The 57,671-nt window shown below is 45.1% G+C and carries 51 protein-coding genes and 2 pseudogenes (1 of these 53 running past the window's edge); 36 read left to right on the top strand and 17 right to left on the bottom strand.

What is annotated here, in order from left to right; translation table 11 throughout:
• A protein-coding gene (locus tag C7H79_RS07130; protein WP_106706603.1) for a DUF4124 domain-containing protein crosses the window boundary here: on the bottom strand, nt 1-278 show its 5' portion. It extends 172 nt beyond the left edge of the window; only the first 278 of its 450 coding nucleotides appear in the window; the start codon lies at nt 276-278; its stop codon lies beyond the left edge, outside the window.
• A 171-nt stretch (nt 279-449) separates the two neighbouring features.
• Between C7H79_RS07130 and guaB the strand changes: the two genes are divergently transcribed.
• The 7 genes from guaB (at nt 450) to C7H79_RS07095 (ending at nt 16,148) form a co-directional block, all read left to right on the top strand.
• Entirely contained in the window at nt 450-1,913 is a 1,464-nt protein-coding gene (gene guaB, locus C7H79_RS07125; RefSeq protein WP_106706602.1) for an IMP dehydrogenase, read from the top strand.
• A gap of 12 nt (nt 1,914-1,925) precedes the next feature.
• The gene (guaA, locus tag C7H79_RS07120) at nt 1,926-3,488 is read left to right on the top strand and encodes a glutamine-hydrolyzing GMP synthase (protein WP_106706601.1); all 1,563 of its coding nucleotides are present in this window, start codon (nt 1,926-1,928) and stop codon (nt 3,486-3,488) included.
• Between the two features lie 477 nt (nt 3,489-3,965).
• Nucleotides 3,966-5,195, top strand: a complete 1,230-nt coding sequence (locus tag C7H79_RS07115; protein ID WP_106706600.1) for a DUF6361 family protein — start codon at nt 3,966-3,968, stop codon at nt 5,193-5,195.
• Nucleotides 5,189-7,018, top strand: a complete 1,830-nt coding sequence (locus C7H79_RS07110; protein ID WP_106706599.1) for a phospholipase D family protein — start codon at nt 5,189-5,191, stop codon at nt 7,016-7,018. The genes C7H79_RS07115 and C7H79_RS07110 overlap by 7 nt, the downstream gene beginning before the upstream one ends.
• Nucleotides 7,011-10,229, top strand: coding sequence for a helicase-related protein (locus C7H79_RS07105; protein ID WP_106706598.1), 3,219 nt, complete (start codon nt 7,011-7,013; stop codon nt 10,227-10,229). The genes C7H79_RS07110 and C7H79_RS07105 overlap by 8 nt, the downstream gene beginning before the upstream one ends.
• A 13-nt stretch (nt 10,230-10,242) precedes the next feature.
• Nucleotides 10,243-12,981, top strand: a complete 2,739-nt coding sequence (locus C7H79_RS07100; protein WP_106706597.1) for a PD-(D/E)XK nuclease family protein — start codon at nt 10,243-10,245, stop codon at nt 12,979-12,981.
• A complete protein-coding gene (locus tag C7H79_RS07095) occupies nt 12,981-16,148 on the top strand; it encodes a UvrD-helicase domain-containing protein (RefSeq protein ID WP_106706596.1) in 3,168 nt (1,055 codons plus the stop codon). The genes C7H79_RS07100 and C7H79_RS07095 overlap by 1 nt, the downstream gene beginning before the upstream one ends.
• A gap of 548 nt (nt 16,149-16,696) precedes the next feature.
• Here C7H79_RS07095 and C7H79_RS07085 read toward each other — a convergent pair.
• A complete protein-coding gene (locus C7H79_RS07085) occupies nt 16,697-19,633 on the bottom strand; it encodes an aconitate hydratase (protein WP_106706594.1) in 2,937 nt (978 codons plus the stop codon).
• 305 nt (nt 19,634-19,938) lie between these two features.
• Between C7H79_RS07085 and C7H79_RS07080 the strand changes: the two genes are divergently transcribed.
• The 3 genes from C7H79_RS07080 to nudB all read left to right on the top strand — a co-directional run bounded on the left by C7H79_RS07080 (nt 19,939) and on the right by nudB (nt 22,561).
• Nucleotides 19,939-20,250 (top strand): FmdB family zinc ribbon protein, encoded by a 312-nt coding sequence (locus tag C7H79_RS07080; RefSeq protein WP_106706593.1) that lies wholly within the window; start codon nt 19,939-19,941, stop codon nt 20,248-20,250.
• A gap of 77 nt (nt 20,251-20,327) precedes the next feature.
• On the top strand, nt 20,328-22,115 hold the full coding sequence (aspS, locus tag C7H79_RS07075; protein WP_106706592.1) for an aspartate--tRNA ligase: 1,788 nt from the start codon (nt 20,328-20,330) through the stop codon (nt 22,113-22,115).
• 11 nt (nt 22,116-22,126) lie between these two features.
• Complete coding sequence (nudB, locus tag C7H79_RS07070; protein WP_106706607.1) at nt 22,127-22,561, top strand: dihydroneopterin triphosphate diphosphatase; 435 nt, start codon at nt 22,127-22,129, stop codon at nt 22,559-22,561.
• 185 nt (nt 22,562-22,746) lie between these two features.
• Here the strand turns inward: nudB and C7H79_RS07065 are convergent, their stop codons facing one another.
• Nucleotides 22,747-23,727, bottom strand: a complete 981-nt coding sequence (locus C7H79_RS07065; protein ID WP_106706591.1) for a cadmium-containing carbonic anhydrase — start codon at nt 23,725-23,727, stop codon at nt 22,747-22,749.
• A 334-nt stretch (nt 23,728-24,061) separates the two neighbouring features.
• Here C7H79_RS07065 and C7H79_RS07060 point away from each other — a divergent pair, with 334 nt between their 5' ends.
• From C7H79_RS07060 to C7H79_RS07045, 4 genes are read left to right on the top strand one after another with little or no spacing between them, the layout of a single operon-like run.
• Nucleotides 24,062-24,751, top strand: a complete 690-nt coding sequence (locus C7H79_RS07060) for a TIGR04282 family arsenosugar biosynthesis glycosyltransferase (protein ID WP_106706590.1) — start codon at nt 24,062-24,064, stop codon at nt 24,749-24,751.
• Entirely contained in the window at nt 24,744-25,424 is a 681-nt protein-coding gene (locus tag C7H79_RS07055; protein ID WP_106706589.1) for a TIGR04283 family arsenosugar biosynthesis glycosyltransferase, read from the top strand. Before C7H79_RS07060 ends, C7H79_RS07055 begins: the two co-directional genes overlap by 8 nt.
• Before the next feature lie 40 nt (nt 25,425-25,464).
• Complete coding sequence (locus tag C7H79_RS07050) at nt 25,465-26,511, top strand: methyltransferase domain-containing protein (RefSeq protein WP_106706588.1); 1,047 nt, start codon at nt 25,465-25,467, stop codon at nt 26,509-26,511.
• A gap of 2 nt (nt 26,512-26,513) precedes the next feature.
• Nucleotides 26,514-27,461 (top strand): radical SAM protein, encoded by a 948-nt coding sequence (locus C7H79_RS07045; protein WP_106706587.1) that lies wholly within the window; start codon nt 26,514-26,516, stop codon nt 27,459-27,461.
• 43 nt (nt 27,462-27,504) lie between these two features.
• On the opposite strand, the gene C7H79_RS07040 is transcribed toward C7H79_RS07045, so the two are convergent.
• On the bottom strand, nt 27,505-28,281 hold the full coding sequence (locus C7H79_RS07040) for an MEDS domain-containing protein (protein WP_172592377.1): 777 nt from the start codon (nt 28,279-28,281) through the stop codon (nt 27,505-27,507).
• A gap of 245 nt (nt 28,282-28,526) precedes the next feature.
• On the opposite strand from C7H79_RS07040, the gene C7H79_RS07035 reads away from it, so the two are divergent.
• The 16 genes and pseudogenes from C7H79_RS07035 to C7H79_RS06955 all read left to right on the top strand — a co-directional run bounded on the left by C7H79_RS07035 (nt 28,527) and on the right by C7H79_RS06955 (nt 41,496).
• A complete protein-coding gene (locus C7H79_RS07035; protein ID WP_106706585.1) occupies nt 28,527-29,792 on the top strand; it encodes an alpha/beta fold hydrolase in 1,266 nt (421 codons plus the stop codon).
• A 53-nt stretch (nt 29,793-29,845) separates the two neighbouring features.
• Nucleotides 29,846-30,064 (top strand): GDCCVxC domain-containing (seleno)protein, encoded by a 219-nt coding sequence (locus tag C7H79_RS18825; RefSeq protein ID WP_106706584.1) that lies wholly within the window; start codon nt 29,846-29,848, stop codon nt 30,062-30,064.
• A gap of 10 nt (nt 30,065-30,074) precedes the next feature.
• Complete coding sequence (locus tag C7H79_RS07025) at nt 30,075-30,644, top strand: sigma-70 family RNA polymerase sigma factor (RefSeq protein ID WP_172592376.1); 570 nt, start codon at nt 30,075-30,077, stop codon at nt 30,642-30,644.
• Between the two features lie 13 nt (nt 30,645-30,657).
• Nucleotides 30,658-30,903 (top strand): anti-sigma factor family protein, encoded by a 246-nt coding sequence (locus tag C7H79_RS18405; protein ID WP_106706582.1) that lies wholly within the window; start codon nt 30,658-30,660, stop codon nt 30,901-30,903.
• 94 nt (nt 30,904-30,997) lie between these two features.
• Complete coding sequence (locus tag C7H79_RS07015; RefSeq protein ID WP_106706581.1) at nt 30,998-31,519, top strand: carboxymuconolactone decarboxylase family protein; 522 nt, start codon at nt 30,998-31,000, stop codon at nt 31,517-31,519.
• Nucleotides 31,520-31,588: 69 nt separating this feature from the next.
• Nucleotides 31,589-32,197: a DUF3047 domain-containing protein gene (locus C7H79_RS07010; protein ID WP_242447184.1), complete on the top strand. Its 609-nt coding sequence runs from the start codon at nt 31,589-31,591 to the stop codon at nt 32,195-32,197.
• A 214-nt stretch (nt 32,198-32,411) separates the two neighbouring features.
• A pseudogene (locus tag C7H79_RS07005) lies at nt 32,412-32,615 on the top strand (transposase); the annotation flags it as partial.
• Nucleotides 32,616-33,388: 773 nt separating this feature from the next.
• Nucleotides 33,389-33,697 (top strand): glycosyltransferase family protein, encoded by a 309-nt coding sequence (locus tag C7H79_RS18820; protein ID WP_242447183.1) that lies wholly within the window; start codon nt 33,389-33,391, stop codon nt 33,695-33,697.
• Nucleotides 33,690-34,265, top strand: a complete 576-nt coding sequence (locus tag C7H79_RS06995; protein WP_106706578.1) for a glycosyltransferase — start codon at nt 33,690-33,692, stop codon at nt 34,263-34,265. Before C7H79_RS18820 ends, C7H79_RS06995 begins: the two co-directional genes overlap by 8 nt.
• A 204-nt stretch (nt 34,266-34,469) precedes the next feature.
• Nucleotides 34,470-36,602 carry a dihydrolipoyl dehydrogenase family protein gene (locus tag C7H79_RS06985; RefSeq protein WP_106706577.1) on the top strand — a complete coding sequence of 711 codons (2,133 nt, stop codon included), beginning with the start codon at nt 34,470-34,472 and terminating at the stop codon, nt 36,600-36,602.
• Nucleotides 36,603-36,612: 10 nt separating this feature from the next.
• Complete coding sequence (locus C7H79_RS06980) at nt 36,613-37,416, top strand: DUF547 domain-containing protein (RefSeq protein ID WP_197714604.1); 804 nt, start codon at nt 36,613-36,615, stop codon at nt 37,414-37,416.
• Entirely contained in the window at nt 37,413-38,249 is an 837-nt protein-coding gene (locus C7H79_RS06975) for a phosphate ABC transporter substrate-binding protein (RefSeq protein WP_197714603.1), read from the top strand. Before C7H79_RS06980 ends, C7H79_RS06975 begins: the two co-directional genes overlap by 4 nt.
• Nucleotides 38,176-39,081 carry a phosphate ABC transporter permease subunit PstC gene (pstC, locus tag C7H79_RS06970; protein WP_242447182.1) on the top strand — a complete coding sequence of 302 codons (906 nt, stop codon included), beginning with the start codon at nt 38,176-38,178 and terminating at the stop codon, nt 39,079-39,081. Before C7H79_RS06975 ends, pstC begins: the two co-directional genes overlap by 74 nt.
• A complete protein-coding gene (gene pstA / locus C7H79_RS06965; protein ID WP_106706574.1) occupies nt 39,074-39,940 on the top strand; it encodes a phosphate ABC transporter permease PstA in 867 nt (288 codons plus the stop codon). Before pstC ends, pstA begins: the two co-directional genes overlap by 8 nt.
• The gene (locus tag C7H79_RS06960) at nt 39,937-40,782 is read left to right on the top strand and encodes a phosphate ABC transporter ATP-binding protein (RefSeq protein ID WP_106706573.1); all 846 of its coding nucleotides are present in this window, start codon (nt 39,937-39,939) and stop codon (nt 40,780-40,782) included. The genes pstA and C7H79_RS06960 overlap by 4 nt, the downstream gene beginning before the upstream one ends.
• A gap of 378 nt (nt 40,783-41,160) precedes the next feature.
• A complete protein-coding gene (locus tag C7H79_RS06955) occupies nt 41,161-41,496 on the top strand; it encodes a P-II family nitrogen regulator (RefSeq protein ID WP_106706572.1) in 336 nt (111 codons plus the stop codon).
• A 172-nt stretch (nt 41,497-41,668) separates the two neighbouring features.
• Here the strand turns inward: C7H79_RS06955 and C7H79_RS06950 are convergent, their stop codons facing one another.
• Nucleotides 41,669-43,504 carry a sigma-54 interaction domain-containing protein gene (locus tag C7H79_RS06950; RefSeq protein WP_106706571.1) on the bottom strand — a complete coding sequence of 612 codons (1,836 nt, stop codon included), beginning with the start codon at nt 43,502-43,504 and terminating at the stop codon, nt 41,669-41,671.
• Nucleotides 43,505-43,668: 164 nt separating this feature from the next.
• Between C7H79_RS06950 and C7H79_RS06945 the strand changes: the two genes are divergently transcribed.
• The 3 genes from C7H79_RS06945 (at nt 43,669) to C7H79_RS06935 (ending at nt 46,564) form a co-directional block, all read left to right on the top strand.
• A complete protein-coding gene (locus C7H79_RS06945) occupies nt 43,669-44,307 on the top strand; it encodes a hypothetical protein (RefSeq protein WP_172592375.1) in 639 nt (212 codons plus the stop codon).
• A gap of 233 nt (nt 44,308-44,540) precedes the next feature.
• Nucleotides 44,541-45,260 (top strand): c-type cytochrome, encoded by a 720-nt coding sequence (locus tag C7H79_RS06940; protein ID WP_106706569.1) that lies wholly within the window; start codon nt 44,541-44,543, stop codon nt 45,258-45,260.
• The gene (locus C7H79_RS06935) at nt 45,257-46,564 is read left to right on the top strand and encodes a c-type cytochrome (RefSeq protein ID WP_106706568.1); all 1,308 of its coding nucleotides are present in this window, start codon (nt 45,257-45,259) and stop codon (nt 46,562-46,564) included. The genes C7H79_RS06940 and C7H79_RS06935 overlap by 4 nt, the downstream gene beginning before the upstream one ends.
• Before the next feature lie 553 nt (nt 46,565-47,117).
• Here the strand turns inward: C7H79_RS06935 and C7H79_RS06925 are convergent.
• The 3 genes and pseudogenes from C7H79_RS06925 to C7H79_RS06915 all read right to left on the bottom strand — a co-directional run.
• Nucleotides 47,118-47,510 carry a hypothetical protein gene (locus C7H79_RS06925; protein WP_106706566.1) on the bottom strand — a complete coding sequence of 131 codons (393 nt, stop codon included), beginning with the start codon at nt 47,508-47,510 and terminating at the stop codon, nt 47,118-47,120.
• Nucleotides 47,511-47,582: 72 nt separating this feature from the next.
• Nucleotides 47,583-47,807, bottom strand: coding sequence for a hypothetical protein (locus C7H79_RS06920; protein WP_106706565.1), 225 nt, complete (start codon nt 47,805-47,807; stop codon nt 47,583-47,585).
• Between the two features lie 405 nt (nt 47,808-48,212).
• Nucleotides 48,213-49,082: pseudogene (locus C7H79_RS06915) on the bottom strand (YifB family Mg chelatase-like AAA ATPase); the annotation flags it as partial.
• Nucleotides 49,083-49,111: 29 nt separating this feature from the next.
• Between C7H79_RS06915 and C7H79_RS06910 the strand changes: the two are divergent.
• Nucleotides 49,112-50,860, top strand: coding sequence for a recombinase family protein (locus tag C7H79_RS06910; RefSeq protein ID WP_106706563.1), 1,749 nt, complete (start codon nt 49,112-49,114; stop codon nt 50,858-50,860).
• A 162-nt stretch (nt 50,861-51,022) separates the two neighbouring features.
• On the opposite strand, the gene C7H79_RS17645 is transcribed toward C7H79_RS06910, so the two are convergent.
• From C7H79_RS17645 to C7H79_RS06875, 9 genes are all read right to left on the bottom strand, one after another.
• Complete coding sequence (locus C7H79_RS17645) at nt 51,023-51,205, bottom strand: hypothetical protein (protein WP_147383568.1); 183 nt, start codon at nt 51,203-51,205, stop codon at nt 51,023-51,025.
• Between the two features lie 18 nt (nt 51,206-51,223).
• Nucleotides 51,224-51,409, bottom strand: coding sequence for a calcium-binding protein (locus C7H79_RS19425; RefSeq protein WP_106706562.1), 186 nt, complete (start codon nt 51,407-51,409; stop codon nt 51,224-51,226).
• A 320-nt stretch (nt 51,410-51,729) separates the two neighbouring features.
• Nucleotides 51,730-52,785 carry an AI-2E family transporter gene (locus C7H79_RS06900; RefSeq protein WP_106706561.1) on the bottom strand — a complete coding sequence of 352 codons (1,056 nt, stop codon included), beginning with the start codon at nt 52,783-52,785 and terminating at the stop codon, nt 51,730-51,732.
• A gap of 278 nt (nt 52,786-53,063) precedes the next feature.
• Nucleotides 53,064-53,390 (bottom strand): hypothetical protein, encoded by a 327-nt coding sequence (locus C7H79_RS06895; protein WP_106706560.1) that lies wholly within the window; start codon nt 53,388-53,390, stop codon nt 53,064-53,066.
• Nucleotides 53,391-53,565: 175 nt separating this feature from the next.
• The gene (locus C7H79_RS06890) at nt 53,566-53,790 is read right to left on the bottom strand and encodes a hypothetical protein (RefSeq protein WP_106706559.1); all 225 of its coding nucleotides are present in this window, start codon (nt 53,788-53,790) and stop codon (nt 53,566-53,568) included.
• 109 nt (nt 53,791-53,899) lie between these two features.
• Nucleotides 53,900-54,265, bottom strand: coding sequence for a hypothetical protein (locus tag C7H79_RS06885; protein ID WP_106706558.1), 366 nt, complete (start codon nt 54,263-54,265; stop codon nt 53,900-53,902).
• Nucleotides 54,266-54,714: 449 nt separating this feature from the next.
• Nucleotides 54,715-54,882 (bottom strand): hypothetical protein, encoded by a 168-nt coding sequence (locus C7H79_RS17885; protein ID WP_172592373.1) that lies wholly within the window; start codon nt 54,880-54,882, stop codon nt 54,715-54,717.
• Between the two features lie 745 nt (nt 54,883-55,627).
• A complete protein-coding gene (locus tag C7H79_RS06880; RefSeq protein WP_106706557.1) occupies nt 55,628-55,963 on the bottom strand; it encodes a hypothetical protein in 336 nt (111 codons plus the stop codon).
• A gap of 411 nt (nt 55,964-56,374) precedes the next feature.
• Complete coding sequence (locus C7H79_RS06875; protein ID WP_106706556.1) at nt 56,375-56,647, bottom strand: hypothetical protein; 273 nt, start codon at nt 56,645-56,647, stop codon at nt 56,375-56,377.
• A 356-nt stretch (nt 56,648-57,003) separates the two neighbouring features.
• Here C7H79_RS06875 and C7H79_RS06870 point away from each other — a divergent pair, with 356 nt between their 5' ends.
• Nucleotides 57,004-57,255, top strand: a complete 252-nt coding sequence (locus tag C7H79_RS06870; RefSeq protein WP_106706555.1) for a hypothetical protein — start codon at nt 57,004-57,006, stop codon at nt 57,253-57,255.
• Nucleotides 57,256-57,461: 206 nt separating this feature from the next.
• A partial coding sequence (locus C7H79_RS18555) for a DEAD/DEAH box helicase family protein (protein ID WP_147383567.1) occupies nt 57,462-57,671 on the top strand: 210 nt, incomplete at its 3' end.

Below are 57,671 nucleotides of genomic sequence, written 5' to 3'. Positions count from 1 at the left end.
GCTTGTGCCTGACCTTTAGCTTCGTTCTCTTGTCTTTGCTTTCTGCGCTTTTCAAATTCTTCTCGCTCATCTGAAAGAGTGTTCGATTGGCTATCTTGCAGGCTTCCGCTAGCCGGTGCCGTATGGATATTCAATTGTTGTTCTTTTATATGTACATGAGGAGGAGGCGGTTGATCGGTGTAATGTGTTTTGCCGGTTTCATCAACCCATTTGTATATTTTCGCATTGACGACAGTGTTCAATAACAACACGATCACAGTGAATACAAAAATTCTCATTGCATGCTCCAGAAAGAAATAGATCCGAAATACATCGGTCTTGTATTCAGGCAACTTAAGATTTTATGCATTAAAACATATTAACTAGAAATATGCTGTATTCTAAGTTGAATTGGCACGAAAATTGTTGGCGAATTTGGCTATAATGTCGCTTTGCAAAGGATTGTCATTATGCAATTGACTCAAAAAGCGCTCACCTTTGATGATGTTCTCTTGATTCCGGCCCATTCGACGGTTCTGCCGCGTGACGTCAGTTTGGCGACACAATTGACCCGCACCATTAGCTTAAATATTCCACTCATATCCGCAGCCATGGATACTGTGACGGAGGCGCCATTAGCTATTGCTTTAGCGCAAGAAGGCGGCATCGGCATTATTCACAAAAATATGTCTATCGAGGCTCAGGCTGCACATGTAGCTCAAGTCAAGCGGTTTGAAAGTGGTGTAGTCAAAGATCCTATTACGATTCATCAGGATATGACCGTGCGTGAGGTGCTTGAACTGATACGTCGGCACAAAATATCCGGATTGCCGGTAGTGAATGGCAAGAAAGTGGTCGGGATCGTTACCAACCGGGATCTGCGCTTTGAAACTAACCTCGATCAAGCCATCAAACACATCATGACACCGAAAAACCGCCTGGTGACGGTTAAGGAGGATACTACGCGCGAAGCAGTGTTGGAATTGCTACATAAACACCGCCTGGAACGTGTTTTAGTGGTTAATGATAAGTTTGAATTATGCGGATTGATTACGGTCAAGGACATTATCAAAACTTCGGAATATCCGCTCGCCAGTAAGGATGAACAGGAACAGTTGCGTGTCGGCGCAGCCATTGGCGTTGGAGAGGGTAGTGAAGAACGTGCAATAGCACTGGCGGATGCAGGTGTGGATGTGATTGTGGTTGATACCGCACATGGTCACTCCCAGAGTGTTCTGGATCGCATTGCCTGGGTCAAAAAAAATCTGCCGTCGATTCAGGTAATCGGTGGCAATGTGGCGACAGCAGCAGCTGCCAGAGCGATGGTTGACCATGGAGCGGATGCAGTGAAAGTAGGTATTGGTCCTGGCTCCATTTGCACCACACGTATTGTCGCAGGAGTTGGCATTCCCCAAATAACTGCTATTCATAACGTATCCGAGGCATTAAAGGGGTGTGGCGTGCCGATGATTGCCGATGGTGGGATTCGCTATTCGGGTGATATTGCCAAGGCGCTGGCAGCTGGTGCAAATTCAGTAATGCTTGGGGGATTGTTTGCCGGAACTGCGGAAGCACCGGGAGAAATTGAATTATTTCAAGGCCGTTCTTATAAAAGCTATCGCGGCATGGGCTCGCTTTCGGCCATGCAGCAGGGCTCCAGCGATCGTTACTTCCAGGAACAGGAGCACAAAAATAGTGACAAGCTGGTTCCAGAGGGTGTGGAAGGGCGTGTTCCGTTCAAAGGCAGTGTTTCTGCGGTTATTCATCAGTTAATGGGAGGGGTGCGTTCGAGCATGGGGTATCTGGGGTGTGAATCGATAGCAGCGATACACAACAACGCAGAATTTGTTGAAATTACCTCAGCCGGTATACACGAATCCCACGTGCACGATGTTCAGATCACTAAAGAAGCACCCAATTATCACGTTAAATAACGACTCATCATAATGCATCAAAAAATCCTGATTCTGGACTTTGGTTCTCAATATACACAACTGATTGCCCGTCGTATTCGCGAAACGAATGTTTATTGCGAATTGCATCCGTATGATGTCGATGAGGCTTTTATTAAGGCTTTTGCACCCAAGGGTGTCATTCTTTCCGGTGGACCTGCATCGGTAACAGAAATGGAAACGCCACGTGCGCCGCAAATTGTATTTGAACTAGGTGTGCCGGTGCTGGGTATCTGTTATGGAATGCAAACCATGGCGGCACAGTTAGGCGGTATGGTTGAAAATGCCGCCGTGCGCGAATTTGGTTATGCAGAAATTCAAACGACTCAGCATGGCGCATTGTTTCGTGATGTTAAAGATCGTGCCAGTGTGGATGGAAACAACATTCTGGATGTATGGATGAGCCATGGTGATGCTGTGATTGCACTGCCTCAAGGATTTGAAGTTATGGCATACAACGCTGCTACGCCTATTGCCGCCATGGCGGACGACAAGCGTCGGTTCTATGGTATCCAATTTCATCCCGAAGTCACGCATACACTGCAAGGAAAAGCTACGATCGATCGATTTGTGCACGACATTTGTGGCTTGGGGCGTGATTGGAACATGCCGGATTATGTCGAGGAAGCGATTAGCAGAATCCGCACTACAATCGGCAGTGATCAGGTAATTCTGGGATTGTCCGGAGGTGTCGATTCATCGGTGGCAGCGGCGTTGATACATCGCGCCATTGGCGATCAATTAACGTGCGTATTTGTAGACAATGGTCTGCTGCGTGCCAATGAAGCCAGACAGGTGATGGATACTTTCGCGGGTAATCTGGCGGTTAAAGTGATTCATGTCGATGCCAGCCGTGATTTCTATCGTAGTCTCACCGGTATTTCCGACCCGGAAAACAAGCGCAAGATCATTGGACGCGAATTCATCGAGGTATTTCAGCGCGAATCGGCAAAAATAAACGATGTCAAGTGGCTTGCGCAGGGCACGATTTATCCCGACGTGATCGAGTCTGCTGGTGGCAAAAATAAGAAGGCGCATACGATCAAATCACATCACAATGTCGGCGGCTTGCCGGAAACACTACATCTCAAGCTGCTTGAGCCGTTGCGGGAATTGTTTAAAGATGAAGTGCGAGAGCTTGGATTGGTATTGGGTTTGCCGCGCGAGATGGTATTCCGTCATCCATTTCCAGGGCCTGGATTGGGTGTGCGTATTCTGGGAGAAGTCAAATACGAGTATGCCGAACTGCTCAGACACGCTGATCAAATCTTTATCGAAGAACTGCAGCGTTCTGGTTGGTACGAGAAAACCTCACAAGCCTTTGCAGTCTTTCTGCCGGTCAAATCTGTCGGTGTAATGGGAGATGGCCGCACTTACGAATACGTCATCGCGCTCCGTGCCGTGCAAACCCAGGACTTTATGACTGCGAATTGGGCAGAGTTGCCGTACTCTTTACTCAGCAAGGTTTCCAGTCGCATCATCAACGAAATCCGCGGCATCAACCGCGTCGTTTATGATATTTCAGGAAAACCGCCGGCGACAATCGAATGGGAATGATTCGACGTCTGGCACTGACAGGCACTCTCTAGCATCACCAAGCAGATTTTTTTAATGGTATGTTTGATGGTATTGTCCGACCTAATACCACGGCTTCAAAGAAATACCATACCATGATTTTTGGTCCGGCATTGACAGCACGTCGAATCTTTACATAGAGTTCCACTGAGTACATCCTTCTTGCCTTCCACTTGATAGTAAACGCATCAGTTTATAGGCATTGGGCTGGTACACTATCTTTTCCCGATCGCCGCGTGATCTAGTACGCTTCAGTGGTATATTTTTATGCCGCTATTTACAATGATGAGTTTGTGGCACATATATATAATATATAACCATCAGGGAGGTAGATGAATGCTTTTGACGAAGGAATGCATCGCATTGCTTGTTTACACCGATAAAGGATTGACGACCACCTGCGGTTGGGCGATCAAGTTTAAAGATTCTTTGTCGCACTCATGGAGAGGCATCTGAAGTATGTCATCTGTTCTGGCCTGGATTGACCACGACTCAAAAGCGAGAGAACGCACACTTCGCATTCTTTCTCTTTTCCAGGAAAAGGAAAGCCGTGACGAGCTCGGGCTTGGCTCGGTACGGGATAGTTTCGCCGACCGGCTATTTCCCGGCACCAGTACAATCCAGACGCGGCTGCGCTATATGCTTTTCGTGCCATGGATTTATCATTCCCTGGAAGAAAAACGATTGCCTGCGGAGAACTTCGCCATCCAGGCTGACCTGCTGGAGAGAGGCTTGGTTCAGCCATTGATGGATTCCGATGATATGGCAGGTGTATTCGGAAAAACCGCAGGGAAGAGTCTCAAACGTTTGCCCAGCTCAGTCTACTGGGCCGGTCTCGGCGTCTGGGGAATACGCCTGACGCCCTTTTCGCAGGATGAATATCATAGACGCATCGACGAAGCCTATCGTCGTCGGCATACCCTGAAGGCGCTAGAAAAAGACGCCAGGGCGAGAGGAGACGATGTCGATCAAGAGCTAAGAATGGCTACGCTCAGTTGGCATCCTCGATTGCCGGAGCCGCCGGAAGAATTTCCATCAAAGATCGATTTCGCTTTATCTCGGGAAGAAGCTGAATTTATCCGGGATCGTATCCAGGTTGCTTGCCCCAACAGCCTACTCTCTTTCCTGGTGATGCACTGCGAACCTGCCGACACTCATGCCCCATGGTCACATTCGGATTACGCTAGCTTTTCCGATCAACACAAAGAGCTCCTGACTCATGCACGGCTCTTCTCCGAGGTGATGCATGGGGCTTCACTCTCGTATAACGTCCAGCTCGCCAGACTTCGAAACCATGACGATCTTGTGGCGGAGCATCAGGCGAGTTTCGATGAATGGACCGCAAGTTTTCCCCTGGAGGATGTTCGTGCGTGGTCAGTTAGCCGCCTCTGGGAGTTGACCATCGATCACAGTCACAGCGTCACACCGCAAACGCGATCGTTTGTTCAGCAGTGGATCGACCATACCCGGAAATCCCCCAAAGACCTCCTTTCTAATGCGGAGGCCCTGAACCTGATCAAAAGAAGGGAGATGAAACTCAAAGGCACACGCTCCCGGTTCAGAAACCAGAGAGCGCTGGAGCAGTGGGGGGGGTACTCCGGGGTCGGCAGACTCGTCTACCGCTGGCCGAATGTGAAGGTGCTTTTGAACGATTTGTACCAGGGTATTAATCGGGAGCAGGTATGCTGAATCCGAATTCCCGAAGCCTCTATACCTCGGCATTGACCCCTCCGCCGGGAATGATTTTCGACGAGGCCGTTGCGACCACCTTTTCAATGGACCCTGCGTTACTGCTTGAGGCCCCTGTCTACCTGGCGCTCATGTCGGCGGACGGTCAAACAGATCCTGATCCGCTAGCTGTGCTTGAGGCCATCCGCAGGTACTCGAAACGCATAACGGTCTATGTTCAACGAGGACGGATTCAAGTCCCCCAGATAGCCAAGCCAAACCCTCTGTTTGGTTTTCTGGAGGACATGGTTGTTGAGGTAACGGCCCCTGGCGGCGGTGTCTTTCACCCAAAGGTTTGGGCAATTCGTTTTGTCAGCCCGGATCAAAGCAGCGCAATGTATCGCCTGGTCGTGCTCACCAGGAATATGACCACCGATCAATCCTGGGATCTGTCGCTTCAGCTCGAAGGGTTGATTGCGGGCCGAAAGTCAAAATTGAATAAACCGCTGGCGCATTTCTTCAACATGCTGCCTGATCTCGCCAGTGGATCAACAGAAGCAGGGAGAGTGGAGCAAGCGCTCCGATTCGCAGAGGCACTTCACCGGGTACAATGGGAACTTCCCGACGGTTTTGATGAGCTGGCCTTCTATCTTCCGGGAACGCAGGGGTTTGATTGGGAGCCTCCCGAGGCGAATCGGATGGCTGTCATTTCGCCCTTTTGCTCAGACCAGGTTTTACAAACATTAGCGAAGCAATCCAGGGCCGCGGATGCGCTCATCTCGCGGCCGGAATCATTATCCGGCTTGAAGCCGGAGACGCTGGCACTCTTCACGCATTGCCTGCAGTTGGATGAGGCGGCGGAAACCGAGGATGGCGAGGAAGACAATACCGCAGAGCATCCGCTTGCGACCGGTCTTCATGCGAAGGTCTATCTATTCGAGACCCGATATTACTCCGACTATACCCATGTGATTATGGGTTCCGCGAATGCGACCAATGCAGCGCTTAACGCGGCGAAGAATATCGAGATTCTGGTTGGGTTAGTTGGCAAGAAGAGCAAAGTTGGCGGCATCGACGAGCTTCTAGGCGCTGACGGCCTGGGTGAATATCTAGTCGATTTCGACTCAAGCAAGGAATCGGTGATCGATGAGGTACGCAAGGAAGCGGAAGACTGTGTCGAGCGGGCGCGATCCCGGCTGTCTGAAGCCGCGCTGTCTATAACGTGTAGCCCCGGATCTAAAGAGGGCTTGTGGGCTCTGCTGCTGACCGGAAAAATTCCATCCCTTGATGGGATCTTAGGTGCTTCTGCATGGCCGATAACCGTCACTCGAGATTTCTCGGTGAACATTTCCGGCAATGATTCACATGATCGAATCAAGCTTGGAGAGTTTTCTGCTTCTTCCGTGATCGGTCTCATTGCCTTTGAGTTGAAGACCCATCATCCGGATGTGACGGCCCGGTTTGTGCTGAATCTTCCCGTTACGGGCATTCCTGAGGAACGCGACTCCGCCATCTTGCAAACTGTGATCAGCAATCAGGACGGGTTCATTCGTTACCTGTTGCTCTTGCTGGGCGATGATACGGCATCCGGACTTGAAGCTGGCAGTGGCGCTGGGTGGGCAAAATGGCTGGCCCGGTTGGCCGCAGGTGAGGACATTCCGTTGCTGGAAGAACTCACCCGCACCTACAGCCGCCACCCAGAAAGGCTGTCGGAAATCTCGGGGTTGGTTCGTGATCTGTCGCAGGGAAGCCAGAATGCCATTGTCCCTGAAGACTTTTTAAATCTTTGGACGGTTTTTGAATCGGCTGTTTCTGAGTCTACGACCGGGCCGCGCGATGCCTAGCAATCGTTTTCTATCAGCGCCTGCACTGACTGGGTTAAAAGACTTCCAAAAAACGACCGTGGAGTACGTCTTTAAGCGGCTCTATGGTGATGACCCGACGTCCCGTTTCCTGATCGCCGATGAAGTAGGTCTCGGAAAAACGCTTGTTGCTCGAGGCATCATCGCCAAGACCCTGGAGCATCTTCAAGATGACGTAGAGCGGATCGATGTGATCTATATCTGCTCCAATGCTGCCATTGCGACCCAGAACGTCAATCGGCTCAACGTCAGTGGCAGAAAAGATTTTTCAATCCCCACGCGGCTGACCTACCTGCCCAAACAGGTGCGGTCCCTGCGCAAGAACAAGGTGAACTTCATCAGCTTGACCCCTGGCACCGCATTCGATCATGCCCGTAGCCGAGGGGGACATGCCAACGAACGGGCCATCCTTTATCGGATGTTGTGTGACTTGCCTCTGGCGCAGAGTGAGCGACGGCGACGGTTGCGCGTCGGCCTGCTTAATGTTCTTCAGGCGACAGCGGGTAAGAAAAACTGGCGAGCCAAAGCCAAAAACCTTCCCGCCGAAGATCTGGATTCCGATCTTTCCAAGGCGTTCCGGCGGGCCGTCCGTGAAGATACCGAACTCTATGGAGACTTGAAGGAGGGCTGCGAACGCTTTGCCCGGTATCGCGACTACAGCAGAATTCCCTGCGAGGATTCGGAGCTGCGCTACAATCTGATCGGAAGGCTCAGAAGTAAACTAGCATCCGTGTGCCTTTCCGCACTTGAGCCCGACCTGGTTATACTCGATGAGTTTCAACGATTCAAGCACTTGCTGGACGGCGACGACGAAGCCTCCATGTTGGCGACGGCACTCTTTGAACATCCCGACGTTCGCGTTCTTCTGCTTTCCGCCACGTCCTACAAGATGTTCACCCTCGACCAGGAGACTGACGAGGACGATCACTATCCCGATTTCATCCGGACGCTGAATTTCCTGTTCAATAACGCAGGCAAAGTCGACGCGGTCAAAGGTCTCTTGTCAGACCATCGAACGACGCTACACGCCTGCGTCAATGGCGCGGTATGCCCTCCGGGGAAGAAGGCCGAACTTGAACAGGCTCTCCTGAAAGTAATGTGTCGAACGGAGCGGGTCGCCACGACCCGAGACCACAACTCGATGCTGAGCGAAATTGAACGGGCTGCGCCTCTTAAGCCGGCGGATCTTCAGCATGCGGCGACGGTTGACGCGGTGGCAGTCTGTGTCAAGGCCGGGGAGCCCATCGAATATTGGAAGTCAGCGCCGTATCTGATCAACTTTTTAAAACATTATGAGCTGAGGCATAAAATGGATGCCCAGTTGAATACGCCGTCGGATGCGCTTCGAAAGGCACTTTTATCGGCAAATGGACAGTTGCTGACGAAGGATACATTTGAAGACTACCAGGCTCTCGACCCAGCCAATCCGAGGATGCGCTTACTGTTCGAGGACACGATTGATAAAGGCATGTGGCAGCTCTTGTGGATGCCACCGTCTATGCCGTATGTCGAGCCTGGTGGCGCATACCGTGAAAAGGATAGCTTGACCAAGGCGCTTGTTTTTTCCTCATGGAGCGCCGTTCCAGACGCTGTGGCATCCATCTGCTCGTACGAAGCTGAACGACATATGATTGCCGGAACGCCGGTCTCACACAGTGAACTGTATGACAAAATCAAGCCGCTGCTGCGGTTTGCGGTAGCCTCCAGCGATAATCGCCTGACTGGCATGCCGGTCATTGCCTGGTTGCTGCCGTCACCAACCCTGGCTACCAGGATTGACCCGCTTGAGATTGCGCTTCGTCATGGTCGCGAACCGCTCGACATTCAAGAGCTGAAGGACGAGGTCAAGGCTGTTTGCCACGATTTGCTCGCAACCCTGCCTGAAGCCGGGGAAGGGACCCGGGCCGATGAGCGATGGTATTGGGCAGCGCCCATTCTTATCGATTCCCATAATGGTCTGTTGGACTGGTGCAAAAGTGAGCTGGGATGGAGGTCCGCTACGCCAGACCATGAATCAGGCACCCGATTCAGAGATCACATCGATCTGCTGGTCAGCGTTGCAGAGGGCAATATCCCTCTCGGTCCCCAGCCGGCTGATCTTGTCGATGTGCTATGCGACCTTGCCTTGGCCGGCCCCGGGGTGTGCGCATTGCGGGCGCTTCGTCGTATCGGTACCGAGCTCGATCCGTTCGATCGAAAGCTGCTGTCAGCCGCCGCAAGAATCGCGTCCGGCTTCCGTTCGCTTTTTAATATGCCGGAATCGATTGCCATGCTGCGGGGTTCTGGCGAGGACACCTATTGGCGGTTAACGCTTCAATACGGTGTCGATGGCAACCTCCAGTCCGTGCTCGATGAGTACGTGCATGTCCTTCGTGAGTCGTTGGGCTTGCAGGAGCACTCACACGAAGAACAAGTCGCTGGCATTGCTGAATGCATTCAATCAGTACTGTCACTGCGCACTGCCCAGATTCGCATTGACGAGATAAAAGCCGCAGGGGATGGATTTGTTGTTGATGACTTCAATACCCGCTGCCGGTTTGCGCTCCGCTTCGGCGATATTCGCGATGACAATAACCAGGCGCTTGTGCGGGCCGATTCGGTGCGGGATGCGTTTAACTCGCCGTTTCGTCCCTTTGTCCTCGCTTCGACCTCAATAGGCCAGGAAGGGTTGGATTTTCATACCTGGTGCCACGCGGTAGTGCATTGGAATTTGCCGTCTAATCCTGTTGACCTGGAGCAACGGGAGGGGCGGGTCCATCGCTATAAGGGGCACGCAGTCAGAAAGAATATTGCGGAACGCTATGGGTTGAATGCGCTATCTGGATCTCACGAGAGAGGCGATCCTTGGCAGACACTTTTCCAGATTGCATCTAAGAGTAAAGCCGAAGGCTATTCTGATCTTGTACCGTACTGGATTTTCGAAGAAGGTTCTGCTCGTATCGAACGCCGCATCCCGCTGCTCCCGTACAGCAAAGAGGTCGGAAAACTCAAGCGATTGAAACAGGGGTTGGCGCTCTATCGAATGGTGTTCGGTCAGCCGCGCCAGGAAGATCTGCTGTTCAGCCTGAGTCAAAACGGTAGCCATGAGTCGGCGGATTTTTCGAACTGGTTGATTTCGCTTCGACCTCCGGTGGATACGATATCCAACGATAACCCACAAGATCCTACGCGTCATTCGCACAGGGAAGAATAGAGGGCATGTGCACATGAAGCAGTTAGTACACTTCATATTGGTTCCAGACGGCAGTGTTGCCCGCAGGCTTCGTCGACTGCTTGCCACACAATCACCTCGTCAGGGAATTCTTGTCGGTACCTGGCCGGAACTGATCGAGCAGGCTAAAAGTGCTTATTTAATTGCACTTCAGGCGAGTGATTGGAAAACGCAATTCCATCACGCGCTTGAGCAGTTGCCCGATGCGTTCTGGTCAAATAGCTTTGAAGTGTCGCCCGAAGAAACGGCAGCTGAAGTAGAGGCGGCGCTTTCTCTCCTTACGAGCGCAACAGAAGCGGGCAGCGAAGTTGTTCTAACAGATTCTGACCAAGTTCCGGAACGGCCCCGTAAGCATGTTCAGGATATTGCACGATTACTCCATGATCTTGATGGCCTATTGCCTGATGAATTGCTCGCCATACAACAACTGATATCCACTGCATCGAATACTGCCATACGAAAGCTAGCGGTTTGCAGTATTGAAGGATTCCCCTCGTTGACGCGATGGCAAGTGGCGTTGATCGATAAGCTGAATGCGGACGCTGGAATTGAGCGCGATGCTGAAATGATGCGTCTTCTGGAATCGTTACTACTCGATTCATCCCCAACATCGTCACAGACCAGTCTTCAAACTTTACAACAGCACCTGTTTGCTGCGCCACAGGAAAAGTCACCGCTGGATACTACTGTGCAATGGCTGGGCGTTAGGGATTCTTTGGAAGAAGCCGAAGTTGCGGCCGGCATGGCTCAGCAGATGCTGGCAGAAAACCTGGGTTTAAAACCATCTGACATTGGGCTGCTGATGCCTGATAGCTTTGAGTACTCTCTCGCCATCAACGATGCTTTTTCCGCCGCTGGACTTCCTCTTTCAGGGTTGCCTGTGGATCACTGGCAAAGAGATCTTGGGCGTGAAGCGCTTTTTCATTTTTTGTACTGCCGACAGAAACCTTCACCAGCGATGGCACTGGCCGTTTGCCTGTCCTCCCCCTTGATGCCTTGGTCGAGAGAGAAGGGTGCCGAATTGGCTCAGGCGGTGATGGATGGCGATTATCGATTACGACCATTCCCAACGGCCACACAGTCTGACCGACAGATGCTGGATCTTTTACGGGAAGGTGATGAGAGTCCAGAAACGTTGTTGGAAGCTATTCAGGTATTTGTGAGCTTGCTCGATGGAGGCGAGCAATTCGAGTCCCACGTCTATCGCGTGAAGGCGATGGCTGAGAATTTGCGCGCGACGATGGTGGGTAAGACGGAAATCCATTGGGCCTCGCTACGACGATTATCCAGCCCAAAGAATATCAGTACCGGTGAATCGCCTAGTTTCAACCTGGAGGGCATAACCGTATGGCGTGAAGCCCACGAGGTCTGGCGGCCAGTTCGCTTTCTGATCGTGCTCGGTTTTGTATCAGGCCATTACCCGGTAGCCAGTGCAGATTCCTCGGTGTTTGTCTCCGATGATTTGCTCGCTCTACGGGAACGCTTGGGATTATCACTTGCAACGCCTGCAGATCAGATGCGAGATCGAAGGGCGCGATTTAAGCGCCAGTTGGCAGCGGTTGTTGATTTTGTGTGCTTTATGATTCCCCGCAGGAATTCCAGTGGCGCATCACAATTACCTTCAGAATCCCTGGTATTCATGAGTCAGCTATATAGCGGTATCGATGATGTGGAATCGCTGATCCTTGAGGTGGATGTGACGGCAGACCGTGATCTCGCTCGATTCCTGTCGAATATCGTGCCCGAGCCACCCCGTATGCCACGGGTGATTCTCGCCGAGGATATCCAGTTCGGAGTTGATTTGCTCGCGCTGCGGACAGACGCAGAGGGAAATCTGCTGCCAGAGTCGCCCAGCACCCTGGAGACATTGATGGTTTCTCGGCTGGCCTGGCTACTGCGCCGAATCGATGCAGAACCCTTGGGCTGGGAGCCTGAGCGACCCAATGTCATGTTATTGGGCACCTTGACCCACCAGGTTTTTGAAGAACTTTTTCAGGTATCTAGTCCTATACCTGATTCGGCGACTATTGGCTCACAGATTGAGCCGCTTCTGGATTCTGCCATTAGGACCCATGCACCATTCCTCCGCGCCGCGCAATGGCAGGTAGAGCGGAAGCATTTGGCATCCAGCATTAACAAGGCAGCCTTAGCGTGGCGTGAGGTGTTGGTGACCTTGAAGGCAGACATTCTCGGTACAGAGGTGTGGCTTGAAGGTACGCTCGATGGTCTGCCAATTCATGGTCAGGCGGATATTTTGCTCGGTCTGCCCGATGGTCGATTGCTGGTGGTTGACTATAAGCGATCCAGTGCAAACAGCCGCAGGCCTCGGATGCAAAAAGGTTACGATAGTCAGGCAAACCTGTATCGCACCATGCTGCAAACGGGAGGTCCCAAGAGCAAAGACAATGTTCTGTTACTGGACAGGCTGCGGGCAGGGGACACCACCGGCATTGTGTACTTCATGACGAATGACCAGACTTCTTTGTCTGATGCGTTAGTCGTGGAATCGGGCACCATCCCCGGTTGGGAGGCCCTGGAAGGGGATGTGGCCCATTTGGCCATGAACCTTATCAGAGAGCGGCTACGGGAAGTGAGTGAAGGCCGGCTGTATCTGAACCGGGAGGGTGATGCACAGTTTTTTGATAAGCAGGCCGGCGTTAAGCCTTATTCATTGGATAACAGCGTGCTGATACCGCTTTTCACGATTCCCGGTGAATCCAGGGAGGCCGAATAATGTTGCCAGCATTGACGATAATTCCTGCCGGGGCAGGCTCTGGTAAGACCTATACCATTCAACAGCAGCTAGGTGACTGGGTGGTGGAAGGGCTCATTGCGCCTGAACGAATTGTGGCGGTGACATTCACCGAAGCCGCTGCTGCAGAACTGCGTGAACGCATTCGCGCGAAGCTGCTCAGTCTCGGGCGCTTGGAAGATGCCTTGAAATTGGATCAGGCCTATATCTCCACGATTCACGGTTTCGGTTTGAGATTACTGACTGAGTTTGCCTTCGACGCAGGCTTATCCCCCAGGCCTCGACTGCTAAATGAGGATGAAGAAAACACGCTCATCCGATTGGCGTTGGCGCGAACCGAAAAAGCGGATGTCATCACGTCAAATCTGCTCAAGTTTGGCTACAGCTATGATTTCAATTCACAAAAGAGTGCTGAAGAACTTTTTCGTGATGATCTGCTGAGGATCGTTATGCTGCTTCGGTCTGCAGGTTGGTCAGAAGAGAGCGATACGTACTCAGAGTTTGCTTCCAAATGGATCAGAGAACGCTATGGCATTACGGGAGATGGCGAACAACTGACTGCGCGATTGCAGCAGGTAGTAAGCCGTCTTCTGGAAGCATTTCCCGAGAATTTGGCCAGAGAGTTCGGTAATAGCGCAACGGCGTATAAGGAATTCCAACGTGATTACCGAAATCTGATAAGCGCCTCAACTGCGGGTGTTTTGAGTGCCGATTGGAAGTTGTGGAAGGAGTTGCGCGCACTGCGTAAATCCAAGCGGAGTGGCCAGTTACCCGATGGCTATGATGATTTGGCCGATGCCGTTATTGAAGCCGCCGATGCGTTGCCAACGCACCCGGGTCCGCTTGAGCAGGCAGTGTTGCATATTGAGTCCCTCATAGCAGCCGGGCAGGAAGTGCTGGTTCATTATGCGCAAGCCAAGCGTGAAGCCGGGCTGGTCGATTACGGCGATATGATCGCCATGGCGGCGGAAATGCTTCGCAATCGCCCGGATGTGTTGAACACCCTGGTGCAGCGTATCGACTGCCTGGTCGTGGATGAATTTCAAGATACCAACCCGCTTCAGTTTGCCCTGCTGTGGCAACTGAAAGGCGCCGGTGTGCCGACGGTCACAGTCGGAGACTTGAAGCAGGCGATTATGGGATTCCAGGGCGCTGATCCGCGCTTATTCGATGCGCTGATACGTCAAAACCAGGATGTCGCCAAGCCGTTAACCAGTAACTGGCGATCCCAGCCAAACCTGATGCATTTTATCAATGCGGTTGGTCCCGGCTTGTTCGGCGATGAGTACGTTCCACTGGCACCACAGGGTGCTGAAAGTACCCAAGAGCCGATCGAACTGATTGATTTTGCGGTAAAGGCCAAAAAGAGGCAACACGCGGTTAGAGCACTATCCGTTGGCGATCGTCTGAAGACGCTGCTGGAAGACTCTGCCCAGCCAATTATGGATCGACGCACAAAACAGCGTCGTAGGCTGCGCGGCGGGGATATCGCGGTTCTCTGCCCCACCCATAAGATGTTGGCCGAATATGCTGATGTATTGCGAGCCCAGGGACTTCGCGTAAGGCTGCAGGAGGATGGTTGGTATTCCTCGCGTGTGGTTCAGCTCGCCTGTCAGGCAATGGCTTATGTCGCCAACCCCTCGGATCGTCATGCAGCGTTGTACCTAGCTGTCACCGAACTAGGCAGTCTCGATCTGAAAACAGCCTTAGTACAGCTGATTATCGATGGAAGGATCGTTGACCCGGTATTGGCTCGACTGGATGTGCTGGCAAGTAATATCAAAGACCGTACCCTGTTTGCATTGGTGGCCGATACCTTTGCCGCGCTCAGTCTCTTTGATGTGGTGTCTGTATGGCCGGACGCCGACCAGTCTCGGGCGAATCTGCTTCGTTTGCAGGCGGAGGCTGGCGAATTCATGGATGCCAATCGTGAGGCGCTCGCCAGTGGCGGTTACCACGGTTCCGGCATTCAAAGCTTCCTGGCCTGGCTGAATGCCAAGGTTGAGCAGAAGGATAAGAATAATCAGCCTGACCCGCGTGTCATCGATGAAGATGCCATTCAGTTGGTCACTTGGCACAGCTCAAAAGGCCGAGAATGGCCCGTGGTTTTTGTGTGTGGCATGGATAAGAGTCTGAGCCCGAGATTGCCCAACATGGTGCTGGGATACAGCACCTTTGAGGATCTGTCTGAGCTCATCGAGAAAGCGCAGATTGAGTATTCCCCCAAATTTTCCGCCCCCGAGTCTGACGATCAGTTCCTGGGAGATCTTGGACTTGCCACCGAGCTCGAATCCAGACGATTGATCTATGTCGCCATCACCAGAGCACGGGAAAAACTGGTGCTGGAATGGCCGAGCTATTTGGCAGGTAAGGACGGACTGGCTTACTGGTCGATTCTGGCCGCAGAGACCACCGTGTCGCCTCAAGCCGCGACAATTACCGTTGGCGATACGTCCTTCCCGTGTTTGATCGGCGAAGGCGCATCCGAGCTTCCAGACGATTTTGGTGTTGGTGACGGTACAACCCCAGTGGTGTTGGCCACCATCGGTCGCAGGGCGATACAGCGCGGAGTCGTTCCGGATGGATTGATCCCGGACAGTGTAGTGCCTTCGGGACTCGATAGTGTCCAAAGCACGGAGACAGCCAGGACACCTTTGGAGTCAATCAGATACCACGAAGGGTTGGAACTCGAGATCGAGCTCGCCGGTACGACGCTCGGTACCTTTCTGCACCGTTGCTTCGAAGTGCTTGGTGTAAACGCTGAACTCGGTGGGAAGCCATCTACTATTGCCGGTGTTGAGATAAGTGACGGTGATGTGTCCAATATTATTAATAGCGTTACGAGCTTCGAGCGTTGGATGACGGATCGCTTTTCAGCCACGGCGGTGCATCGGGAACTCCCGCTACTGGGAATTGATGATAACGGTTCCGTGGTATCCGGGACCACCGACCTGGTGCTGGAAACAGATGGTGGCATTTGGATTATTGAGCACAAGTCTGACCAAGTTGATGAACCGGAACTGGCATTCAATAATTACCGGCCACAACTGGAATGCTATGCAACATTGCTGCGGAGCATGGGGCATAACGTATTGGGCATGGGGATTAACTGGATTAGAAGGGGAGAGGTGGTGTTACAGCACCACTGACACTGAGTACTAATTATGGATTGGGTGAAATCTGACGATGTAAGCGCCGGTTATCTGTTAGCGCACCACTGACACTGAGTATTAATTATGGATTGGGTGGGTTGGCAGGTAGGCGCAGCGCAGAGGACTAGATAGCTAGGGAATGATCCGCAAATAAAACAGGGTAGTGGTTCCTATACAGCAGACCTGATTGGAAATCACTACTATCCCGTTAACTTTCACACCAAGTTTATCTGGTAGTTGTTAGCATTTTCATCTATGAGTGGATCCCCACGCAATAAAGCCATGAGGTCACGTTTTTCAATTAAATTGAGCTGCAATAATCGCAGAATTTGTTGCATACTTTGAAGTATTCTACGGAAAGACGATTCGCTACACCAAATCACCGTTAGGCGTTGCACTTCGAAATTGAATCCGCGAGAGTTTTAAAAATCCTATCAACTAGGTTATATATTGGGCCACCTCCAACTATTTCATTGTAGAACGTTCCATATGTCATACAATCAGAAGCATTCAATAACTATTTGTTCTGTAACGAGATAGATTGCTTAAGCCATCAGCTCCCTCAGCACATAGGGCAAAATACCGCCATGCTTGTAATAATCGACTTCAATCGTAGTATCAATACGGCACAATAGTTGCACCGATTGGGTATTGCCGTCCTTTCTTCGTATCACTAGAGTTACATCTTTCTGTGGTTGGATGTTGTCCAATCCTGAAATATCGAATAGCTCGTCGCCTTTAATGCCGAGAGTATCAATGCTGTCGTTGTCTTTGAATTGCAGTGGCAGAACGCCCATGCCGATCAGGTTGCTGCGGTGAATGCGCTCAAAGCTCGTGGCGATAACGGCCTTGACGCCCAGAAGTTGCGTTCCCTTGGCAGCCCAATCACGGCTTGAGCCGGTACCATATTCCTTGCCGCCAAAAACAACTGTGGGAATACCTTGCGCTTGGTATTTCATTGCGGCATCATAAATACTCATTTGCTCTGGTGCTGCGTCCGGTTTGCCCTGATAGAGCGTGACACCACCTTCACTACCGGGTACCATCAAGTTTCTGATACGCACATTGGCGAAGGTGCCGCGCATCATTACTTCGTGGTTGCCACGGCGCGCGCCGTAGCTGTTAAAGTCCGCCTTGTTGACATCGTGTTCCTGTAGATATCGGCCAGCGGGAGAAATATCCTTGATTGTGCCTGCCGGGCTGATATGATCCGTTGTGACAGAATCTCCGAATACTCCCAATGCAAAGCTATTCTTGATATCATTGCTGCCGCTGGAGACTGCCGGTTGTAGCGAGAAATTCTCAAAGAAAGGCGGCTCTGCGATATAAGTGGATTGCGGCCAATTGTAGGTTTGTCCTGTGAATGTAGTGACTTTATTCCACAAGTCGTGATTCTTAGTAAGGTTGCTATAGAGTTCTCGGAAGGTATCTGCATTCGTGGCAAATTTCATCAGTGCATGAATTTCTGCGCTGCTGGGCCAGATATCTTTAAGCCAAACTGGCTGATTGTTTTTACCGATGCCTATTGGTTCTACTGTGAGGTCTTTCAGCACAGAACCCGCGATGGCGTAGGCTACTACCAACGGTGGAGATGCTAAAAAATTGGCGTGGATATTCGAATGAATGCGTGCTTCGAAATTACGATTTCCAGATAACACCGCGGCACAAACCAGATCGTTCTTGACGATGGTTTCTTCAATTGGTTCTGCCAAAGGTCCGGTGTTGCCGATACAGGTGGTGCAACCGTAGCCGACCAGACTAAAACCCAATTGCTCCAGATAAGGTAACAGTCCGGTAACGGTCAGATAATCGGTAACTACGCGTGAACCCGGTGCCAGTGAAGTTTTAATATGATGTTTGACCGACAATCCCTTTTCGACGGCTTTTTTGGCTAGCAATCCAGCGGCGAGCAACACGCTGGGATTGGAGGTGTTGGTGCAGGACGTAATGGCGGCAATCAGGATATCACCATGACCTAATTCTACCGAGAAACCATTTAATTTATGCGGAGAGAAATCAATCGGATCGGGTGTTGGTCGGTTACCAGTCATTTCGGCGACGTTGCGAGAAACCATACGGCGCTCGACAGGAGGGGCTGCGCTGTGTTCTGCTGTGGCAGCTCTATCCTCTCTCGGTGCTTGAACGGCACCGGGCGGTGCCAATCGGCTCTCATTTGGATCGCAGGAATCAATCTGGGTACACACCTCCGGATCCTGATCGCGGCTGCTGCGTGTCAAATAACGCTGATTTAGATCGTGATCTTGTTTGCCGTAACCGCTCTCTTTTGCGGGCTTGCTGAAGAGCTCGGTAAATTTGGATTTGATCGCTCCTAATTCAATCCGATCCTGCGGCCGTTTAGGGCCAGCCAGTGATGGCGTAACCGAGTTAAGATCGAGCGTCAGTTCGCTAGTATAGTCAATGTCGCCTTTGCGGGGAATGCCATACATTTGCTGTGCCTGGAAATAGTTTTGGAATGCATTGATTTCTAAGTCATTGCGTCCTGTGCCTTTGAAGTATTTGACGGTGACATCATCGACTGGAAAAAAACCCATCGTGGCACCATATTCCGGCGCCATATTGGCGATGGTGGCACGATCGGGCAATGTTAACGAGGCGGTCCCTTCGCCAAAAAACTCAACAAATTTTCCGACTACATTGGATTTGCGCAGCATTTCGGTGATCGTCAGCACCAGATCGGTTGCGGTAACTCCTTCGCGTAGCTGACCGGTGAGATTGACGCCGACTACATCCGGCGTGAGAAAATAAACTGGTTGTCCCAGCATGCCGGCTTCCGCTTCAATGCCGCCGACACCCCAACCGACCACGCCGATTCCGTTGATCATTGTAGTATGCGAGTCGGTGCCGACCAAGGTGTCCGGGTAAATCAGCCCATTTTTTTGATGCACACCACGCGCAAGATATTCCAGATTGACCTGATGTACGATCCCGATCCCGGGCGGAATTACCTTGAAAGTATCAAACGCCTGCATTCCCCATTTGATGAATTGATAACGTTCATTATTGCGTGAAAACTCAATTTCCATGTTGTAATTCAGCGCATCTTTAGTACCGTACTGATCGACCTGAATCGAATGATCCACTACCAGATCAACGGGTACCAATGGCTCGATCAGCTTGGGGTCTTTGCCCAGTTTGACTGCCGCGCTACGCATGGCAGCGAGATCCACCAACAACGGTACGCCGGTAAAGTCTTGCAGCACAATACGCGAAACAACAAATGGTATTTCGTCTACACGGGGGGCGTTCGGTTTCCAGTTCGCCAATTCGAGAATATGCTCTTCGGTGATTTTTTTATTGTCATAATTGCGTAAAACTGACTCCAGAACAATTCGAATCGAAATTGGCAGACGAGAGATTTTCGCGACACCGCTTTTCTCCAATTCTGGGAGTGAGTAATATTTCGCGCGATTTCCTTGGGGTAAGGTTAATTCTTTCAAGCTGTTGAATATATTGTGATTCATGTCAATCTTCCTGAAGATAAGCGCGATTCGGTAGATAAATAAACAGTTTTGTTCATAATATATAATTTTGATCCAATAAAGTCACGTGTCGGTTTTGATGATTTGACGCTTTGTAGGGGTAAATGAAACATATTTCATCATCAATAAGTCAAATTGCACGCAACAATGTGCAACAGCAACAATTGAGGAAAATAGAATTATGTTTCGGTAAGTAAGATTTTCCGTTTCTTGGCGATTGGATAATTAAAATAAAACCGGTTAAGGTATAATACCCGGTTCCCTATTTTGGATTGTTGGAGGTCTCTATGCCTATTTACGAATATCTTTGCAATTCATGTGGTGCCGAGAAAGAGCATTTGCAAAAGATTAGCGATGCGCCCATTGCTGCATGTCCTGCGTGTGGCAGTAGTCACTATTCTAAACGCATCTCTGCTGCAGGATTCCAATTAAAAGGCAGCGGTTGGTACGTTACTGATTTTAAGAATAAGGCAAAACCGGTGGATGCTAAGTCTGCGACGAAAGAAAGTACTGAAAGTACGCCATCAGCAATGCCCGCTGCTGCGGAAACGACTGTAAAAAAAGAGAACAATCCTGCGACTACCGCGACTGCCGACTGATTGGCTTGAGCGCCGTCATTTTGCTGTGATATAAACCAGAATCATCAATCTCACCATTCAGATCATTGACCAGAATTATGCGTACAAATTACTGCGGCGCCATTAATACCGAATATCTAGATAAAACAGTAACCATTTTTGGCTGGGTACACCGCCGCAGAGATCATGGAGGAGTGATATTCATTGATCTACGTGATCGCGAAGGTTTAGTGCAGGTTGTATGTGATCCTGATAACGTGGATACGTTTCAAACAGCAGAAAAAATACGCAATGAATATGTACTGAAAATTACTGGTAGAGTACGAAAACGACCTGAAGGAACGATTAATACATCTTTGGTCAGTGGTGAGATAGAGATCCTAGTGGCGGCTATCGAAGTGTTGAACAGTTCACTGACGCCTCCGTTTTTGATGGATGATGACAATATCAGTGAAGTCGTGCGGCTGGAGCATCGTTATCTGGATCTGCGCCGTCCGGCAATGCAATCGAATCTCCGCTTACGTCATAAAGTGGCCATGGCGGTTCGTGTATTTCTGGATCGACAGGGTTTTCTGGATATTGAAACACCAATGCTGACTAAGTCTACACCGGAAGGTGCGCGAGATTATCTGGTGCCGTCACGAGTGAATGCCGGCCATTTCTTTGCTTTGCCGCAATCGCCGCAATTATTCAAACAGCTTCTGATGGTGTCTGGGTTTGATCGCTATTATCAGATTACACGTTGCTTTCGTGATGAAGATTTGCGTGCGGATCGACAACCTGAGTTCACGCAGATCGATATTGAAACTTCATTTCTTTCAGAGAATGAAATCATGTCTTTGATGGAAGAGATGATGCGCGGTTTATTTAAGGATGTGAGTAATGTGGATTTGCCCAATCCATTCCCACGATTGACCTATGCCGATGCTATGTTCAAATACGGCTCGGATAAACCAGATTTGCGCGTTGCCTTGGAATTTACTGAATTGACCGACGCCATGAAGGAAGTCCCTTTCAAAGTGTTTCGTGAAGCTGCCGAAAAACCGGATGGTCGGGTGGCGGCTTTGCGCATACCCAGAGGCGGCGAATTGTCGCGTAAGGAAATTGATGATTATACGGCTTTTGTTGGAATTTACGGTGCCAAAGGATTGGCTTATATCAAGGTCAATCGGCTTTCCGAAGGGGTGGAAGGACTGCAATCACCGATTCTGAAATTCCTGCCGGAAGACATAATTCGAACCATTCTTGTTCGTACCAGGGCTCAGGATGGTGATTTGATTTTTTTCGGCGCTGACAGAACCAAAATCGTCAATGAATCTTTGGGTGCATTACGTATTAAGATTGGTCATCAGCACGGCCACGCGGAATCCGGCTGGAAGCCGTTATGGGTGGTTGATTTTCCGATGTTCGAACGAAACGAAGAAGAAAATCGCTGGCAGGCGTTGCATCATCCCTTCACATCGCCGGCTGATGGACACGAGGATTTCCTCCAAACCGACCCCGGTAAGGCGCTTTCCAAAGCCTACGATATGGTTCTGAATGGTTCCGAGATTGGTGGTGGTTCAGTACGGATTCACCGCCAAGATATCCAATCCAAGGTATTTCGTGCCTTAAATATTTCTGAACAAGAAGCGCAAGAAAAATTTGGCTTCTTGTTAGAAGCGCTTCAATATGGTGCACCACCGCATGGTGGCATTGCGTTCGGCCTGGATCGTATTTTAACCATGATGACTGGCTCAGAATCAATCCGCGACGTCATTGCTTTTCCTAAAACCCAACGTGCGCAGTGCTTGTTGACTCATGCGCCCAGCACTGTCGATGAAAAACAATTGAGAGAGCTCAATATTCGTTTACGCCAAATTGAAACTAAATCAAGTAGTGGGTGACCGTTGAATCAATGTTCAAGATTCCGGTTTCCGTTCTGGTTATTATCCATACAGTGGATTTGCAAGTATTATTATTAGAACGTGCGGATCATCCAGGTTACTGGCAATCGGTTACAGGCAGCCAGGATTCCGGTGAAACACTACTTCAGACTGCGATGCGGGAAGTATTTGAAGAGACCGGGTTAAGTTCTGCCGGCTATGTGTTGACCAACTGGCAGATTGAAAATCGATACGAAATTTACCAGGAATGGCGCTGGCGCTATGGACCTGATGTTAGATTCAATACTGAGCATGTATTTGGTTTGTGCTTGCCCGATGTGAGGGCGATAAAGATTTCTGCCAGAGAGCATTTGAATTATATCTGGCTGCCATGGCAGCAAGCAGCCGAGAAAGTATTTTCAAGGAGTAATGCCGAGGCTATTCTGGATTTACCGGAACGAGTGTAAGTTGTGCAGAACCTAGGCCACATACTCGCAGCTCCACAAACATATTTCGCTTTATTCTGGATTGATAAAAGAGTAAAGCGCAAAGCGTAGCAGTATCAATTTGCGAATCCCCGTGGTATCGCCACGGGGTCGTCTATTTCGAGATAGTTGAGTCAGTCTGGGTGATAATTGACTGAATACACAGATTATGCGATTGGGATAATGGGCAAAGAGCCATGACCCAGAATTGATGCGGTGGCAACGTTTTGCAAAGTAATTGCTTTGGCGATGCGTTGTTCGTCCGCTTCATTGCCAGTTGAATTGATATCTTTTGCCGCATTGCCAAAAGTCCATGCGTCAACTACAAACATGTCGTATTGTGGTCCGTATTTCGAACGAATAGCAGAACGATCCACAGTTGTACCAGTACGCGTATTTATTGCAATACCTAATTCATTGTGCTGTCCTACTAATTCTTCATAATCAGCACCAGTATCCTGAGCTGCTTGTACTACGGATGCTCTGTTTTCCGCAAAAAAATCCGCTTGGCTTAAACGATTCTTGGCTTGTTGAACAATTGATTCTTTTTCTGATTCGGTTATATTGATGCCCAACTGATTGGTCAATGATGCGAGATCATTGATGCGTTCTGTGATATGTTGATATATCGTCGGTGCTTTGGAGCATGCGCCGCAGCCGCAGTCACTATGATCATCTCCATGTACGCCAGTTTGGCGCCCTTTTTCTTGAAGCTTGTTAATGGTTTGTGTGGTTAATTGCACTTCGTTGATGTCAGCGGCGAGCGAGTTGCTTCCGAGATCGCTGCCGTACACTATGCTTAATGTGCCTCCGGCTGCACACGGAGCACTTTTACGATAACCACTTTTATTGGTACGACCATCAACACATATTTCTGGTACGGAGTTATTTACCGGAACATTAAATAAGCCCGATGCAATGGCACGATACATTTGATTTAAAACATTCTGATCAATATCCTTGCGATTGTCAGGTCCAATGGAGCCGAGACCCAAATTGAATTGACCCAGAGTGATGTATTGAACGTTGCCCGCATCCGCAGTTGATGAAGTTGTTTTTGCTTCTTGAGTGCTGTTGCCTTGAGTAGCTGAAGTTGATTCTTGACTGCCTGTAAAATGTTTTAACAGATTTTTTAAACTTTCAAACATTTTATATATCCTTTGTAGTAATTGGTCAGTTGATCATAATTTCAATTTCATACTTGCAATATTCAAAGAAATGCAAGGAAAGGGCAAATCTTGTCAAAGCCGCATAATTGGTATGTCATGCTTAAAAACTGGGTTAATTGGCTAGACGTCAGAATTCTATCACTACTTTTTCAGACAATAGATAGTTATTCTGTATTTTCTTCATCAAAGACAATAAATTTATAATATCTTTCGATTTATTATTTTGATCGTTCGGAAGAAAAACAGTAGTTTGATACGAATTTCTATTTTTCAGGCAAAACTTTCAGTTGAGATAATTTAACTTTATGATCCTATGAGTAAAATTAGTCTTGTATTACTATGCAAGCGACCGGCTTTAGGCATCGGTAAACAAAGATTGGCGGCGAGTTTGGGTATGGAAGTAGCTCGACAGATTGCTGATGCATTACTGGATTGTGCACTGGAAGATGCACGTAATTGGCCTGGTCCAGTAGTGATTTCGCCTGCTAATCAGGAAGATGTAGAGTGGGCGCAATCCTTGTCAGTATCAAATTGTTTTCCAGTTACCGTCATGCCGCAGGTGAGAGGTAATCTGGGTCAGCGACTCAATGCGTTAGATCGAACACTGCGTGCGCAAGGTTTGGAGCAATTGGTATTCATCGGCAGTGACGCACCTGGATTGACCGCGGCTGATTATGAGGCGACCCGTGAAGCACTGCAACACGATGATGTCGTATTAATTCCCGCTCTTGATGGTGGTGTGGTACTCATGGCCAATCGATGTAATTGGCCGGACTTGGTTGCTTTACCGTGGAGCAGTTGTCGATTAGGTATATCTTTGATGGATATTTGCCGCAATACTGGAAAATCGGTAGCGACAATTAAACTAGGTCAAGATGTCGATGAGTTGAAGGATTTAATAAGGCAGGCTAGTTTGTTGCAACAGGATCAGCGCCCTGCGCGCCGTAGATTGTTGGAACTTATTGACAGGAGCATTTCATCTCTGAGAATACCTTATGATTAAGTGTAGTGTCATTATTCCTTGCTACCAAGATGATGAGAAATTAGCGCGATTACTAAGGCAGTTGCAACAATTGCCGAATAAACCGTGTGAAATAATTGTCGTTGATGCGGCTAACAGCTTAGATATATGTAAACATTTCGGGGTGCAGAGGTTGTTCAGTGAGCCTTGCCGCGGTCAGCAATTGCGCGTTGGTGCACGTCAAGCGAAGGGCGAGGTGCTGTGGTTTTTGCATGCGGATGCACAACTATCAACCGATCCGATAGCAGCTATATCAAGTGCATTAGCACGAGGTGCCATCGGCGGTTATTTTCGTTTCCGCTTTGCCAAGCCGCGTGTATGGCAAGCTTGTATGCTGGAACCCGCGATAGCGCTGCGATGCCGTTTCGGTGTTCCATATGGAGATCAAGGAATTTTTATCAAACGTTCAGTTTATCAACAAATAGGTGGACATGCGCCCTGGCCGTTGTTCGAGGAAGTGCCTTTGGTGCAATCCGCTCGTCGTTGTGGTAAATTTTTACCATTATCCGAGCCTATTTTTATCGATTCGCGCCGTTGGCGATATGACGGTTGGTGGCGGCGTACCTGGCGTAATCGTAAATTAGCCTGGAGTTTTATGTGTGGTGTGACTCCGAAGGAGCTCGCTGCAAAATATCATTCTAAAATTGATTCGTGAATGACATAATAGTACTAATCATTCAATGTGAAGGAATATCATGCAAGAGATTGTGCAAAAGTATTATGGCGAAACCCTCACGGGCACTCAGGATTTATTAACTAATGCGTGCTGCACTGATGCAGGTCTACCGCATTTTGTCAAACCGCTGCTGAAACGAATTCACGCGGATGTGCATGCGCGTTATTATGGTTGTGGCTTGGTTCTGCCTGAATTATTGGACGGACTTGCGATTCTGGATTTGGGATGCGGTGCAGGCAGGGATGTTTACGTGTTGTCGCAACTAGTCGGGGAGAAAGGGCGAATTATCGGCGTGGATATGACCGAGGAGCAGCTGGCAGTGGCACGACAACACGAAATATACCACCAAAAAATCTTTGGCTACAAACGCAGCAATGTGCGCTTTTTACACGGCTATATCGAACGGTTGCACGAGCTTGAATTGGCGGATGCCAGCGTGGATTTAATTGTCTCGAATTGCGTTATTAACCTGGCGCCGGATAAGGCGGCAGTATTGCGTGAAGCATTCCGTGTGTTGAAACCCGGTGGAGAATTGTATTTCTCTGATGTCTACAGTGATCGGCGTATTCCAGCGGTATTGACCCAGGACCCTGTGTTATATGGTGAATGCTTAAGTGGTGCACTGTACTGGAATGATTTTTTGCAACTGGCGCGTAAGCATGGCTTTACTGATCCACGTTTGGTCGATGATCGATCAATCGATGTTAATAATCCTGGATTATCCGATAAAACAGGGAATATTCGTTTTTATTCTGCAACTTATCGACTATTTAAATTGAACGATCTGGAACTTGCTTGTGAGGATCATGGACAAGCGGTGGTATATAGGGGCACGATTCCCCATCATCCTCATGCATTCCGGTTGGATAAACATCACTTTATTGAAGCCGGCAAGCAGTTTCCAGTATGTGGCAATACCTGGCGTATGCTGCATGATACGCGGTTCAGGGAGCATTTCGACTTTTATGGAAATTTTGATCGGCACTTTGGTATTTTTCCCGGTTGTGGTATGGGCATTCCGTTCACGGATGTAATCACTGATGGACAGATAAACGGATGTTGTTGAGTATGAAAGCCACTGCCTCATCAACATCAGGAAAGTCCAGTACCCGTTCCAAATCATGGTACGTCACACACGACGATAAGCCCCGTGGTTTTATCCATTCGCATGCTTTGGAGGAATTATGGTTTCATACCGGCACTGCGTGTAATTTGGCTTGTCCCTTTTGTCTTGAAGGATCAAAACCTGGTGATGATCGTTTGCAACTGATGCGTTTCGATGATATGAAGCCATTCATTGACGAGGCGATAGTTCTGAATGTTAAGCAATTTTCCTTTACTGGCGGAGAACCTTTTGTTAATAAGGACATGGTTCGTATTCTCGATTATGCATTGCAGCATCGTCCCTGCATGGTGCTGACCAACGCCACGGAGCCATTGATTAAACGTCTGTCGCAGTTGGAATCTTTGCGTGAACGTTTCCATGCTGTGCATTTTCGGGTTAGTCTGGATCATTTCTTGGCAAATGAGCATGATCGACAACGTGGTGCGGGTATGTTTTCGATGGCACTGGATGGATTATGTGCTTTGAATGATATGGGCTTCAGCGTATCAGTCGCTAATCAGAAAATTGCTGGTTTGCCAGAAAATAAGGTAGCTAAGTGCTTTGCAGAGGTTTTTCGTGGTGCTGGCTTACCAGAAAATTTACCCCGGATTGAATTTCCTGAATTTTACCCACCCAATAGTACAGTTTCTGCTCCCCAGATTACGCAAAGTTGCATGGTGGATTATCAGACCGAATCGACCCGGCGTGAATTCATGTGCGCATTTAGCCGTATGGTGGTGAAGAATGCCGGTGAATGCAAGGTTTATGCGTGCACACTGGTCGATGACGATGCCGATTATGTGTTAGGGCGAACACTGACCGAGAGTCTTCAAGAACCGGTGAGTATGAAACACCATCGCTGTTACAGCTGTTTTCAGTTTGGTGCTTCGTGCAGTGAAATGAAGCGATAACGATGTAAAGGTCACTCAATAAAAATTGGCATGAGAAATGACATCAGGTGCCTAGGAAATGATTCAATGGATACCGGAAAGTATCATCATGACATTTGAGTGCGCTTAATATGGCCGTGCCTGGAAATAGCCTGGCATCATACTGGCACAAACTGACGACGGGGAATCGATGCGCTAGATTCTGATTGTACTGTGCTTCGAAATTACTTAATTCTCTAATTCCCATTCCTTTTTGTAGTGTCCAGGCCATATCACCCAACACTCGCAACCCCTGAATACCATGCTTACTCGCATCCAGAAAAGCATGTTCAAAAAAAGTATACAGTTCGACGCTGTCTGACATACCATCCATCAGAATAAGGTGGCTTTCTTGGATATCTTGATCAATTTCGGGTCTGACATCGCGTAACTGATTCACTATTAGAGTTTGAATCTCAATGGTGGCAACCAAAAAACACCGGTTACCTGCTTGAAGACCAGCGAGCAGGAAGGGTAGCGCCAGCTTTAACCGTCCTGAATCAGTGTCATAAAATGCACACAAGTGACTGCCATAATTAATTGAGATGCCTTCAAGATCAATATGTGCAATCCGGTCTGTAGCTTGCGCAAGAATAGTAGTGCTGTTTTGTCTCTGATCCTGATCAAGATAGTTCAAAAGATCGGTCAGACGATATCTCCTTTCGCGTCTGACGCCTATCCGCATACATGGCAACTTGCCTGCATCACTCCACCGTCTTAATGATATTTCACTGACATTTAGAATCTTTGCTGCCTGTTTAATATTCAGCAACGGTGCAACAGTGTTATCAGTAGTGCTCATGCACATTTTCTCCTGAAATCATTCCTGTTTGTTTCATTGGTTTCTTTAGCTTTCAAAATCGTATCTGCGATCTTCAATTGCATTCTGCGCGGTGGGATTCGAATGTTATACCTTTTCATAAAATGCTTGACATGCATTTTAACATGAATCATATTAGATCGTATGATCATTACAGAATAATAAAGAATATTAATGCTCATCAGAGCTTGTTAAATTAATCAGAATGAGAAATTTAGGATAGCAAGATGAACTCAACTTATGACAACTCAGATAGTTACAGTTTTTATAGCGCTCTAAGCCATTCACCATTGCGGGCAACTGGTAATACACCTGATCTAACTATCTACCGTCCTCAGGGCGTTCCTGAATATGGCGTTTTTCGTTACAAAGCACCGTCTGAAGGATTGCTACAAATAGGTGGTGTGCATAGCGCTGAAACGGATTGGTCGGATGATTTTGATATTGCTTGGACGAAAATGGGCAATAAGGGCCCGTTGGTTCTTTTTCTTCATGGTGTTCCAACTAATCGTTCACAATGGGAAGAAGTACAAGGACAAGTTTCGCGCTTCTGCGAAACGATTTCCATCGACATGCTGGGCATGGGTGAAAGTTCCAAGCCGCGTCTTTATGGCCGTAAAAATAATCCGACTCTCAATGCAACGTGGCACTGGATTAATGATGTCGATTACATTGAGAAACTGATGCAGCAGGAATATCCGGGACGACAATTCATTTTTATTGCCGATGACTGGGGAAGTGGCATTGCTTCGCATTATGCAGCGTTGCATAACGGCCGTTTGAATGCGTTAATGCAGATGGATCCTATCGCCTTCGATGGTTATCCGGTGAATGAAATACAGGCGATTGGCAGAGCCTCAGAAATTCCCAACACACCTGATGGCGATGCGCAATTTGCAACGCTGTTTGCAGCTTTTGATCAGACATTAGTACAGATTCTAAAATCAATGGTGTACGATCCTTCCAAATACAATCAATATAATTTGCGTTATCTGACTTTTCCTTACGTTGATGTGGATTATGAGCGCAATGGTATGGGAGATGGAGTCACGGATGTAGCCAAGTCTACAACCATGCGCCTAAAACTACATAACTGGCGCGTGTTGTCAGATCGCGCGGCTATTCTTGGCCCATCCTTGTTACTGCCCTATCATCCGCAAAGTAATCCTAATGGTGTGCAATACCAAAACATTACCGTTCCGACACTGATCATGTGGGGGGAGTATGACAACATGATGCCCGCAGCTCAGACACAACGATTTGCTCATGTACTAGGCACAGATGATGTGCAAATTACTTACATCCCAAGAGCGGGGCATTTCCCGGCCACAGATAATCCAGTCTGCGTTACTGACACTATCCTTAATTTTATTCGTCGCGTTATGGGGCGCAGTGCACTGGCTGATATCTATATCGGAAATCATGGAATCTGGAAAGGAGATGAGCGTCAGATGATTCGAGAATTACGTGTGCTGCATGGTATTGTTGATTAATAAAACAGAAATATCCACGGAAATTATTATCTTTCATATTCCATAAACATTTTATGAAAACTATTATCTTTAAATCGGATTTGATTTGCCCGTATTGCGGTTTTATAAAACAGGAAATCATGCCCACTGATGCCTGTTTATATTTTTATGAATGCACAGGCTGCAGCGCACTGTTAAAACCGAAATCAGGTGATTGCTGCGTCTTCTGTTCATATGGAACCGTGGCCTGTCCACCCAAGCAAGCTGAAGCTAGCTGCTGTAAGCTTTCCTGATAAGGTTCTTATGATTGCAGGGAATAATGACTTAAATCCCCAGACATGGCTGGAAGAGCATGGCGATTATCTATTCAGCTATGGACTTTTAAGAGTAAAGGATACGCATCTGGCTGAAGATCTGGTTCAAGAAACACTGCTGGCGGCAATATCCGCTAAAAATACCTTCTCCCATCAATCTGCCATTCGGACCTGGCTGATTGGCATACTCAGACACAAGTTGATTGATCATTTCCGACGTCAAGGACGTGAAGTAGCCGTTGGTGATCTGGTTGATCAGGATGAGGGGGACAATCTGGATGATTTTTTTAGAGCCAATGGTCGATGGATTGAAAAACCGGATGCTTTTCCTAACCCAGAATCAGCCTTTCAACAAAAAGAATTCTGGAAGATCTTTCAGGAATGTTTATCTGGACTGAAACCAAAGCAAGCTGAAGTATTTCTTGCTAAAGAAATTTACGGAATGAGCAATGAGAATATCTGCAAGGATTTTGCACTCAGCCCGACTAATGTGTGGGTAATTATGCATCGTGCTCGATTGTCCCTGAATAGATGTTTGAAGATTAACTGGGTAGATTAATGGTAGGTATTAAATGCTAAATTGCAAACAAGCCAGCCAGTTGGCTTCACGGGCAATGGATGAAAAATTACCTTTGTGGAAAAACATCGCGTTAAAAATGCACCTGATTTTATGCCGCAGTTGCGCGAATTTTACGTGGCAGCTTCAGTTTTTGCGCAAAGCTTCACGCCGTTCCAAAAGCAATCATAGTTTTCTGCTAACTGACGAAGCAAGGCAACGAATCACCAATACCTTGAAGGATAACCCGGCTGAACGCTGATCATAATAATGAACCAAGAAAGGACCCGTTTCTGTGTGCGATTCTTAAAAAAGAATGGCAGCAAGAATTGTCGCTGAATGAGGAGAATTAGCAAATGCTACAAGCAGACACTGAAAAAACATCTGAGTCATCAGCTATATTGCTTGAAATTGGAAAAACTTTTGGAGGTCATGTTCCTAATATTTTCAAAGCCTATGCCGAACATCCGCCATTACTTGCAGCCAATTGGGAGAAATTCAAGGCGATTATGCTTCAAGGCAAATTGCGACGCAAAGTGAAGGAAGCTATTGCATCAGTAATTTCATATGATAATAAGTGTATTTACTGTGTAGCGGCACATAGTGCAGCGCTGCGCAGCATGAAAGTCAGTGAATCGGAGATTGATGAGATGTTTCAGGGCACACTTCCCAATGATTTTACCGACAAGGAAATAGCGCTGGTGAAGTTTGCCCGTAGAGCGAATCTAGATTGGCATAACATTGGTAATGTTGAACTCAAAAAATTAGTTGATCTTGGGATTGAAGACTCTGAGGTGCTGGAAGCATTTGGAACGATGGAGCTTTTTATAGCATTTAATCGATTCGCTGATGTGATGGGTATTGAAATAGATTTTTAATACTAATAGATTGGATCATAGAAAATTATTTCTGCTATGCAAAGACTACTATGCTGGATTATAGCTTGTTTGCCTACTGGGTCATGGGCAGAGGTCGATCATATTGATATAGCTCGTTTTTCTCAGGGGGATTTAAATGGGTGGCAGTCAAAAGTTTTTGTCGGTGAAACGGTATATTCTCTGAAGAATGACGGCAGTCGAACGGCGTTGCATGCTAACAGCAGTGCAGCTGCTTCAGGACTTTATCGTAAGATCAGTATTGATCTTGTCAAAACACCCATACTCAACTGGGTATGGAAGGTTGATAACATTTTGAAAGGTAACGATGAGCGTGCTCGCGCGGGGGATGATTATCCTGCACGAATTTACGTCGTGTTTTCGGGTGGCTTAGCTTTCTGGCGCACGCGTGCCATCAACTATGTATGGTCAAATCAGCAGCCAATTGGTAGTAACTGGTTCAGTGCTTTCACAAGCAATGCGGGAATGATTGCCGTAGAATCTGGCGCTGATCGTATAGGTCACTGGATTGGTGAAAGGCGCGATGTGCTTGCTGATTATCGACAGCTATTCGGTGAGGAGCCAGGTCTGGTTGATGCCGTAGCGATTATGACCGACACGGATAATACGGGCGCTGCGGCTACAGCCTGGTATGGTGATATCTGGTTTACTAAAGAATAAGCTGCCACTGATTTGTTTCACAAAATACCTCCAGTTTTCCCATCCTTCATCTGCTGCAAGCATTAGCAACAAAGGCAAATTACCAAGCAATTATGACTTATTACACACATGAATTACATTGAGCATCTTATAAAAAGTTTTTTCATGATGTGTATGTGACGTGGTTTTAAAATGGAGGCCAGTATTTCACAAAAAACCGCCCACCTTATAAATCATGTACGGAATTGAAGACTCTCAGCAACAACTTTTTAGTTACGTCAACTTGGAAGCACGAATTCCTGTTGATCATGCAGTGCGCCCTTTGAGGGAATTGGTGGATGGCATACTCAAGGGGAATGGTCGGCCATTTGATTATGTTTACTCGAAAGAAGGGCGTCCCTCAATACCGCCGGAGCGATTGTAGAGAGCATCGTTGCTGTAAGTGTTATTGACGATCCGATCCGAACGGCAGCTGGTCGAGCTTATTGATGCAACTTACCGAATACTTCTTCTCTGAGACAGCTGCTGGCTATAGCATAGCCATTTATCTTTGTGCCGCAACTTCGCTCATGAGGTGCCCGTCAGAGCATTAAAGGTAACTTTGCAGCTTGTGGTGGATGCAGAACCCCAGCAAACAATGTGTTCTTTACTACACTTAAGGCATTGTGACTTGTTCGATAGATACTCCTCAATCAGAGTGCGTTACATAGAGTTATGCTCAATTTCATGCAATCGATCTGGCAGAATGCTGCGTTGGTGTGGTGTCAGTTGCGTGAACTCTGTGGTCAAAACCTGAAAATTTTTGCTCTTCATGGCATCTCTTATCTCATTGATTATTTATCTTATCACTTTACGTCAACAATTAACGCTAACATAGCCATTAATAAATATCTGTGATGTAAGGAATCTCGTTCACTATTGACTAATATTTGAGTTACAGATGAGGGATATGCTTATTTGTGACTGCAATTAGTCTTTAGCATATTGGTATTCCAATTAATTTGTTAATTAAATAATAAAATTAAATATGGTTGAACTGCCCACTTTAGTTTTAGTATGTAAGCGGCCTACACGCGGTTCGGCAAACAGAGACTGGCTGCCAAACTGAGTATGGAAGTAATCGCCGAAACATTGATTGCCTGTGCGCTGGAAGACGCCTACAACTTATCAGGCTCTATTGTGATTGTTTCGGCAAGCGGCACATGATCATGATTGGGTCGTTGCTTTATCTTCACCGGTGCAATCACCTGTGATAGTTCTACCCTACTGATGGCAGGTAATTTTTCGTGGCCTGAGCTAACTGATCTGCCGTGGAGTTCCAGCAGTCTAGGTGAATCATTGGCTAACAGTTGTCGGGATGTGGAGCACTCGGTTGCTACATTGATTGAAGGTTTTGATGTTGATGAACCGGAAGATCTCATGAAATTAGTTTCTGTGTTAAGTGACGAGCAACATCCAGCACGACGTGCGTTATACACATTAATCTATGATATCCAGATAAAGGAAATAAAACATGCGTAGCGATAGTGTCATTATTCCTTGTTACCAAGATGAAGTGAAGTTGATGCATTTGCCTAAGCAATTGCATCAACTGTCACATCACCCGGCAGAAATTATTGTTGTCGATGGCGCAGACAACAAGAAATGCCGTGAAATTTGCAATCAGTATCATGTTCTCTGGCTGTCCAGTAAACCCTGTCGAGGGCAACAATTATTGGCCGGAGTTGCATTAGCACAAGGTGATGTCCTATGGTTTTTACATGCAGATGCCCGCTTGCCACCGGATCTACTGTCTGTAATGACAGCAGCCTTTGAGCATGATGCGGTAGGGGTTATATTTGTTTTCGCTTTGACGTCCTGTGCACTTGGTCAACGCTTTGTTTTGGAGTCCGCGATTGTCCTACGGTGTCGTTTTGGTGGTGTTCCCTATGGAGATCAAGGTCTATTTATCTTACGGCAGGCTTATATCCAGGTTGGAGGTCACGCTCTCTGGTCCTTATACGAGGAAGTACCTTTAGCGCGGAGTGTGCGTTGTATGAGGAAATTTCTGTCATTAAGCGAGCCTATATTTGTTCATTTACGGCATTGAAAGCGTGATGGTTGGTGGCGATGTACCTAGAATAACCGTAAATAAATGTATGCATGCATTTTGGTTGATGATGACCCGGACTATGCCCTGAGCGAAACGTTAGCTCAGAGTCTGCAAGTGCCCGTGAGTATGAAACACCATCGTTTTATAGTTGCTTTCGGTTTGGTGCGTCATGCAGCGAAATGAAATGATAAAGGAAAAAATATGAAAAATCGTTGGTGGATACTTGCTTTACTTGGACTGCTAATGGCGTTATTTTTTATTTTCGACTTGGGGCGTTTTTTTAGTCTGGAAACGCTCAAGGAAAGCCACTATGACCTGCAGCAAGCTTATCAGGAACAACCATTTTTAGTCATTGGTCTCTATTCCTTCACGTATATCGTTATGGCTGCATTGTCTTTGCCAGGCGCAACCGTAATGACTTTGGCCGGTGGTGCCATGTTTGGGATATGGGTGGGCGTACCGGTGGTCATTATTTCAGCCACGATTGGTGCAACCTTGGCTTTTTGGGCCGCGCGTTATGTATTGCGGGATTCCGTGCAGCGCCGCTTTGGTGATCGGCTAAAAATTATCAATGAAGGTCTTGAGCGCGATGGCGTGTTTTATTTATTTTCCTTGCGACTGGTACCTGCTTTTCCTTTCTTTCTCATCAATTTATTGATGGGATTGACTACCATTCGCAGTGCAACATTTTTCTGGGCCAGTTTAGTAGGTATGCTAGCAGGAACCGCCGTGTATGTTAATGCGGGTACCCAGTTAGCAGCGATTACTCATTTGACGGATATTTTGTCCCCAGCGTTAATTGGGTCATTTGTTTTATTGGCAGCCTTTCCGTGGCTGGCACGTTGGGGCATTGGCATGGTCAAAACTCGGCGATTATATGCGCGCTGGACAAAGCCCGTTCAGTTTGATCGCAATCTGGTGGTGATTGGCGCCGGTGCCGCAGGTTTGGTGAGCTCATATATTGCCGCAGTTACTCGTGCCAAGGTAACGTTGATTGAAGGTCATAAAATGGGCGGCGATTGCCTCAACTACGGTTGCGTGCCCTCCAAGGCACTCATTCATTCAGCAGCTTTCCTGAAACAAGTAAAAAACTCCGCATCGCTGGGTATTGCTACTGCAACGGTTGATTACAATTTTAGTGATGTGATGGCGCGTGTACAGCGCGTCGTCAGCACGGTTGAGCCGCATGATTCGGTAGAACGATACACGAAATTAGGGGTCGAGGTACTGCAAGGAAAAGCAACCATCACTTCACCTTGGTCAGTAGAAGTGAACGGTCAAACCTTGACCACACGTGCCATTGTCATTGCTACGGGCGCCCGCCCCGCGGTTCCAAACATCCCAGGTCTTGAAGCCGTTCGTTACTACACATCCGATACGATCTGGTCGTTGACACAACGTCCTGATCGGCTGGTTGTATTGGGGGGTGGCCCGATTGGGTGTGAGCTGGCACAGACGTTTGCTCGACTGGGTTGCCAAGTAACACAGGTAGAGATGGGTGATTTGATGGCGCGTGAAGATGCCGATGCGGCTGCGCTGGTTAAGGCGGCATTACAAGCGGATGGTGTGCAAATACTGACCCAAACTGAAGCTGTGCGTTGTGAGAAAGATGCAGATACTCAATGCTTGATTGTGCGTAACCAGACGGGTGAAGAAACCGTGTTGCCATTTGATGCCTTATTATGTGCGGTCGGCAGAGCGCCTCGCACGGAAGGCTTTGGCTTGGAAGAACTTGGTATTCCAGTCTCATCAAGACGCACCATTGAGACCAATGCCAAGCTACAAACAATCTATCCCAACATCTATGCCTGCGGTGATGTTGCCGGGCCTTACCAGTTTACACACACTGCGGCGCATCAAGCATGGTATGCCTCGGTCAATGCCTTGTTTGGTGATTTAAAGCGCTTCAAAGTTGATTATTCAGTGATTCCATGGGCAACATTTACCGATCCGGAAGTTGCGCGCGTAGGATTATCGGAAAATGAGGCGAAGGCACAAGGAGTTGCTTTTGAAGTAACGCGCTATGATCTGGGTGATCTGGATCGAGCCATTGCAGATGAAGCCGCGCATGGATTTGTTAAGGTACTTACGGTGCCGGGCAAGGATCGAATTCTGGGGGTGACCATTGTCGGTGAGCATGCCAGTGATTTGCTGGCAGAGTTTGTGTTGGCGATGAAACATGGCCTGGGTCTGAATAAAATCCTTGGCACGATCCATACCTATCCAACCTGGTCAGAAGCGAATAAATATGCGGCTGGAGAATGGAAGCGCGCTCATGCACCGCAATGGCTGTTGAAGTGGGTAGAGAAATTTCATACCAAACAACGAAGTTAGGAGAATGACTATGATGAAGCGATTGCTTTTAGCATTTGCTCTGCTGGTATCAGCAAATACAGTACTAGCCGCCGAATTTGATCATAGTGTCTGGAATGGATTGTTGCAAAATCATGTTCAGATGATAAATCATGGACAAGCCAGCCAAGTAGATTACACAGGTCTTCTGCAAAAACGTGCAGTTTTGCATACTTATTTGTCTCAATTGTCGGCGATCAACGCAAATGAATTCTCAGCCTGGAGCCGGTCAGAACGGTTAGCCTTTTTGATCAATGCGTATAACGCCTATACCGTAGATTTAATTCTTACCCGCTATCCCAGGCTGGATTCGATTAAGGATCTGGGTTCTTTGTTGCAAAATCCATGGAAAAAAAGTTTTGTGCCGCTATTTGACAAGATGCTATCACTGGATGATATTGAACATGGCATGATTCGTAAACCAGGAGATTACAATGAGCCGCGTATCCACTTTGCTGTGAACTGTGCGTCGATTAGTTGTCCGGGCTTATTGAATGAAGCTTATATTGGTACAAAACTGGAGTCGCAATTGGAGACAGTGACGCGGGCTTTTCTGGCTGATCGGTCACGTAATCGTTATAACGTCACAACCGGGAGACTGGAAGTGTCAAAGATCTTCGATTGGTACCGGGAAGATTTTGAACGGGGTTGGAAAGGTTGGAATAAATTAGATCAGTTTTTTGCTCACTATGTGGATAGTCTTGCTGATACTCCTGAAACTAAAGCATTAATTATTGCCGGAGGTATCAAAATAAGATTTCTTGATTATGACTGGGCATTGAACGAGAAGAAATGAGTATGTCAGACAGCAAAAAATTTTTACTGGTTTTCATTACGTGCTTCGTACTTGAATTCGGCGGATTGGCTTGCGCATATGCCGCATCCGAGCGGTTGGTACTGACAGGTTCAAGTACCGTGGCTCCATTAGTGGGCGAAATGGCCCGGCGATTTGAGACTATGAATCCTGGCGTGCGGATTGATGTGCAAACCGGTGGAACTTCCCGTGGCATCAACGATACCCGCAATGGCACGGCTGACATCGGAATGGTATCGCGCGCTCTCAAGCCGGATGAAAACGGTTTGCATGCGTTTACCATTGCACTGGATGGTATCAGCATTATTTTGCATGCCAATAACCGGGTAACTGCGCTTAGCAAGCAGCAGATCATTGATATTTATACCGGCAAAATAACCAACTGGAGATCGGTGGGTGGAGCTGATGCGCGCATTACAGTGGTTAACAAAGCTGAGGGACGATCAACGCTGGAATTGTTCTTGCACTATCTTGAACTGAAAAACAGTCAGATCAAGCCGCATGCCATCATTGGTGATAACCCGCAAGGTATCAAGACCGTTGCAGGCAACCCAAATGCAATTGGTTATGTTTCGATTGGAGCAGCTGAATATGAAGCCGAACGGGGCGTGCCGATCAAGTTACTGCCATTGGATGGAGTTGATGCCACGATTGCTAATGTACGCAATGGGACTTTTCCATTATCCCGTCCGCTTAATCTGATTACATCTCGAGAACCACAGGAACTAGCTCGGCGCTTCATTGAATTTGCTCGTTCGCTACAAACCCATGATCTGGTCGAAGCGCAATATTTTGTTCCCGTTGAAGTTAACTGATTCTCTGCTGCAGGGTATCTTACGTGCGGGCGCTGTTATTTCAGCGCTGGTCATGTTGTTGATTTCGTTGTTCCTGGTAGTTGAATCCTGGCCTGTATTGGGTCAAATATCACCCGTACGTTTTTTTACAGATACTTCATGGCATCCGCTGGAAGGTGCCTATCAATTGATGCCGATTCTGGCAGGTACGCTTTATGCCAGTGTTGGCGCCTTATTGCTGGCGATCCCGTTGGGAATTGCCTCGGCGCTTTTCATTGTTTATTACGCATCACCACGTTTGGCCAAATGGTATAAACGCTTGGTTGAATTGCTGGTAGGGATTCCTTCCGTCGTTTTTGGTTTTTGGGGATTAACGACGCTGGTTCCACTGATAAATCAACTCCATCCACCAGGCGCCAGTTTATTGGCCGCCATTCTGGTATTGACGTTAATGATATTGCCGACGATTACACTGACTGCCTATTCTGCATTAATGGCGGTTCCTGCTGAATTCCTGCGCAATGCGATTGCTCTGGGAATATCACGCTGGGGCATGATTCAAGGAGTTGCGTTACCAGCTGCAAAAAACGGAATTACCGCAGGAATCATTCTGGCGGCGGCGCGTGCGCTCGGTGAAACCATGGCGGTATTAATGGTGGCAGGCAATGTGGTGCAGTATCCTGAAACATTTTTTGATCCGGTGCGTACACTGGCAGCCAATATTGCGCTGGAAACCGCATATGCCATGGGGGATCACCGTGCTGTTCTGTTTGTTTCTGGATTGCTTTTGATGTTGTTGGTTATGGTGTTGTCGGGTATAGCCGGATTGCTGGAGAAACAGCGCCATGCATGAAGTAAGGAATACTCATGCGTGGCAAATTTTACGTGATCGTGGAGTGCAGTTTCTGATTTATGCGTCGGTATTGCTGATCAGCGCGGTTTTTATATGGATATTGGTTGATCTGATACGCGGCGGCATTGCACATCTTTCCTGGGAGTTCCTGATAGAGCCTCCGCGAGATACCGGGCGGGCAGGGGGTATTGCACCCATATTGGTCTCCACGCTATTAATTTTGTTGGTAGCGGTGTTGACAGCAGTACCCATTGCATGGACCACTGCGATACTACTGGCGGAATTTGTTGCGGTAGACAATGCTTTCGGCAAAGCAGTGCGATTCAGTCTGCATGTATTGGCGGGAGTACCTTCGATTGTTTTTGGGTTGTTTGGTAATGCTTTTTTCAGTATTTATCTAGGGCTGGGGTTTTCTATTTTGTCAGGCGGATTGACGCTGGCATGCATGTTGTTACCGATACTGACGAGTACCGCTGAAGCAGGGCTGCGCACCGTACCAAATACTTACCGTACGTCAGCATCTGCTTTGGGTCTGACGCGAACAGCAGCACTGATTCATTTGATACTTCCGGCTGCCGCGCCGGTTTTGGCTGCCGGACTTCTGTTAGGTATTGGGCGTGCATTGGCGGAGACGGCAGCTTTACTGTTTACCAGCGGTTATGTTGAACGCATGCCGGATTCTTTGCTGGATTCAGGACGCGCACTGGCGTTGCATATTTTCGATTTGTCCATGAATGTTCCCGGCGGTGATACGCCGGCTTACGCTTCATCCCTGGTGCTGGTCAGTCTGTTATTATGCATAAATATTCTGGCCATGAAATTTGCTCATGGCCTGCAACGCAGGAAGATCATGACATGAATTCCAATCAATCCACGGATAAGCCGAATATTTTTACCTTGGGACCGCTTGAGGCTGGCCCAGCCTGTTGTGATCCGCAACCCGCGATTCAGGTGAGGGATCTGTCACTGCTGTATGACGGCATGATCGCTCTGGATAAGGTAACGCTGGATATCTACCAAGGATGCATTACTGCGTTGATCGGGCCATCCGGTTGCGGGAAAACCAGTTTTCTGTCAGCAATCAATCGCCTAACAGATCTGATCCCAGGCTGTAATGTCACAGGAAAGATTCTGGTACACAATCAGGATATTCATCATCCTGACACTCACGCGCAGACATTGCGCCGCCAAGTCGGGATGGTGTTCCAGAAACCTACGCCTTTTCCGCTTTCCATCCGCCGCAATCTTTCGCTACCATTGAATGAACATGGCATCACCCAAAAAGCAGAAATAGCCGCAATCATTGAGCAAGTGCTGCGAGATGTCGGCTTATGGGATGAGGTTCATGATCGCCAGGATGTATCCGCGCTCAGTTTGTCCGGCGGGCAGCAGCAACGTCTTTGCATTGCACGTGCTCTGGCGTTACAGCCAAAGATTTTGTTGATGGATGAACCCTGCAGCGCGTTGGACCCGCTTGCCTCTGGTGTCGTGGAAGACCTGATTTGCCGTCTGCGCGGTCGTTACACCATTGTCATCGTTACGCATAATCTTGCACAAGCAAGACGCATCGCCAATTATGCTGCTTTTTTCTGGGTCAGTGGACGTGCTGGACAACTGATCGAATTTGGTCGTTGTCAGCATATCTTTGAATCTCCTAGCCACGAGTTAACAGCTGCTTATGTAAATGGTGCGAGAGGATAAATAATAAGGAATTTATGTAATATATTTTTACTGATGCGGGAGTCGCGCAGAGTTTTGTCAAAGTGCTGACCGTGCCGGGCAAGGATCGTATTCTCGGTGCCATCCTTACCTATCCAACCTGAACGGAATCCAATAAATACGCGGCGGGAGAATGGAAGCGAGCGGATGTACCGTAGTGGTTGCTGAAATGAATGAAGAAATATCATAACAAACGGTGGGAAAAGGGTTGATTAGAGGAATGAAGCTATAAAAAATAGATATTTATATACTGATTGAGTTGTTTGTACTAACTTGCTATATTTTGTTTGTAATATTTAAAGCATATAAACATAGAATTATTTGGAAATATATTTTTAAATCATATTAGCAAGGAAATATATGAAAAAAATAGAGGCAGTTGTTCTTGCATCCAGAGAAAAAGATATTTTGAATGCTTTGCAAAAATCAGGAGTTGGTGGATTGACCGTAACCCCTGGAAAGGGTCGTGGGAAAGGACCTAGAAACGTCCAGGCAGGGCCGGGCCGTTACATTGAGCGATACAATGATGTTTTGACATTTTTTATCGTTGTTGAGGATTCCAAAGTAGACGAAGTAGTATCAGCAATCACAGAAGCATCTCATACAGGTAATTTGGGTGATGGCAAAATCTTCATCTCTACAGTTGATGATGTTATTGATATCACAACCAAACAAAAAGGAGAGATGTATATCTAAGACGGTATTGCTAAGTTACGTTGAAGGTTTTTTAACAGGCCGTTGAAAAACATTTTCGAGGCAACTGATACAAGGCAACAACAGACGTAAAATCGCATTTATGCTTAATAAATAAGCATCTTGAGATTTTTTAACACCGTAGCTGCAACGCAGATAGTTTTTCAACGACCCGTTAATCAGGCTTTTTAATTCCATATAAATTCAGCCTGTAAGCAAGTGTGGAAGGTTTAACGCCCAATAATTCGGCTGCTCCATCTGTGCCGGAGATGCGCCAGTTTGCATGCCTCAAAGCCGCGCACATATTTATTTTTTCTTTTTCACGGAAAACTGCATCTGTGACGAACCCGGTTTCTTCAAGTGAAGTTATGTTTTCTGGAGTTTGCTTGCTTTCTTCATTATCAGGCATAGCCAGGTCTAGCCTGAGTCGCTTGCCTTTCGTAAGAATTACAGCTCGCTCAATGACATTTTTGAGCTCTCTGATATTGCCGGGCCAAGGATATCTATTAAGAATGTCCAGTTGATGCCGAGTCAAAGATAAAGGCTCATGCCCCAATTCAGTGCAGATGCCGCTCAAGAAATGGGATGCCAGCGGACCGATATCTTTGATACGCTCTCGTAATGGCGGTACTTCAATAGGGAAAACACTTAGGCGATAAAACAAGTCTTCACGAAACCGTCCGGCATCGACCTCAACTTTCAAATTGCGGTTTGTTGCAGCGATAATACGCACATTGCTTTTAATCGTTTGATCGTCTCCTACGCGCTCAAACTCATGCTCTTGTACCACTCGTAGCAATTTTCCTTGTAAATCTATAGGTATTTCGCCAATTTCGTCCAGAAAAAGAGTGCCGCCTTGAGCCAGCTGAAAACGTCCTATTCGGTCACGATGGGCGCCAGTAAATGATCCGCGAACATGCCCAAAGAACTCACTCTCAAAAAGATTCTTAGGGATAGACGCGCAATTCACTTTCACAAGTTGCTGGTTAGCTCTGGAACTATTAGCATGAATTGCACGTGCAATCATTTCTTTTCCAACCCCTGATTCGCCCAAAATTAAAACACTTGTTGGCATTTTAGCTACTGCCTCAATCTGATTAAGTGTACGTTTTAGAGCCTGGCTTTCTCCGATGATCTCTCCGAAGTTAATCGTGATGTTTATTTCATCTCGCAGATAATCGCGCTCACGTTCTAGTAAATCCTTCAGTTTTTTGATCTGTTCATAGGCCAGTGAGCGTTGTCGTTCGTTTTTCTTGCGCTCAGTAATATCTCGGAAGATCACTACTGCTCCCGCAAGTTGATTGTCTTCTCGAATCGGTGTGCTTGTATACTCTACAGGAACTGCGGTTCCGTTGGTGTGCCAAAAAACCTCGTTATCACCACGATGTACCTTGCCATCCTTGATGGCCGCATAAATCGGACATTCTCTGCTTGGGTAGGGCGAGCCGTCAGGGTAGGAATGATGATGGATGTCGTGCAATGGTTTACCGATTACGTCTATTTCTCGCCAACCCAGTATTTGGGTTGCGGCCTCATTAACGAAGATGGTGTTACCTTGGGAATCCACCCCGTAGACTCCTTCTCCGGCTGCATTGAGGATCAACTCGTGTATGGTTTGCAAGCGACGTAGCTCACTGGATGTCTGGCTGTATCCGGCAATATTGTTGAATGCCAACAGTACCCAGATTTTTTTGGTATGCAGTGATATCGTGCGCCAAGCCGATAGTAAGCCTTTCTGCGGCAGTTTGATAGACTGATTTCTTGGAAATAACGTGGCAGGGCTTTCATGGATGATGTGGCCTTTATACGCTACTTGTTCGATTTGATTCATGAGTGTCGAATCGCGCAAATCTTGCAATAATTCCTCAACTGATATTGCTATTACATCTGTTGTTTTCAGATTCAGATAGTTACGCCAGGTCGTGCTGATTTCACGACAAATCAGTGTGTCATCCAGTAGCGCTACACATAAAGGCGAGCTCTGAAATAATTTTTTAAAGGAGTTGATCATTTTGGGAGAATTCACAAATATTTGAGAATATTGACTCAAAATATTGAGAATAGCAAAATTTTGTATTTTGCAAATATGTAACAATCATATATTAATTAACAATTTACTGGTTGGCATGATTCATGCTTAAGAAATTATTTGAAATAAAATTTGTGAGTTCTAAGATGCTTTTAAAACAAAGTGGAAAATATGTTTTTTTATGGATGCAATGCTGTAATCGTTTAATAGAAGCACGATTGCATCATTGGAATGGTTGTGTTGACATAACCAAGAAAAATTTAATGGATCAAAGAATAAACTTATTCGTGCTTTCATGGGTGCCCTGCCTGCGAACAAAAGAGAGTCTGTTGACGAAAATAACCGGATGGCTAATTAAACTCTGCGTATGCTGTGCCGGAATTAGGTGTCTGGTTTTTCAGACGCATGCGACGAGCTTATCGTCAGCAAACACCAATACGCCGTTTGCCGTGCCGGCTCCAGCCACGACGACAACTGTCGTAACGAGGGTCGGAAGTGGTGTCAATAAATCCAAGTTACCTCCGATCACTGTGGCATCGCGCCGCGGCTTGTTTTCTCTGCCGTTTCTTAGCCCCGGTTATTATTCTTTCTGGGACATGGTCACCAGCAACAAACGCGAAAAACCACCGGTTGTGCCTTATGCTCCTTTTGCGCTAATGACCACGCCAGCCTATGACACCGACAGTCGTTTAAATGCTGCCGATTCGGACAATAGTTTTCATTTGCAGTGTACACGGTTCCATGCCGATTTATGGTACAAAGATAGAGTACGATTATTTGTATAACGCTGCTGGCGTAGCCACGCTGCGAGAGATTACAGGTCAATCCGGCAGCCATGTGGGGATGAGGTTGAGTCCCGGTTCAATCTTCATATTAACCGTCATCAGGATGTACTGATTGGATATACAAAAATGTGGAGTGGTAATTTCCTGAAGAAACAAGTGCCTGGAATCACTCCTGAGTTCTTCTATGTTCAATACAACATCCGGTTTTGATAATTGGGTCAAGGAAATTTTAAATGATGCGTTTTATTCTATTAGTATTTTTCTACATAACTGTAGTGGTGAATGCGCATGGCAGAGCACCTGTTGTCGTGCCTGATACCATGGCTGAGCGCGTTCGAGCTTGTACTATCTGTCACAGCGCTGAAAATAAGGCGACGCGCGATGCCTATTACCCTCGCATAGCGGGAAAACCGCAAGGATACCTTTTTAGTCAATTACGTAATTTCCGCGATGGCCGGCGCTATTATCAGCCCATGATGATTTTGCTGGAGAATATGTCGGATGAGTATCTGCTGGAGATAGCCCGATACTTTTCTGAACTCCGATTGCCTTATCCACCGCCTGAACGGATTCATATGCAACCTGACGAAATCAGGCTGGCAGAACGCCTTATTTATTCGGGTAATCCAGAACAGGACATTCCGGCGTGCAGTGCATGCCATGGCGATAATCTGATGGGTATAGAGCCTGCTATCCCGGGTTTGCTGGGATTGTCTCGTGCTTATATTTCGGCACAATTAAGTGGATGGCGTACTGGCAGTATCATACGAAGCCAGACTTCTGATTGTATGTCTGAAATCGCAAAGCAATTAACCGATGATGAAGCCAATGCGGTTGCAAAGTGGCTAGCGAACCAACCTGTAGCAGGAGAATCCAGACCGTTCAAATCGCTTTTACCTGAATTGGTGCGTCGTTGTAGCCAAAATATCCAAGAAAACGGAGATTCAAAATGAGATATCAGATATTCAGTAGCAATCACTGGAAATGTAATGCTTTGTTTTGGTGGTGTATAGCAGTGCTGATACTTGCTTTATCGGCAATGGTTGCTGATGCCATCGCCGCGGACACAGAACGTTCCAGCGAAGGACAGGGAGAGGGAGTTATGCGTGGTGCATATCTGGCCCGCGTTGGCAATTGCATGGGATGTCATACGACTAAAGGAGGGCAACCGTTTGCGGGTGGACGCCGACTGTCTACATCATTTGGTATTTTTGTAACGCCCAATATTACGCCAGACATGGAAACGGGGATCGGTCTATGGAGTGAAGAAGATTTCTGGCAAGCACTGCATCAAGGTAGATCACGCGATGGGCGACTGCTTTATCCCGCTTTTCCATATACTGAATATACCAAAGTGACACGGCAAGATGCCGATGCGATTTTTGCTTATCTGCAATCATTATCACCTGTTTCTCAGGTTAACTCACCGCATGATATTTTCTTTCCCTATAATTCCAAATCACTGCTCGCAATCTGGCGTGCATTGTATTTTAAGGAAGGTGCTTATGAGCCGGATCAATCCAAAAGTGAAACATGGAATCGCGGCGCTTATCTAGTGCAGGGACTAGGTCATTGTAATGCTTGCCATACCACCCGCAATATATTAGGGGCAAGTCAAGATGAAGCATTGGCAGGTGGACAAATAATGGGCATGAATTGGTATGCGCCGTCTCTGTCTTCGCACCTGGAAGCAGGCAGTGGTGGGTGGGAAATAGAAGAAATCGTTGCTTTGCTGACAACTGGCATAACAAAACGTGCTGTGGCTTCAGGTCCAATGGCAACTGTCGTTAGGCAAAGCCTTCAATATTTGTCGCAGGAAGATACTTACGCTATGGCAGTATATCTAAAGTCTCTCTCGGAGAATGTGAGTAGTAATATGCCTGGTGGCGTCAGTTTTTCGGTGATGTCAGGTAGTTTACGAAAGCATATGGATCTGGGTGGGAAACTGTATGAGGAATATTGTCAAACATGTCATGGTTCTGACGGGAAAGGCGTTCCAGGTATTTATCCTGCGCTAGCCGGTAATCGGGGTGTAACGATGGATTCGCCAATGAATGTCATCCTCAGTGTGCTGAATGGCGGCTATCCACCGACGACGGCAGGAAATCCTCGGCCTTATGGAATGCCACCGTTCCAACAGGTTTTGCGGAATGAAGAAGTAGCACTCGTCGTGTCGTATATCCGAAATGCTTGGGGAAATCGTAGCAGTTTAGTGTCAGCAGTGGATGTTGATCGAAGTAAAGGTGGAAATTATTAATAGCATCGGTCATTACTTTGGTAGGCACTCCTAAAACGCATCTGAAAATCTCTATCAACTGCTGTTCTGGCACAGCTGCGAACAATTAGCTAATGCGATCACCGAGTGTACTTTCCAGCTAATTGCTAATCATGCGATCTTCCGATTGCACGTTGATGCTGATCGATTGGCGCATCGGGAGACGGTTGGCGAACGGGAAGTGCAAACTAAGAAACTCATAAAAACTATTGCTATGAACCATCATTATCAGACTATCTGCTGACAATTTATTATTTCATTTACCTCCAAGCTCTATGCCATCCAAACTGCGGATGGTGCCATCCCCACCCAAATCGTGCGTGATAACCCCATACATATCCGGGGCCTGGGATTGCGTAGGTCGGTGTGACATAAGCTACACCCGCAGGGACAGGGATAACAGGGCCTCTTACAATTGGCTCTGTGATACAGCCTGATAATATAATAGCCAAAATCAGGCAGATTCCATTGAAAAGTAATCTCATGCTTGTTGCTCCTTCAGGCTAATAGTGATAATTCATCTAAAAAAAATAAATTACTCTTTAGGTTCTTGTTTCAGCAAGTTAATTTGTCCAATGATTTCTTGTTTTTCATTCTCTAATTCTTTATGTCGCGCGCTAAGGCGATTCAGATCGTCTGTATAATCTTTAATGTGATCTTGCTTCTCTTCTTTTTCTTTTATTAATTCATCGTAGTCTGGGATTGGTATGCTTTGATCAGGTGGGTTGGGTGGTATCTCAATCGGTAATGGAGCTTCTATTGCGTTACGGCGCAATTCTTGAGTCATCAAGAATTGTTGATAGGTTGATTCAGATTCTTGTTGTATACGAGCTAATTGTTTTTCCAGTTGGTGAATTTGTGTTTCTGCATCATCAGCCCAGACTGGAATTGATAGAGCCAAGAATAAAAAGAAAATAATTGTTTTCATAATGGATAAGGCCCGTGAAATAATAATGCGTCGTAGAGACGCTACTGATAAGAAAGACAAATAGTATTCCCATTATTGGTTTATTTGGTTAACTTCATTGTATAGCAGGTCAATGAAAATTTGCATCAATCCTTCAATGGGGCGGCTCAATTCCTCAACCAAAATGACCGCGCTGGAGGCCGATACCTTGCGAATAAACAAGATTGCAAAGACGGTAGAGTTTTTAGCTGTGTAAAGACCCAATCCAGAGAAAATAATGCCATGCCAGGCTTTCAACGCTGATAAAAGTGGCGTCATGATTACCACTTCATCGCCTGTTTTCGCTTTGTATCAGTTGCCTCGAAAACGTTTCAACGGCCTGTTAGGCTGTTGATGGCCACACCGTCAAGCAGATAGGATGGATCATATGCTGCTTGCCGGGAATGCTGGTTCCGGGTTTGGGGTTATGTTGAGGATACTCAGCGTTATCATCATGGTTGCCGCTTTTTCCTGGCCAGCCTGAATCCCTTGACGCTGATGGGCGAGGTTCAATTGCTTTTTGGGTTCTACCGTAAATTGTTCGATGAATCGCTGCAAATCATCGATACTGAGCTTTTTGTGTCTACCTGCACCAGATTAAGGATAGTCGGTTGCAGTCGTTATCAAAGTTAGAGTAATGAGATAACAAATAGCGCGTCAAGAGTACTGGAATGAGGCGGATGCTTAATGTTTGTCTAGTCTACGATACTGAATTGCTTCGGCAATATGTTGATTATTGATTTTCTCAACCCCTGCTGCATCCGCAATAGTACGCGCGACTTTCAGGATACGATGATACGCACGCGCCGATAAACTCAAACGGCTGATCGCTTGCTTCAGCAAATTCTCACTGACAGTTTCAAGAGCACAAAACTTGTCGATTTCTTTGACACTCAGACGGTTATTGGTTTTTCCTTGTCTTTCTAGTTGCCGTCGGTGAGATTCAGTCACTCGTGTTCTAATCATGCTGCTTTTCTCGCCGGTTGTACGCTGGTGCATCAATTCATCTTGTGGGATCGCCGGAACTTCGATTTGCATGTCAATGCGATCCAGCAATGGTCCCGAAATCCTTGCGCGGTAGCGGGAAATCTGGTCGGCGGTGCAATGACATTTGCCGTTCGAGTGCCCAAGATAGCCGCAAGGGCATGGATTCATCGCAGCGATTAGTTGAAATTGCGCTGGGAATTCTGCTTGACGGGCTGCGCGGGAGATGGTTATTTTTCCGGATTCGAGAGGTTCGCGCAGCACTTCCAGAACTTTGCGGTCGAACTCGGCCAGCTCGTCGAGAAACAGCACGCCGTGCATCGCCAGTGAAATTTCTCCAGGGCGAGGGTGACTGCCGCCACCAACCAATGCAACACCGGATGCCGTATGATGCGGCGAGCGGAATGGTCGTTTCTTCCAGTTTTGTATATTGAAATGACCGTAGCTAAGTGATTGAATTGCAGCTGATTCTAATGCCTCTACTTCGGTCATGGGTGGTAGAATGCCCGGAAAGCGCGCTGCCAGCATTGATTTTCCTGTGCCCGGAGGGCCGATCATCAATAAGCTGTGTACAATTATAATTTTATTTTGCTAAAAATATGATAAAAGCATATTCCTATATAAGAATGTCAACAGAACAACAGCTTAAAGGGGATTCTCTTAGGAGACAGAAAGAGCTATCTGCTAATTATGCTAAGTTAAAAAATTGGGAATTAATAGAATCGATTGAAGGTAGAGATCTTGCTGATATTGGCATTTCTGCACTTCATAGTAAGAATGCTACAGAAGGAGCTTTAGGTACATTTCTTACAGCAATAAAAGAGGGACGAGTAGTAACTGGAAGTGTTCTTTTGGTTGAGAATCTCGATAGGCTTTCTCGTGCTAGTGCATTGACTGCATTCAATCAATTTTCTTCAATTCTTGAAGCAGGGATTGAGATTGTTACGTTAAGTGATAAGAAACACTATACAAAAGAATCTGTAAATTCAAATTTTTCCGATTTGTTTATAAGCATTGGAATAATGTTTCGATCTAATGAAGAATCCGAAATAAAATCCAAGCGACTCAAAGCTGCATGGGAAAATAAAAGAAATGCCGCTCAACAGAAACCCATAACCCGTTGTAGACCAGCATGGCTTGATTATGATGAAAGATCGAAGAAATTTTTACCTTTGAAGAAAAGGGTAGAGATCGTTAAATTAATATTCGAAATGTGTATTTCAACCTGCGGATTATATGGTATTGCTAGATACCTTAATGAATCCCATGTCCCTGTTTTTGGACGGGGTAAATTCTGGCATCGCTCGTATATTAAAAAAATTATTTGTAATAGATCAGTACTGGGCGAGTTTCAGCCAATGACCACTGAAAATAACATAAGGAAATATATTGGAGAATCAATAAATAATTATTATCCCCAAATAATTAAAGAAGATACTTTCTTACTTGCTAATGCTGCATTAGTACAAAGGAACAAAGCCGATAAAGGACGTAAAGGTAAATCATTCTCAAATATATTTACTGGTTTAGTTTATTGTGGAGCTTGTGGTTCTAAAATGACATTAAAAAATCGAGGTATGCCACCAAAAGGAGGAAAAAGTCTTTGCTGCACGAATAAACAAGTTAGTGCTGGTTGTATGATGCCAGAATGGAAGCTTGCTGAGTTTGAAAATATTTTATTTAAGCATCTTAGGGAAATTAATTTTTCTTCATTGATTAGTGGTGAAAAAAATCCATTAGCAACTTTAGAAGAGCAGCAACGTGTTCTTCAAGAAAAGAAAAATAATAGAGAAATGAATATAGAGCGTATTTTAACTACTATTGAAAACGAAGATTTAATTGACCGAGCAAAAAAAGAATTAATACTTAGGATGAATCAATATGTATCTGAATGTGAGAATCTTTCAAAGTTAATTGAAGATTCTGCACAAAAAATTCAACAAGAGAAAGATATAACTATCTATTTTGAGTCAGTAAATATGAACAATTTTTTAGATTTGTCTAAAAACAAAGAGGATGACTATTACACAAGATCTGCTATCCATCAACTTCTTGTTAAAACTATCAAAAAAATAACACTTCTTCAAGAAGTAGAAAAATATCCTTATGAATATGACGAAGATGATAAAGAAATAATTTCTTTTAGAGCGAAGTACCAGTTTTATCGAAATGAAAATTTAAGTTCTTTTGTTGAAAATAAAGATTTTTTAAGATTTGCTTTGCCGTTTAGGCGTTACATTACAGTTAAATATACTACAGGCGAAGAACGACAGATTTGGTGCGGAGATGATACTTCTCATTTAGGTAACTGGTCATTAGGTGGTGCATATATGCAGTACAATTTATGAATTACCATAATAGTGAAATTTTAATAACTAAAATCATTTTATGTAAACAAGGTTTATATACATTGGAAACATTCTTTAAAGAAAACTCATCTTGTGACTTAGCGTCAAGATTCATAAAGAAAATATCAATCAGACCTAAGCAAGATTAATAAAATCCAGATTCTAAATCACAACAATATCAGCATTAGTCGAACTCAATCCAACCCCAATTGTTGCAATTTGCATTGCAGCAGAAGCACCATTCCCATCACTATCGTATGATAAAATTCCTGTTGATCTGTTGTGGATAATGAAATCATTAGCATCTAAAGCCTTGTAACCAACTCTGCACTGGCTTGCTGCCAAGATACCTACCTTCGTTAATTATGTAAACACAGCATTCTCAAGCTGAATCGTATCATTCGCTACGTTATAGTCAGTAATTGTGTCGAAATGGTTTTTTGTAGTAAATCTAAAAATTTCGTTACCCAATCCACCGGTTAAGACATTATTACCCGCTTTCCCATTTAAAACATCGAGCCCGTTTTTCCCATTAAGAATGTATAACAAACTTTATTGTTAAAATTATTTGTATCGCCATTAAATCAAATATTTATAGCATCATAATATTCGAATTAATAATACATGTTTTCATTTTATCCGAGAAAAAAAGAACTCTTTATCAACGATCAATTAGAGCTAACTTGTTACAGGAGATAGATAATCCGCTTTTTGATTATATGTTGCGTTCCTTAGTCACCAGTGTCACTACACTGATGAGTCAAAAATAACCGCATAATAGGACAATTGACAAAGAATTATGCAAGATTTGAAACGAGGTAAAGTCGCAAGGGCAAATGCCTTTACATTTCCCCTCAGCACACTGAAGGTCATTTCTTAGTGTTTAATTCTTCCCAGAATATAGGTAATGTATCAAAGGCAAAGGATCCAACGAACAATCCTAAAAAGAGCCCAGGAAATCCAAACAATAGAGCACCTCCAATCACACAGACAAAAGCAACAATTGGTGGAATTTTACTTTCACCAAAAGTGGCGATCCAAGATCTAAGAATATTATCAACCACGCCTGTTAAAATTCCCAATACGCCTAATATAATTGCAACGGTAGCGCTGTCTTTAAAAAAAGCCAATATCGCAAAGGTAAAAGCAACAGGCGCTGCACCAACCACTGGAATGAAAGATAAAATCAACGTAACAAAGAAAACCACGAAGAAATCCCCCATATGCAGCAAACTCACCCCCGTAGCAACCATTAGTGATTGCAGACCACCTGTCACAATGTTGGAAAGATAAACCTGTCTGGAATCCTTTATAAAAATATTAGTTAGTTCTTCCATACGAACTTCAGAAAAACCTGAAATTTTCTGAAAAAAATTCTTAATGTGGTCAGCGTTGCTGAGAAATGAATAGGTACAAAGAATCATAATTATAAGAAGCACGATCAATGTTGGGAGGCTAGTCGCAATTTCCCGAAAAAAATCCAGCAGAAAATTATTCACAACGTCTAGATAATGATTTATTGTTTTCTCATTTAAGAATTCCAAAATATCATAATTCGAAGAAAACTCTTGGATTGCAGAAACAATATCGTGACGCATATCCAAAACTAGTTCTTGAATACCCTGGTCTTTTAATTTTTCATTAAATGACATCTTCTCAAGCTGAGTGGTAAGAGCATTTGTACCTTTGATAATAAAAAAGAAAAGAGGGATAGAAATAAAGGTTGTAAAAAGAATGGTAAGTAATGCAGATACATTATCTCGTTTCATGCCTTTTGACTCTAATTTCAGTTGCACAGGATAAAGTGTCAAAGCAATCGTTCCCGCAAAAATTAGTGGCATAAAAAAGGGTGAAATAAGAACTAGGAACGTTATCGAAAGGATAATAATATAGATAACCCTTATAACTTTGTTTTCATTAGTCATAGTTACTTAAGATAATAAATTTTTTTACAAATGTCGCCAAAATTGTTTCACTAAGCTTCTCAGATAATTGTCATGCATCCAATTAAATGTTTAATGCGATCATCTGGGATTTATGAATAACATCAAAATGAAATGTATTAGTCAAATAATCAATAGGGCGTCTGGATGACAATTCGAATTCTCGATTTTATCTTTATAGATTTTGTTGGGCTCAATTCCTGGAGAATAACTTATGCGATTCAACCCAATTCGATTCAGAAACTTACATTTTTTTTAAGTTACATAACAAGTCGTAAGTTTGATCTTCTTTTTTTTAAATTTTCATACCAGTCATGCAGTTTATTTGCAAAGACATTTGGATTGCTTTTATTTATACTGTAATCATCAAATCCCATTTGATCTTTAATAACAAAAATAAGGTAATTTTCGATCTCTGCAATTGTTAATTCTTGCTTTGGCATTTGTAGAGTTTCCTCGAGATAGTAATCATATTCATCTTCAATTTCATTCTCAGGAGCACAAACGCCAATAGGATCCCATTCGTTCCATAATTCCCTTACTTCTTGTAAATCTCGATAAAGAATTTTTGTTCGGGAATTATGCATATAATTGGATATTAAAGAGATTGGTTATATCCTAAAAACCACAAGATTTGGATTGCTCAGGGTATTCTTGTTATTTGATTTTAACAGTGGAATTTTCATTTTATTTGCAAGTAATGTAATCAACATTTATCTATTCTAAATAACATTAGAATTTGCAGGGAAGATCGAATATTTCTCATTCAATCTGAGAAAATATTTCCTGAAATTCTTGAGCCGTGCCAGTCCATTCCTCTATTTCGTTACGTTCCTCGGTACTCAAGGACTCTAAGCATATGCGGTTATTTTTGAAATCCACATTTGTAATTTTCCATATTATGCCTCCGTGCTTTTTAGTGTATCGATCTCTCGATGAGATATCCAAAATTTGTGGCCACTCAGAGGTCTCGAACCCTTCGTTCATATCTTATCCTTATAATTTTTAACAATGAATTACTCAATTTAGAAACATACTAATTGGAAAAATTCCAGCATAAGAGCTGGAATTTTTCCTAAGATTTTCTTGCTATAAACTAGTTAGGCTTAATATTAGAATCGAGTTTTTTGTTATCTTGTTGTTTATTAGCGGGTGCTTTGTTTTCGGGTTGCTTGTTTTTGTTATCAGCTTGTATTTTATTACGCTCTTGAGCATTAATTTTAGCTTCTAAAGCATCCATTTTTTTGACAGCACCTTGATTACAAGTTTTCAAAGATTCAAAATCGTTAGATTTTTTCATACAATTTAGTCGCCCTTCTATTATCTGTAATCTTTCTTTTACATTTCCTATTTCTCTATTTTTTTCCGTTTGGAAATCGGGATCTTTTTCTTCAGCAGACATTAAGGGTAATGAAAAGAATAAGCCTGCAGTTATTATTAACAACAAATTAAATATATTCATTTAAGCATATCTCCATAATTACAATTGTACGAAAAGTACTCAGGAATCATCCTCGTATATTTAAGTACTATCTGTGCGATAGATAACATTGATTTGATGCCTTAAATTTATTTATTAAATTTTATTGAGTTGAAAGATTTTCTTGTGTGAAGGTTTATAGAAACCAATTCCTACATTGCATGATATGTATCCTTTTTATGAATTAGGAATTCATAATTTTGCTTATGTGCAAAAACGGACATAAATCTTTATGCCTCTGTACGGCCTTCATTAACTGCTAGAAATAAAAACCCGCCGAAGCAGGATATTATGTTGTTTATATTCTTATGATGATTAGTGAAGTTTTTTGTTAGATGCTTTAGAAGAGGATTCATTTTCTTGAATCCTGTCCTCATCGTAGCTTCTTATGAAGGAATGTATTTTATAAAAGACTGATATTTTCCGTAAGATTAGCTAATATGTTTTATTTTAGAGAAATTACTATGTGAATAATTTTTATTTTGCGGAAATCCCGAAGGCATAAAATTCTTCGATCCATTCATCAGAAAGGCTGATTCTAAATCATTTTTTTCTACAAACATTTTCTCTTTATCATTAAGTTCTCTTTTATTTCCCATATTAGCTTCCCCCTAAAAAAAATGTAAATAAGTAGTATTCATCTCCATAACTTTGATAAATATTCTTAATACTTTGTTAAATATATCTACTACTCTTCAATATGATATTTACCATCTAATGAAATAAAACTTCTTCTGCGTGTACTTCAAGTGGTGGTATTTCAAAGCTAAGTGCTGAGTTATCAAAATAAGAATTAGAATCAGTAAAATCGAACTCATAGATTTTCTCTCGGATTACCATAAAATCCTCCTTTTTGAACCTAAGACTTATCTTGATTATCTGCTGCGGAAATGTATTTGCGATTGCTAACTTAGAATGTTTCTGGAATGGTTTTTAATGGTAAAGAAAGTCTATATGATTGATTTTTCTAAGGAATAAATTAAATGTGATTTTATGAGGATTATTTTAATTTTATTTGAGAACAAATATAATTACTTATCGATCCACTAGAACAAGGATTAGTGATTATTAATGTAAGGTTTATTTTTTGATTTTATTGGTACATATAGAGACTGAATTAATTCTTCTCCTAGATTTGTAGCTTTATTGACTCAGTTGAGACGGACCAGGGTTGCATTTTCTCAGAGTAATAGGGCTTAAGAAAATTTCAGTATTTCGTCTGGTAATTTTTGAATTGACTGGTGACTAATATTATTTCTTATATCTAAATGCTTTATAGAATTTTTAACTGACTCAAATACTTGAGAATAACTTAAGATTTTTGATCAAATTCGATTCAGAAACTTACAATTTTTTAAAGCTACTTAACAAGTTGTAAGTTTGATCTTCTTTTTTTAAATTTTGATACCAGTCATGCAGTTTATGTGCAAAAATATTTGGATTGCTTTTATTTATACTGTAATCATCAAATCCCATTTGATCTTTAATAACAAAAATAAGATAGTCTTCGATCTCCGCAGTTGTGGCTTCTTGTTTGAGTAATAGTAGAGTGCTCTCTAGGTAGGAATCATATTCATCTTCATTATTTGGAGTACAAACGCCTATTGGATCCCATTCATTCCATAATTTTCTGACTTCTTGTAAATCTCGATAAAGAATTTTTGATCGTGAATCATTCATTTAATTAAAACTTAAAATGTATGAGCCTAAGTTGACCATTTTTTTTGGCATACTTACACTGATTGTATCTTTCTAATATCTGTTTCTATCTTTTATCATTTTGTAACAATACCTTTCTGCTCACAGTTTATTAGCCTTAAAGGTAATTAATGCTCGTGATTGAAAGTTATATCCTTGCAATTAGAGCAACTAATAATGCCTATAAAAAATACGTGAAAAAGTGTTTCGACTTACAAAATGTAGGTTCGTTACCAACTCCAGAATAGTGAACCATGCCTAATAATAGAAACTAAAATAAAATCATAAATTTTTTAAAAAAGTTTATTAAGATGAATCAATTCAGGATCAATCAGAGTCTAGATCTATTAAAAGTTGAATCCTTACAGCCCGCCGAAGCGGGCTGTAAAAATATTATTGAGATTCATTTCTACGTTGATTATCCATTTCCATATTATTCATCCTATCCTTGTTCATCCTTTCCTTGTTCATCCTTTCATCTTCTTTCTTCATATTATTCTGTTTGTTCCTATCAGCATCAGCATTCTTTTTGTCAGATTCAGCTTTCTGAGGAGAATTCATCTTGTCATCAACTTTGTTCTGCGTTTGAGAGTAATCCCCAGCAAATGTAGAACCGCTAACAAATAAAAACCCACTAATAAATATTGCAATTAACACTTTCAACATGATTAAAATCCTTATAAGTTAAAAGAAATTAAATAATGCTACAAGAATGATTTCTCGGTCTGTGCGTTTAAGTACACTGAGCAAATCTAAGTAAATTTGAAACTCATTTCACAAGAGAATTGGAAGTAATAAATGCAGAAAAACGAGCTTATATGCAGTCTCAATTCTCGTATATTAGGATTCAGCTATAAATCCGTGCGAGATGGATACATTGCCTGGTCGATGAGTTCTCCATGTCGATCGCAACATAATTATGTTTAGTATGTACGATTCCGCACATACAATTAGAATTTTAATAGGTAAATTAAAGTTTAGCTTTAAGAATAATCCTTAACTTTATAATTAGTATAATAAAAATGTCTAACGCTCATAAAAGCACACAAGAAAAATATGTCAAGAAAAGTTTTACTTCTATTGGTAATGTGAAGGAAAGAGAAATTGTTAGTAAGAGTGGTAAGGTTTCACATATTAATGGAACTGATTACGTATTCGATTCCGAAGAAACCCGAGTGGCAGTCAGCAAAGATGTTCAGCCTAGTCCGGGCAGTACTAAAAGCGTTTCAAATACGAGTAATAGAACCACTTCCAATACCGATAATAATGATTGATCAATCTAGTTCAAGCCATCTTAGCAAATATTTTGATAATCTTGCAGAAACTGGAAGTCAATCATAGAAGGGCATATAAGTGAACTAATAGATGTTATGTATAATATTGAGAAGAAATTCCTCCTAATAAGATTTTCACCTACCTCATATTCACTTACTTAAGATTTTGTACTATAGTATCCTTTTATATTCTTTATTACATAACAATGGAAATCAATAAGACTTGGCAACTAACAAACTATAATGGCAGCCATATCGTTAATGTTTGTGAGAATGATGATTCTCAGGCAGAAAAACTTACAAATTACCTCCTCGAAGGGTTGCAAAATAATGAAGCGGTGGTAGTTATTGCAAATCGGTCATTAAGAAAAGCACTGTTATCTAAATTGAACGTTAAGAGTTTAGATGTGCAGGCT

It is taken from the genome of Nitrosomonas supralitoralis, assembly GCF_003011925.2.
Lineage (GTDB): Bacteria > Pseudomonadota > Gammaproteobacteria > Burkholderiales > Nitrosomonadaceae > Nitrosomonas > Nitrosomonas supralitoralis.
This window is presented reverse-complemented; position numbering and strand designations above follow the sequence as displayed.

What these genes read in the sequence shown, in the direction of transcription:
- guaB (WP_106706602.1), top strand. Translation starts at nt 450, where the DNA reads ATGCAATTGACTCAAAAAGCGCTCACCTTTGATGATGTTCTCTTGATT.
- guaA (WP_106706601.1), top strand. Translation starts at nt 1,926, where the DNA reads ATGCATCAAAAAATCCTGATTCTGGACTTTGGTTCTCAATATACACAA.
- C7H79_RS07115 (WP_106706600.1), top strand. Translation starts at nt 3,966, where the DNA reads ATGTCATCTGTTCTGGCCTGGATTGACCACGACTCAAAAGCGAGAGAA.
- C7H79_RS07110 (WP_106706599.1), top strand. Translation starts at nt 5,189, where the DNA reads ATGCTGAATCCGAATTCCCGAAGCCTCTATACCTCGGCATTGACCCCT.
- C7H79_RS07105 (WP_106706598.1), top strand. Translation starts at nt 7,011, where the DNA reads ATGCCTAGCAATCGTTTTCTATCAGCGCCTGCACTGACTGGGTTAAAA.
- C7H79_RS07100 (WP_106706597.1), top strand. Translation starts at nt 10,243, where the DNA reads ATGAAGCAGTTAGTACACTTCATATTGGTTCCAGACGGCAGTGTTGCC.
- C7H79_RS07095 (WP_106706596.1), top strand. Translation starts at nt 12,981, where the DNA reads ATGTTGCCAGCATTGACGATAATTCCTGCCGGGGCAGGCTCTGGTAAG.
- C7H79_RS07085 (WP_106706594.1), bottom strand. Translation starts at nt 19,633, where the DNA reads ATGAATCACAATATATTCAACAGCTTGAAAGAATTAACCTTACCCCAA.
- C7H79_RS07080 (WP_106706593.1), top strand. Translation starts at nt 19,939, where the DNA reads ATGCCTATTTACGAATATCTTTGCAATTCATGTGGTGCCGAGAAAGAG.
- aspS (WP_106706592.1), top strand. Translation starts at nt 20,328, where the DNA reads ATGCGTACAAATTACTGCGGCGCCATTAATACCGAATATCTAGATAAA.
- nudB (WP_106706607.1), top strand. Translation starts at nt 22,127, where the DNA reads ATGTTCAAGATTCCGGTTTCCGTTCTGGTTATTATCCATACAGTGGAT.
- C7H79_RS07065 (WP_106706591.1), bottom strand. Translation starts at nt 23,727, where the DNA reads ATGTTTGAAAGTTTAAAAAATCTGTTAAAACATTTTACAGGCAGTCAA.
- C7H79_RS07060 (WP_106706590.1), top strand. Translation starts at nt 24,062, where the DNA reads ATGAGTAAAATTAGTCTTGTATTACTATGCAAGCGACCGGCTTTAGGC.
- C7H79_RS07055 (WP_106706589.1), top strand. Translation starts at nt 24,744, where the DNA reads ATGATTAAGTGTAGTGTCATTATTCCTTGCTACCAAGATGATGAGAAA.
- C7H79_RS07050 (WP_106706588.1), top strand. Translation starts at nt 25,465, where the DNA reads ATGCAAGAGATTGTGCAAAAGTATTATGGCGAAACCCTCACGGGCACT.
- C7H79_RS07045 (WP_106706587.1), top strand. Translation starts at nt 26,514, where the DNA reads ATGAAAGCCACTGCCTCATCAACATCAGGAAAGTCCAGTACCCGTTCC.
- C7H79_RS07040 (WP_172592377.1), bottom strand. Translation starts at nt 28,281, where the DNA reads ATGAGCACTACTGATAACACTGTTGCACCGTTGCTGAATATTAAACAG.
- C7H79_RS07035 (WP_106706585.1), top strand. Translation starts at nt 28,527, where the DNA reads ATGAACTCAACTTATGACAACTCAGATAGTTACAGTTTTTATAGCGCT.
- C7H79_RS18825 (WP_106706584.1), top strand. Translation starts at nt 29,846, where the DNA reads ATGAAAACTATTATCTTTAAATCGGATTTGATTTGCCCGTATTGCGGT.
- C7H79_RS07025 (WP_172592376.1), top strand. Translation starts at nt 30,075, where the DNA reads ATGATTGCAGGGAATAATGACTTAAATCCCCAGACATGGCTGGAAGAG.
- C7H79_RS18405 (WP_106706582.1), top strand. Translation starts at nt 30,658, where the DNA reads ATGCTAAATTGCAAACAAGCCAGCCAGTTGGCTTCACGGGCAATGGAT.
- C7H79_RS07015 (WP_106706581.1), top strand. Translation starts at nt 30,998, where the DNA reads ATGCTACAAGCAGACACTGAAAAAACATCTGAGTCATCAGCTATATTG.
- C7H79_RS06995 (WP_106706578.1), top strand. Translation starts at nt 33,690, where the DNA reads ATGCGTAGCGATAGTGTCATTATTCCTTGTTACCAAGATGAAGTGAAG.
- C7H79_RS06985 (WP_106706577.1), top strand. Translation starts at nt 34,470, where the DNA reads ATGAAAAATCGTTGGTGGATACTTGCTTTACTTGGACTGCTAATGGCG.
- C7H79_RS06980 (WP_197714604.1), top strand. Translation starts at nt 36,613, where the DNA reads ATGATGAAGCGATTGCTTTTAGCATTTGCTCTGCTGGTATCAGCAAAT.
- C7H79_RS06975 (WP_197714603.1), top strand. Translation starts at nt 37,413, where the DNA reads ATGAGTATGTCAGACAGCAAAAAATTTTTACTGGTTTTCATTACGTGC.
- pstA (WP_106706574.1), top strand. Translation starts at nt 39,074, where the DNA reads ATGCATGAAGTAAGGAATACTCATGCGTGGCAAATTTTACGTGATCGT.
- C7H79_RS06960 (WP_106706573.1), top strand. Translation starts at nt 39,937, where the DNA reads ATGAATTCCAATCAATCCACGGATAAGCCGAATATTTTTACCTTGGGA.
- C7H79_RS06955 (WP_106706572.1), top strand. Translation starts at nt 41,161, where the DNA reads ATGAAAAAAATAGAGGCAGTTGTTCTTGCATCCAGAGAAAAAGATATT.
- C7H79_RS06950 (WP_106706571.1), bottom strand. Translation starts at nt 43,504, where the DNA reads ATGATCAACTCCTTTAAAAAATTATTTCAGAGCTCGCCTTTATGTGTA.
- C7H79_RS06945 (WP_172592375.1), top strand. Translation starts at nt 43,669, where the DNA reads ATGCTTTTAAAACAAAGTGGAAAATATGTTTTTTTATGGATGCAATGC.
- C7H79_RS06940 (WP_106706569.1), top strand. Translation starts at nt 44,541, where the DNA reads ATGATGCGTTTTATTCTATTAGTATTTTTCTACATAACTGTAGTGGTG.
- C7H79_RS06935 (WP_106706568.1), top strand. Translation starts at nt 45,257, where the DNA reads ATGAGATATCAGATATTCAGTAGCAATCACTGGAAATGTAATGCTTTG.
- C7H79_RS06925 (WP_106706566.1), bottom strand. Translation starts at nt 47,510, where the DNA reads ATGAAAACAATTATTTTCTTTTTATTCTTGGCTCTATCAATTCCAGTC.
- C7H79_RS06920 (WP_106706565.1), bottom strand. Translation starts at nt 47,807, where the DNA reads ATGACGCCACTTTTATCAGCGTTGAAAGCCTGGCATGGCATTATTTTC.
- C7H79_RS06910 (WP_106706563.1), top strand. Translation starts at nt 49,112, where the DNA reads ATGATAAAAGCATATTCCTATATAAGAATGTCAACAGAACAACAGCTT.
- C7H79_RS06900 (WP_106706561.1), bottom strand. Translation starts at nt 52,785, where the DNA reads ATGACTAATGAAAACAAAGTTATAAGGGTTATCTATATTATTATCCTT.
- C7H79_RS06895 (WP_106706560.1), bottom strand. Translation starts at nt 53,390, where the DNA reads ATGCATAATTCCCGAACAAAAATTCTTTATCGAGATTTACAAGAAGTA.
- C7H79_RS06890 (WP_106706559.1), bottom strand. Translation starts at nt 53,790, where the DNA reads ATGAACGAAGGGTTCGAGACCTCTGAGTGGCCACAAATTTTGGATATC.
- C7H79_RS06885 (WP_106706558.1), bottom strand. Translation starts at nt 54,265, where the DNA reads ATGAATATATTTAATTTGTTGTTAATAATAACTGCAGGCTTATTCTTT.
- C7H79_RS17885 (WP_172592373.1), bottom strand. Translation starts at nt 54,882, where the DNA reads ATGGGAAATAAAAGAGAACTTAATGATAAAGAGAAAATGTTTGTAGAA.
- C7H79_RS06880 (WP_106706557.1), bottom strand. Translation starts at nt 55,963, where the DNA reads ATGAATGATTCACGATCAAAAATTCTTTATCGAGATTTACAAGAAGTC.
- C7H79_RS06875 (WP_106706556.1), bottom strand. Translation starts at nt 56,647, where the DNA reads ATGTTGAAAGTGTTAATTGCAATATTTATTAGTGGGTTTTTATTTGTT.
- C7H79_RS06870 (WP_106706555.1), top strand. Translation starts at nt 57,004, where the DNA reads ATGTCTAACGCTCATAAAAGCACACAAGAAAAATATGTCAAGAAAAGT.